At 70.7% G+C, this 54,246-nt stretch carries 45 protein-coding genes; 15 read left to right on the top strand and 30 right to left on the bottom strand.

Translation table 11 applies throughout. From position 1 onward, the window contains the following. From AC08OQ_RS00345 to AC08OQ_RS00365, 5 genes are all read left to right on the top strand, one after another. A partial coding sequence (locus AC08OQ_RS00345; RefSeq protein WP_476611858.1) for a glycosyltransferase occupies positions 1–577 on the top strand: 577 nt, incomplete at its 5' end. Continuing rightward, positions 574–1,653 (top strand): glycosyltransferase family 2 protein, encoded by a 1,080-nt coding sequence (locus tag AC08OQ_RS00350; RefSeq protein ID WP_476593338.1) that lies wholly within the window; start codon positions 574–576, stop codon positions 1,651–1,653. The genes AC08OQ_RS00345 and AC08OQ_RS00350, both read left to right, overlap by 4 nt. Beyond that, a complete protein-coding gene (locus tag AC08OQ_RS00355; RefSeq protein WP_476604101.1) occupies positions 1,650–3,698 on the top strand; it encodes a heparinase II/III domain-containing protein in 2,049 nt (682 codons plus the stop codon). Before AC08OQ_RS00350 ends, AC08OQ_RS00355 begins: the two co-directional genes overlap by 4 nt. A 77-nt stretch (positions 3,699–3,775) precedes the next feature. Beyond that, positions 3,776–4,633 (top strand): FkbM family methyltransferase, encoded by an 858-nt coding sequence (locus tag AC08OQ_RS00360; RefSeq protein WP_462187903.1) that lies wholly within the window; start codon positions 3,776–3,778, stop codon positions 4,631–4,633. Further along, positions 4,630–5,634, top strand: a complete 1,005-nt coding sequence (locus tag AC08OQ_RS00365; protein ID WP_476602320.1) for a glycosyltransferase — start codon at positions 4,630–4,632, stop codon at positions 5,632–5,634. The genes AC08OQ_RS00360 and AC08OQ_RS00365 overlap by 4 nt, the downstream gene beginning before the upstream one ends. Here the strand turns inward: AC08OQ_RS00365 and AC08OQ_RS00370 are convergent. The 4 genes from AC08OQ_RS00370 to AC08OQ_RS00385 form a co-directional block, all read right to left on the bottom strand. Next, on the bottom strand, positions 5,618–6,388 hold the full coding sequence (locus tag AC08OQ_RS00370) for an FkbM family methyltransferase (protein ID WP_462187905.1): 771 nt from the start codon (positions 6,386–6,388) through the stop codon (positions 5,618–5,620). The genes AC08OQ_RS00365 and AC08OQ_RS00370 overlap by 17 nt on opposite strands. Further along, on the bottom strand, positions 6,375–7,973 hold the full coding sequence (locus tag AC08OQ_RS00375; protein ID WP_476598558.1) for a hypothetical protein: 1,599 nt from the start codon (positions 7,971–7,973) through the stop codon (positions 6,375–6,377). Before AC08OQ_RS00375 ends, AC08OQ_RS00370 begins: the two co-directional genes overlap by 14 nt. 77 nt (positions 7,974–8,050) lie before the next feature. After that, on the bottom strand, positions 8,051–8,887 hold the full coding sequence (locus AC08OQ_RS00380; RefSeq protein ID WP_476598559.1) for a class I SAM-dependent methyltransferase: 837 nt from the start codon (positions 8,885–8,887) through the stop codon (positions 8,051–8,053). Positions 8,888–8,931: 44 nt separating this feature from the next. Then, on the bottom strand, positions 8,932–10,029 hold the full coding sequence (locus AC08OQ_RS00385) for a UDP-glucuronic acid decarboxylase family protein (protein WP_462186693.1): 1,098 nt from the start codon (positions 10,027–10,029) through the stop codon (positions 8,932–8,934). A 400-nt stretch (positions 10,030–10,429) separates the two neighbouring features. Between AC08OQ_RS00385 and AC08OQ_RS00390 the strand changes: the two genes are divergently transcribed. From AC08OQ_RS00390 to AC08OQ_RS00405, 4 genes are all read left to right on the top strand, one after another. Then, on the top strand, positions 10,430–11,635 hold the full coding sequence (locus AC08OQ_RS00390; protein ID WP_476598561.1) for a glycosyltransferase family 4 protein: 1,206 nt from the start codon (positions 10,430–10,432) through the stop codon (positions 11,633–11,635). Between the two features lie 1,444 nt (positions 11,636–13,079). After that, a complete protein-coding gene (locus AC08OQ_RS00395) occupies positions 13,080–13,943 on the top strand; it encodes a TylF/MycF family methyltransferase (protein ID WP_476598594.1) in 864 nt (287 codons plus the stop codon). A 56-nt stretch (positions 13,944–13,999) separates the two neighbouring features. Further along, on the top strand, positions 14,000–14,809 hold the full coding sequence (locus tag AC08OQ_RS00400) for an arsenate reductase/protein-tyrosine-phosphatase family protein (protein ID WP_476598563.1): 810 nt from the start codon (positions 14,000–14,002) through the stop codon (positions 14,807–14,809). Continuing rightward, positions 14,806–16,431 carry a Gfo/Idh/MocA family oxidoreductase gene (locus tag AC08OQ_RS00405; protein ID WP_476598565.1) on the top strand — a complete coding sequence of 542 codons (1,626 nt, stop codon included), beginning with the start codon at positions 14,806–14,808 and terminating at the stop codon, positions 16,429–16,431. Before AC08OQ_RS00400 ends, AC08OQ_RS00405 begins: the two co-directional genes overlap by 4 nt. Before the next feature lie 66 nt (positions 16,432–16,497). Here AC08OQ_RS00405 and AC08OQ_RS00410 read toward each other — a convergent pair whose 3' ends face one another. After that, the gene (locus AC08OQ_RS00410; protein ID WP_476611859.1) at positions 16,498–18,360 is read right to left on the bottom strand and encodes a putative bifunctional diguanylate cyclase/phosphodiesterase; all 1,863 of its coding nucleotides are present in this window, start codon (positions 18,358–18,360) and stop codon (positions 16,498–16,500) included. Between the two features lie 436 nt (positions 18,361–18,796). Next, positions 18,797–19,213, bottom strand: a complete 417-nt coding sequence (locus AC08OQ_RS00415; RefSeq protein WP_476598569.1) for a class E sortase — start codon at positions 19,211–19,213, stop codon at positions 18,797–18,799. Positions 19,214–19,370: 157 nt separating this feature from the next. On the opposite strand from AC08OQ_RS00415, the gene AC08OQ_RS00420 reads away from it, so the two are divergent. Continuing rightward, on the top strand, positions 19,371–20,249 hold the full coding sequence (locus tag AC08OQ_RS00420; RefSeq protein WP_462186697.1) for a glycosyltransferase family 2 protein: 879 nt from the start codon (positions 19,371–19,373) through the stop codon (positions 20,247–20,249). Here AC08OQ_RS00420 and AC08OQ_RS00425 read toward each other — a convergent pair. Further along, entirely contained in the window at positions 20,228–20,974 is a 747-nt protein-coding gene (locus AC08OQ_RS00425) for a class I SAM-dependent methyltransferase (protein ID WP_462186686.1), read from the bottom strand. The two genes, AC08OQ_RS00420 and AC08OQ_RS00425, sit on opposite strands and share 22 nt — an antisense overlap. Before the next feature lie 120 nt (positions 20,975–21,094). Here AC08OQ_RS00425 and AC08OQ_RS00430 point away from each other — a divergent pair, with 120 nt between their 5' ends. Continuing rightward, positions 21,095–22,303, top strand: coding sequence for a glycosyltransferase family 4 protein (locus tag AC08OQ_RS00430; RefSeq protein WP_462186685.1), 1,209 nt, complete (start codon positions 21,095–21,097; stop codon positions 22,301–22,303). Between the two features lie 236 nt (positions 22,304–22,539). Here the strand turns inward: AC08OQ_RS00430 and AC08OQ_RS00435 are convergent, their stop codons facing one another. The 3 genes from AC08OQ_RS00435 to AC08OQ_RS00445 all read right to left on the bottom strand — a co-directional run bounded on the left by AC08OQ_RS00435 (position 22,540) and on the right by AC08OQ_RS00445 (position 27,359). After that, positions 22,540–23,718 carry an RNA polymerase sigma factor gene (locus AC08OQ_RS00435; protein ID WP_035730083.1) on the bottom strand — a complete coding sequence of 393 codons (1,179 nt, stop codon included), beginning with the start codon at positions 23,716–23,718 and terminating at the stop codon, positions 22,540–22,542. Positions 23,719–23,758: 40 nt separating this feature from the next. Further along, positions 23,759–25,648 (bottom strand): DNA primase, encoded by a 1,890-nt coding sequence (gene dnaG / locus AC08OQ_RS00440; protein ID WP_476598572.1) that lies wholly within the window; start codon positions 25,646–25,648, stop codon positions 23,759–23,761. Between the two features lie 448 nt (positions 25,649–26,096). Next, a complete protein-coding gene (locus AC08OQ_RS00445; RefSeq protein ID WP_476598574.1) occupies positions 26,097–27,359 on the bottom strand; it encodes a deoxyguanosinetriphosphate triphosphohydrolase in 1,263 nt (420 codons plus the stop codon). 95 nt (positions 27,360–27,454) lie between these two features. Here AC08OQ_RS00445 and AC08OQ_RS00450 point away from each other — a divergent pair, with 95 nt between their 5' ends. Both AC08OQ_RS00450 and AC08OQ_RS00455 read left to right on the top strand, forming a co-directional pair. Then, the gene (locus AC08OQ_RS00450) at positions 27,455–27,610 is read left to right on the top strand and encodes a hypothetical protein (RefSeq protein WP_462186682.1); all 156 of its coding nucleotides are present in this window, start codon (positions 27,455–27,457) and stop codon (positions 27,608–27,610) included. A 40-nt stretch (positions 27,611–27,650) separates the two neighbouring features. Continuing rightward, the gene (locus AC08OQ_RS00455) at positions 27,651–28,190 is read left to right on the top strand and encodes a PH domain-containing protein (protein ID WP_462202797.1); all 540 of its coding nucleotides are present in this window, start codon (positions 27,651–27,653) and stop codon (positions 28,188–28,190) included. A gap of 251 nt (positions 28,191–28,441) precedes the next feature. Here AC08OQ_RS00455 and AC08OQ_RS00460 read toward each other — a convergent pair whose 3' ends face one another. The 16 genes from AC08OQ_RS00460 to hemW form a co-directional block, all read right to left on the bottom strand. After that, positions 28,442–30,316 (bottom strand): transketolase, encoded by a 1,875-nt coding sequence (locus tag AC08OQ_RS00460; protein WP_462202796.1) that lies wholly within the window; start codon positions 30,314–30,316, stop codon positions 28,442–28,444. Between the two features lie 237 nt (positions 30,317–30,553). Then, the gene (locus tag AC08OQ_RS00465; protein ID WP_476598596.1) at positions 30,554–31,240 is read right to left on the bottom strand and encodes a YdcF family protein; all 687 of its coding nucleotides are present in this window, start codon (positions 31,238–31,240) and stop codon (positions 30,554–30,556) included. 124 nt (positions 31,241–31,364) lie between these two features. Further along, positions 31,365–34,085 carry a pyruvate, phosphate dikinase gene (gene ppdK, locus AC08OQ_RS00470; protein WP_476598576.1) on the bottom strand — a complete coding sequence of 907 codons (2,721 nt, stop codon included), beginning with the start codon at positions 34,083–34,085 and terminating at the stop codon, positions 31,365–31,367. 76 nt (positions 34,086–34,161) lie between these two features. Continuing rightward, positions 34,162–37,215 carry a glycine--tRNA ligase gene (locus AC08OQ_RS00475; RefSeq protein ID WP_476598578.1) on the bottom strand — a complete coding sequence of 1,018 codons (3,054 nt, stop codon included), beginning with the start codon at positions 37,213–37,215 and terminating at the stop codon, positions 34,162–34,164. Positions 37,216–37,494: 279 nt separating this feature from the next. Then, positions 37,495–37,938, bottom strand: coding sequence for an antibiotic biosynthesis monooxygenase (locus AC08OQ_RS00480; RefSeq protein WP_476598580.1), 444 nt, complete (start codon positions 37,936–37,938; stop codon positions 37,495–37,497). 41 nt (positions 37,939–37,979) lie between these two features. Then, on the bottom strand, positions 37,980–38,777 hold the full coding sequence (locus AC08OQ_RS00485) for an isoprenyl transferase (protein WP_476598582.1): 798 nt from the start codon (positions 38,775–38,777) through the stop codon (positions 37,980–37,982). Between the two features lie 287 nt (positions 38,778–39,064). After that, positions 39,065–39,796: a DNA repair protein RecO gene (recO, locus tag AC08OQ_RS00490; protein WP_462187699.1), complete on the bottom strand. Its 732-nt coding sequence runs from the start codon at positions 39,794–39,796 to the stop codon at positions 39,065–39,067. A gap of 194 nt (positions 39,797–39,990) precedes the next feature. After that, positions 39,991–40,914: a GTPase Era gene (era, locus tag AC08OQ_RS00495; RefSeq protein WP_476598584.1), complete on the bottom strand. Its 924-nt coding sequence runs from the start codon at positions 40,912–40,914 to the stop codon at positions 39,991–39,993. A 1-nt stretch (position 40,915) separates the two neighbouring features. Then, positions 40,916–41,341, bottom strand: coding sequence for a cytidine deaminase (locus AC08OQ_RS00500; RefSeq protein WP_476598586.1), 426 nt, complete (start codon positions 41,339–41,341; stop codon positions 40,916–40,918). After that, on the bottom strand, positions 41,338–42,702 hold the full coding sequence (locus tag AC08OQ_RS00505) for a hemolysin family protein (RefSeq protein ID WP_462202793.1): 1,365 nt from the start codon (positions 42,700–42,702) through the stop codon (positions 41,338–41,340). The genes AC08OQ_RS00500 and AC08OQ_RS00505 overlap by 4 nt, the downstream gene beginning before the upstream one ends. Before the next feature lie 20 nt (positions 42,703–42,722). Beyond that, positions 42,723–43,319, bottom strand: a complete 597-nt coding sequence (gene ybeY / locus AC08OQ_RS00510; RefSeq protein ID WP_476594917.1) for an rRNA maturation RNase YbeY — start codon at positions 43,317–43,319, stop codon at positions 42,723–42,725. 28 nt (positions 43,320–43,347) lie between these two features. Then, complete coding sequence (locus AC08OQ_RS00515) at positions 43,348–44,385, bottom strand: PhoH family protein (protein WP_462188098.1); 1,038 nt, start codon at positions 44,383–44,385, stop codon at positions 43,348–43,350. A gap of 151 nt (positions 44,386–44,536) precedes the next feature. After that, entirely contained in the window at positions 44,537–45,247 is a 711-nt protein-coding gene (locus AC08OQ_RS00520; protein WP_462188097.1) for a 16S rRNA (uracil(1498)-N(3))-methyltransferase, read from the bottom strand. Positions 45,248–45,370: 123 nt separating this feature from the next. After that, on the bottom strand, positions 45,371–46,513 hold the full coding sequence (gene dnaJ, locus AC08OQ_RS00525) for a molecular chaperone DnaJ (protein WP_476598588.1): 1,143 nt from the start codon (positions 46,511–46,513) through the stop codon (positions 45,371–45,373). After that, positions 46,513–47,532: a heat-inducible transcriptional repressor HrcA gene (gene hrcA / locus AC08OQ_RS00530; RefSeq protein WP_476598590.1), complete on the bottom strand. Its 1,020-nt coding sequence runs from the start codon at positions 47,530–47,532 to the stop codon at positions 46,513–46,515. Before hrcA ends, dnaJ begins: the two co-directional genes overlap by 1 nt. A gap of 271 nt (positions 47,533–47,803) precedes the next feature. Continuing rightward, entirely contained in the window at positions 47,804–49,039 is a 1,236-nt protein-coding gene (hemW, locus tag AC08OQ_RS00535; protein ID WP_462188093.1) for a radical SAM family heme chaperone HemW, read from the bottom strand. 225 nt (positions 49,040–49,264) lie between these two features. Between hemW and AC08OQ_RS00540 the strand changes: the two genes are divergently transcribed. Further along, positions 49,265–49,429 (top strand): hypothetical protein, encoded by a 165-nt coding sequence (locus tag AC08OQ_RS00540; RefSeq protein ID WP_462188092.1) that lies wholly within the window; start codon positions 49,265–49,267, stop codon positions 49,427–49,429. 60 nt (positions 49,430–49,489) lie between these two features. On the opposite strand, the gene lepA is transcribed toward AC08OQ_RS00540, so the two are convergent. Next, entirely contained in the window at positions 49,490–51,334 is a 1,845-nt protein-coding gene (gene lepA / locus AC08OQ_RS00545; protein ID WP_462188091.1) for a translation elongation factor 4, read from the bottom strand. A gap of 275 nt (positions 51,335–51,609) precedes the next feature. On the opposite strand from lepA, the gene rpsT reads away from it, so the two are divergent. Then, positions 51,610–51,879, top strand: a complete 270-nt coding sequence (rpsT, locus tag AC08OQ_RS00550; RefSeq protein ID WP_476598592.1) for a 30S ribosomal protein S20 — start codon at positions 51,610–51,612, stop codon at positions 51,877–51,879. A 79-nt stretch (positions 51,880–51,958) separates the two neighbouring features. Here the strand turns inward: rpsT and AC08OQ_RS00555 are convergent, their stop codons facing one another. The 3 genes from AC08OQ_RS00555 to AC08OQ_RS00565 all read right to left on the bottom strand — a co-directional run. Beyond that, a complete protein-coding gene (locus AC08OQ_RS00555; protein WP_476604097.1) occupies positions 51,959–52,294 on the bottom strand; it encodes a hypothetical protein in 336 nt (111 codons plus the stop codon). Continuing rightward, positions 52,291–53,295: a DNA polymerase III subunit delta gene (gene holA / locus AC08OQ_RS00560; RefSeq protein ID WP_476604096.1), complete on the bottom strand. Its 1,005-nt coding sequence runs from the start codon at positions 53,293–53,295 to the stop codon at positions 52,291–52,293. The genes AC08OQ_RS00555 and holA overlap by 4 nt, the downstream gene beginning before the upstream one ends. A 1-nt stretch (position 53,296) precedes the next feature. Next, positions 53,297–54,246, bottom strand: a 950-nt coding sequence (locus tag AC08OQ_RS00565) for a ComEC/Rec2 family competence protein (RefSeq protein ID WP_476611860.1), incomplete at its 5' end; no start/stop codon positions are given.

A 54,246-nucleotide genomic window follows, 5' to 3' on the forward strand; every position in this document is an offset into this window, starting at 1 on the left:
CCTGTCCGCCAGGCTGGTGGTCCGGCCCCATCCGCTGTCCCCCGATTCGACCCCTCCCCGGGCCCGTACGCCGGGCCGGTTTCTGTGTCCCGTGTTGTTCGCGCCGTTCAAACCGATGGGGCGCCTGCTCCGCATGGTCGATGCCGCCGCGACCCGGCTTCAGGAGGAGATCGGAGCCCACCTCGCGATCATGGTCACCGCGACCGATCGCGAGGCCCACGAACATGGCTTGTCCCACTGTCGGACGCTGCGGTTCGTGGGCCGGCTGACGCTGGCCGAGCTGCGGGCCCACCAACGCGATGCCGGCGCGTTGCTGCAGCCGACGACGATGGAGTCCTTCGGCTACCCGCTCGCCGAGGCACGGCTCGCCGGGATACCCGTCATCGCCCGCGACACCTCGCACAACCGCGAGGTGGCCGGCCCGGTTCTGGTGCCGTACTCCCGGGAGTCGGCGGATGACCTCGCCGTGGCGCTGCGCACGGCGCTCACGTTCACGCCACGGCCCGAGACGGGAAATCCCTTCGATCCGACGCGTTACTTCGACTGGTTGCTCGATGCAGGAGAGAGCTCACCATGACGACGCAGACCCACCGAATCCCGCCGCGCCAGGGCCCATCGTTCCCCGCGGCACCAGCGGCACCAACGGCAGCACCAGAACCGGTAACGCCAGAACCGGCAGCACCAGAACCGGCAGCGACGCGAACCCCACGCCGAGCGAACTGGCCGACCCCCTATGACACCGCCGGTACCACCGGCCCAGCCGGTGCCGCCGGTCCCTCCCCCGCCGGATCGGCACAGCCACAGCCGGCGCCGGGATCGGTTCCCCTCACCGCAATCATCCTCGCCCACAACGAGGCACCGAACATCGTCCGGGCGATCAGGTCCGTCGGTTGGTGTCGACAGGTCGTCGTCGTGGACTCGGGTTCCACCGACGGCACCGCGGATCTGGCCCGCGCCATCGGTGCAACTGTCTGGCACGAGCCTTGGCGTGGGTTCGCCGGCCAGCGGCAGTGGGCGATGACCCACCCGGGGATCGCCCACGACTGGGTGTACTTCCTCGACAGCGACGAATGGGTATCCACCGCGCTCGCCGCCGAGATCGCCGCCCGGCTGGGGACGGCGGACTGCGCGGCCTACAGCCAACGACGCCGGTTGGTGTTCGAAGGCCGCTGGATCGCGCACTGCGGGTGGTATGCGAACAGCTGGCAGGCGCGGCTGCTCGATCGGCGGGTGGCGTACTTCGACGACGCCGTCACCTACAGCGAACGGGCCGTGGTCACCGGTGAGGTCGGACGGCTGTCCGCCGACCTGATCGACGAGGACCACAAAGGACTCGCCGCCTGGCTGCGCAAGCACGTGCGCTACGCCGAGCTGGAGGCGGCGCGCCGCGTGACGCAGCCCGCTGCCCGGGAGCGGTTGGCGCGGGTCCGCGAGGAGGTGCGCCGGCCCACCGGGTCAACCCGACCGCTCACGCGGACCATCGCGAGGGACGTGATCTTCCCGCTGGTTCCGGCCAAGCCGGCGGTCCTCTTCTGCTACATGTACCTGCTGCGGAGCGGATGGCGGGACGGGCGGCAAGGGCTGCTGTTCTGTCTCTACTACGCCTGGTACGAGCTCACGATCGGCGCACTGACCCGGTCTGTTCACCGGTGACCGCGTCGGTTCCGCTCGGTCGCTACCTGCGCACCACCGCGGGGCTGCGACCGGTCCAGCTCGGCGCCCGTGTCCGGCTGCGCGGGCAACGGGCCATCCTGAGCCGCCACCCGGGCCTGGGCGAGATGCTGCTGCGCGGCAGGCCGCCAGCGGAATCCTGGCCGATCGGGTTCCTGCCATTCGACGGCAGATGCCCGCCGGCTCGGCCGATGTTCGACGAGATCGTCGCGGGCCGCCTCACCCTGCTCGGCCACTCCCGCGATCTATGTCCCCCGGACTCCAGCACCCCCGCGACCGGCACCCCCACGCCCCCCACCCCCACGACCGCCACCCCCACGGGGGCCGGCGCCGCCGCGGCCCCAGCCCGATGGGACTGGAGGCAGGCCGACGCTCCGCTGCTGTGGCGCTACCATCTGCACTACTGGGACTGGGCATGGGCATTCACCACCGAGGCTGTTCAGGGGCCGGCGATGTTCGCCCGGCTGTATCTGGCCTGGCGGACCTCGGTGGCCCTAGGCGATCCGGTTGCCTGGTCGCCCTATGTCGTGTCGCTCCGGGCCTGGACGCTGTGTGCCTTGTGGCCCCGGCTCGCGCGGGGAACGCCCGCCGAGATGGCGGTCCTCGCCGACCTCGGCGTCTGCCGGTCCTTCCTGCGCACTCATCTGGAGACCGACGTCGGCGGGAACCACCTGCTGAAGAACTACAAGGCACTGATCGGGCTGGCGGTCGCCGATGACGACGCCCGCGGCCGCCGACGATGGGTCGACGCGCTGCTGCGCGAGCTCGATCGGCAGGTCCTCAGCGACGGTGGACACTACGAACGCTCCCCTACCTATCACTGTCAGGTGCTGGCCGACCTCGACGACGTCGCCGGGCTGCTCACCGCGGCGGGCCACGCGGTGCCCGGCGCACTGCTCGACGCGGCCGGCAGGATGCGGGCCTGGCTGACGGCCGTGCTCGGACCGGACGGTATGGTTCCCACGCTCAACGACGGATTCGCGGTGCCCGCCGAGGCCCTGCGGCTGCTTCTCCCGGCTCCGGTGAGATCGACGCCGATCTCCGTCCAGGGTCCGAGTCCGGGTCCGATCCCAATCCCGGCACCGCGCCCGGCCGAGATGCCGACCTCGACGCCGCAGCCGACCGTGGGGACCGCGCACCGTCCGCGGACGCCCGCATCTGACCAGACCGGCGGCCTTCTGCTGGTCGACAGCGGTCTCGCCGTGCTGACGGCGGGACCGTGGCATCTGCTCGCCGACGTGGGCCTGCCCTGTCCCGAGGACCTTCCGGCCCACGCCCACGCCGACACCCTCGCGTTTCTGCTCTGGCACGACGGCCGGCCGCTCCTGGTGGATACCGGGACCTCGACCTACGCCCCCGGACCGGACCGGGACGCCGAACGTGGTACCGCCGCCCACTCGACCGTCATCGTCGATCACGCCGACTCGACCGAGGTCTGGGGCGCGTTCCGGGCGGGCCGCCGGGCCCGTCCCACTCTTGTCACGATGCGCCACCACGAGAACGTGGCGACGTTGGCCGCCGGCCATGATGGCTACCGCCACCTTCCGGGGCGACCCGTGCACTGGCGGACGTGGCGACTCGACCCGAGCGGGTTGTCCGTCGACGATCGGATCACCGGGGAGGGCCGCCACCACGTCGAGGTGCTGTTCCACTTCGCCCCCGGGGTGTCCGTCACCGCCGCGGCGGTCGATACCAGGCAAACCAGTACCGCTTCGAGCGGGACCACTTCGAGCGGGACCAGCCGGAACGCGGCCACCCGGAGCGGGGCCACCCGGAGCGGGGCCACGGAGGCGCTCACGGTGAGCACGTCCCAGGGACGGCTGGTCCTGCGGGCCGGCGGACCGGGGCGGTGGGTGGTGCGCTCCACCCGCCGGGCGGTCGGATGGAGCCGTACGGTGCCGGCGTACACCGCCGCGTACGTGATCGATACCGAGCTGCCTGTCGCGGTACGCACCACGGTCGTCCACGAGGTCCGCTCCGGCAACCTGCGCTCCGGCGACACGGAATCGTCGCCCGCCCGCCTCTGACGCACACCCGGACCTGACCCACCCCGGTCACACCGCATCACCACGAAACCGAACAAACTGCCCGACAGGAGAACACCGTGCCGACCCTGTCCGCCCTACGCCCTTTCGCGGAACGGCTCACCCACCATCTGGTGGTGGCCCGCCGCCTGCCGCCGCCCTTCCAGGCGACGCGCATCTACGTCTCTTCCGAGGCGGGTCTGAAGTATCTGCGCCCCAGTCTCGCCGCCGTCGATCCGGTCCTGACCGACCTGGTCGGCGAGGTCGTGCGCCCCGGCCACGTGGTCTGGGACATCGGCGCGAACGTGGGACTGTTCGCCTTCGCCGCCGCGTCCGCCGCGACGTCGTCCGGCACGGTCGTCGCGGTCGAGCCCGACACCTGGCTGGTCGGGATGTTGCGCCGGTCGCAGACACGGTCACCACGCCGCGGCGGATCATCGGCCACCGATGGCCGTGCCACGGTGAAGATCCTGCCCGCCGCGGTCGGCGCGGCCCCGGGGATCAGCACGTTCCACATCGCGAGTCGCAACCGCGCGACCAGCCATCTGGACGGATTCGGCAGCAGCCAGACCGGCGGCACCCGCGCGGCGCAGCTCGTGCCGACCTTTACCCTGGACGGCCTGCTCTCCCATTTCCCGGCACCGGACGTCGTGAAAATCGACGTGGAGGGGGCCGAGCACGCGGTCCTCAGCGGTGGGCGCCGGCTTCTGGGCGACATCCGCCCGACCGTGATCTGCGAGGTCACCGGACGCAACGCCGAGGCCGTCGGCGACCTGCTGCGCGGGCACGGGTACCGCATCGTCGACGCGGAGGTTCCGCCGCCGGCTCGGCGATTCCTGACGGCGGCACCCTGGTCCACGTTGGCCGTGCCGGACGTCCCGCCCGCCACCGCGCGACCCGCGTCCGGGCAGGTTCCCGAGCCCCTGGTGCGCGCATGAGGACCACGGCGGTCATCGTCCACTGGGGGCCGACCGCGCCGACGATGGATCTGGCCGCGCAACTGGCGGCGATACCTCGGATCAGCGAGGTCGTCGTGGTGGCGAACGATCTGCGAGGACGGCCCGACGGCCTCGGGGAGGAGACGGCCTGGCTCGTCCCCCCCGGCAACCTCGGTTTCGGCGGCGGCTTCCGGCACGCGTGTGACGCCTATCCGGCCACCGACTGCTATCTCCTGCTCAACAATGACGTCCAGCTCGTGCCGGCCACCGTCGACGCCTGTCTGGAACTGCTGTCCCGCCCGGACGTGGGCATCGTCGGACCCACTCTGGTCAACGCCGACGGTCTGCATCCGGGCTTCGCCGGACTCACCCGCGTCTTCACCGTGCCGCGCGCCCGCCGGACCCCCACGGACCACGCCGATGACGTGCCGTGGGTCACCGGCGCGATCACCTTTATCAAGGCCGAGTGTCATCGGCAGGTGCCGATGGCCGTTCGGTACTTCCTGTACTACGAGGACGTGGATCTCTGCCACCGCGCTCAGGCGGCCGGGTGGCGTGTCCTCGTCAGTCCGGCCCAGGCCTGGCACACCGGTGGTGGGACGGTACCCAGCAACGGCTACACCTACTACACGGTGCGCAACCGGCTGTGGTTCGCCCGCCTCCACGGCCGCCCGCGGCAGGTGGCGCTGGTGACCGCCTGGCTGCTCCTGGCGGTGCTGCCCCGGGTCGCCGTGTCCGAGCTGGTGCGCCGGCGCGGAATCGTCCGCGTCCACTGCGGCCTGCGCGGCGTCGTGGACGGTCTCGCCCGCATCCCCGACATCGACCAGACCCTGCCCGGGGAACCCCGGGCGTCCCGGTGGAGTACGTGGACGCGCGAGGCCCGCTCCGTCCCGCGTCCTCGCCCGGCCCGGGACCGGCCGATCGGTCCACCGGACCCCGCGGGGGGAACCGACCGGCGGGAGAAGGCGGCCGGCACGGGGGAGCTCACCCGTCCCGGCTGAGCGTGACCACCACCCCGTGGCGGTCGACCACCTGGAAGCCCAGTCCACGCGCGGCGTCGAGCAGGTCCGCCGCGGTGACGGGCCGTCCCTCGAAGGTCGTGTCGTGCATCTCGAACACCGCTCGACGGCACCGGTCCAGCGCGCCCGGATCCCCCAACAGAAACGACGCCTCCGCACCCTCGATGTCGCTGACGAGGTCGAATTCCGCGATCCTCCTGCGTACCAGCAGGTCCCGAAGCGTGGCCGCCGGAATGGTGACGGTCCGCCGCGACGCGTCGTCCCACAACCGGGAACCGAGGTTGTTCCCGACGAGGGCGAACGCCACCGGGCCCACGGCCTGCGTGATCGCCCTGTTCTCCACGTCCAGGGTGATGTGCCCGGCGTACGCGGCCAGGCGTCGCGTGAGGCCCTCGATGAGGTGAGGGTTTGCCTCCACGCACACCAGCCGCGAGCCGGGGGCCAGCCGCGAGGCGATATGCGCGCTGGTGATGCCCAGACTCGCACCGAGTTCCACGACGGTGCCCGAGGTCGTGAGATGACGGCGGATCATCCGAATCTCGGCCCCTTCGTACAGCCGCCAGAACAGCGCCGCCCGCGCCTGCGGGGTGAAGTCGCGGTCAGCCACGTCGAAACGCAGCCCGTGGTTGGGGACCCGGTTGCGGGTGGCCGCCGCGATGACTGTCCCCACCGCCGGGGACGTCAGGACACCGGCGATCGAGATCTTGGTTCGGTAAAGAACATCACTGGCGTCCATGAGTAGGATCTTTTCCCTTCGTTACGGGCCGGGCACCGCCGTAGGCGAAACGTGCCGTCAGGAACAGCACGGCCAGCTGGATGGGCAACGCCGCGAGGAGGTCCCCCACGCTGCTCTCGGAGTTGACCAGTTGGAGGAAGAGCGGAACGAAGATCACGATGTAGCGCAGATCCTTCGCCGGGTCCCACGCCTCGTCGATCAGCCGGAAACCGGCGCCCAGCAGTGCCATGCCGACCAGCAGGGGAAGCAGGCCCCCGTGCAGATAGAGGTCGGTCTGGGGGGAGACGGCGGCCGCGGAGTAGATCCGGGCGTTCCCCGAGAGGTACTGCTGTTTGAACTCGTAGCCGGTGGCCCTGATCGGTTTGTCGGGCCAGACCGCCCGGGGCACGGCGGTCAGGACGGGAGCCAGGAACAGCTCGTTGATGTCCCGGTAGGGAACGATGTCGGGAGACAGCTGGACGACGATGGCCAGACTGTCGATGCCCCGCATCCGCGAGGTCAGGTACTCCAGCGGTGACTCCGCGGGGCCTTCCCCCGCGGGGGCGTCCCCGGACAGCGTCTGGCCCAGCACGGTCGGCGCCATGGACACCGCCGACTGGGCGTCCAGGGTGTGGCTCTGGCTGCGTACCTGGGCCCGATAGGAGGCGTTGTAGGGAATCAGCACGAGGACGAAGACGGCGGCGGCCGCGGCGATCCACCGCATTGGAAGCCGGCCGCTGGCGACGGAGAACGCGATTAGCACCCCCCACACGCTGGTCGCGAACACCCCCTTCATCCCGCTGGCGACGGCGAAGAGGATCTCGATGGACAGCAGGGCGACGAAGGCCCGCCGACGCCCCCCGCCCCGGGCCAGATCGACGGCGGCGATGAGGAGGGCGGACATCCCGAGGCCGCCGAGCAGGGTGAGCGGCTGGGCGTAGGCACTCGCCTCGGAGACCTTCTGGGACGCGTCGCCCAGGTAGGCATACTGGCCCAGGAGGATCTGCAGGACCCTGGCCGCCACCGAGATCCCGCACAGGATCCACGGCACGTTCCGGCCGCGCAGCCGGGTACCGGTCCCGGGCGCCGCCGCGGCGGCAAACCGGGTGGCCGCGCGCGTCACCATCCGGCCCGGGCCGAGCAGGTATCCGCAGGTCCACAGCGGCAGGGCGAGGCTCGCCAATGCGAGTGCCCGCAGCACGCCGTCGAGATGGATCTGCGGGGTGTCCAGCTGGGGGGTGCGCCAGACCAGTGACACCAGTCCGAACGACATCCCGGTCCACAGCAGGTACCAGGGGCCGAGACGGAACAAGCCCAGCCCGTAACCACGTCCCGCTCGCGCACCGACCAGGAGCAGCACAGCGAGGCATTCGAACGTGAACGCCACCGAGCGCAGGACCACCCGGTCGGACTCGGACGGCATCCGGAACGCCTCGACGAACCACGGCGCCACGCTGACCATCACGATCATCAGCCACAGCAGCGGCGGGCGGCGGGCGGCGTAGGCAACCCTCCCACCCGGCACGGCCGGGGCTATCACCACGGCGCACCCGAGGGGATCGGCGAGGCGTCGCCGGTAGGCGTGCCCGAGTGGCGCCGCGGACATCCCGCGAGCGGGCAGGCGGCCCGGGACGTCCGCCAGCAGAGAGCCCGCCAGCAGAGAAGATCAGGCATGCCCGAACCTCACGCCGTCTGGTCGCGGGGCAGCGGCGTGCGCCGCAGGGTGACGGCGACCTGTTCGAAACGCTCCCAGCCGTCGTGGAGCGCGAGCACGTTCGGCGAGAAGACGCCCTGCCCGGTCAGCCCGCGCCGGCTCAGATTGAGGATCCGGTAGCCGGCGGCGGCCAGCAGCGAGACCAGCTCACCGGGATGGTCCCCGGCAGCCCGCCGATCCCGTTCGCCGCGGTGGCCGTTCTCGCCGGGACGGTCTCCGCCGCGGCGGGCGAGGCGGGGCGGCATCGCCAGCAGGAGAGCCGGCCGATGCGCCCGTAGGAGCTCACCGGCGCCGCGCAGCACGTCGAGGCCCTCGGCCTCACCACCGATCCTGACCAGGTCAGGCGGTCGGTGCCGCGCGGCGTAGGCATCGAGGGTGATGGTCGTCGCGCCCGGGATGGGCACGGCGCCCACCGCGGCGGTAGACAGGTGGACACCCGAGAGCCGGTTGCGCTCGACCAGGGCCGCGAGCGTCGCCCCGGTGCGCGGTGCTTCCTCGAAGGCATGCACCTCGCCGGCCGCTCCCACCACCCCGGCCGCCCACAGGGTGTAGAGCCCGAGGCCAGCAGCGACGTCATAGCAACAGTCACCGGGGCGCAGAACCGCGTCGAACACCGGCGCGAGCGCCGGTGGCCGATAGCGGGGACCGCTGTAGGCGTTCGCAGAGCCCTGTACCCATCGGGTCAGCCAGCCACGACCGCGCAGGTCGGGAAGGACCGCGGCCAGACGTCCCGCCAGCCGCCAGCGCAGCGGACCGGCACGACGCCCGGGGATCGTCGCGAGGTTTCCAGAGCCATCCCGGGTCACATGCTTAAAGTAGCCGACCTCTTACAAAGAGCAATGGATTGAGGTCACGAATCCGCCGCGTCGCCCTCGCCCACCTTGACCGCCAGCCCCGGTCCGCCACCCCCCGGTCCGCCACTCCGCACGGTGAACCCGTCGCGGTCACCGCCAAGCACGTCCGAGCCCGCCGGTGGCTCCTGACAGGGCACCACCCACGGGGACCGCGGCCGCTCGACACGTCCGTGGAACCAGGCCACGGTGCGGGCAAGCCCGTCCCGTACGTCCACCAGGGGTCGCCACCCGAGCGCCTCCCGCGCCAGCGTGATGTCGGGGCAGCGCACGGTGGGATCGTCCTGCGGCCGCGGAACGAAGGTGATCGGGACGTCAGCCCCGCACACCTCCACGACGAGCCGCGCCGCATCAATGATCGTCATCTCCTGGGGGCTGCCGAGATTCACCGGACCAGGAAGGTCGCTGTCCAGCATGCGCACGACCCCCTCCACCAGATCGTCGACGTAGCACAGCGACCGAGTCTGGCGACCCTCGCCCGCAACGGTGACGGCCTGGCCACGCAGGGCCTGCGCAATGAAGGTCGGGATGGCGCGCCCGTCGTCGGCGCGCATCCTCGGCCCATAGGTGTTGAAGATCCGGATGATCCCGGTGGACGTGCCGTGGGTGGCGCGGTGGGCGGCGGTCAACGCCTCAGCGAAGCGCTTGGCCTCGTCGTACATGCTCCTCGGACCGATCGGATTGACGTGGCCCCAGTACTCCTCCGGCTGGGGGTGGACCCGGGGGTCGCCATAGACCTCCGAGGTGGAGGCCAAGAGGAACCGGGCGTTCTTGCGATATGCCAGATCCAGCAGGTTCGCGGTACCCGACGCACCGACCAACAGGGTCTCCAAGGGCAGGGCCCGATAGTCCACCGGGGACGCGGGGGAGGCGAAGTTCAGCACGGCGTCGACCGGACCAGTGACGTCGATCGGCTCGGTCACGTCCCGCCGCAGCAAGCGGAACCCGCCATGCCTCCGAAGATGGTCGATGTTGTCCGGCCGGCCGGTGAGGAAGTTGTCGACGCAGATCACCTCGGCGCCCCGAGCCAGCAGGCGGTCACAGAGATGGCTTCCAAGGAAGCCGGCCCCGCCGGCGACGACGACCCGCCTGGTCACTCCAACCACCACCCGTGAGTAAGGAAAGCCGGGCCATGGGCGTCACGTTCCGCTATCGGTCGACAACGACACTGCGCGCCCCTCAGACAGCCCTCCTTCTATCACTGACAGTGATAGAAGGAGGGCTACCACGGCGGGGAACCCGCGTGTCTCCACCCGATGACGCCGCAACCGCCACCCACCGCCACCCGGGCCCCACCGGTTCTCGGCACCCCGGCACCCGCGATCCGCGGCCTACGACACGCGACACGCGACACGCATCTACAGACAGTTGCTCGATTAATACTTTGAGTGACAGAGTCGGATCGATTCGTACTGGCGCACGGCCCACCCGGTCCGATCAGCGGTCATTGCGAGGAGGAACAGCCGGCTCATGACCTCCGTCCACAGGTCGACGACGGTGGCAGTCGTCGTATCGCACGCGATTCAGCATTTCGCGCCGCTGTACCGGGCGTTGACCGAACACGAGGTGGATCTTCGGGTGCTCTTCCTGTCCCGATCGGGTCTGGAACGCTACTTCGACGCGGATTTCGGCCTCGACGTGCAGTGGAAATCGGACATCGTCACCGGTTATCACCACGAGTTCATCGCGGACCTGCCGCTGCGCCCGGGCTGGCGGCAGCCCGACGCCAGCCGGCAGATGGTTACCCGGACCTGGGCGGCCCTGGACCGGCTGCGCCCCGCCTGCGTGCTCGTCTACGGATACCGGTACGCCCATTCCCTCGCGGCGCTCGCCTGGTGCCGGCGACGGGGCGTACCCGCCCTCATGATCAGTGACAGCGAACTCCTCGGCCAGCGAACCCCCGCCGTCCGCGCCGTCAAACGGCTCACGCTGCCCCACCTGATGCGTTCAGTGAGTGCATTCCTCACGATCGGCGACAACAACGAGGCGTACCTGGCCCACTATGGAGTCCCCGCCACCCGCATGTTCCGCACGCCGTATCCCACCGATGAGACGGTGCTGCGGGCCGTACTGGCTCATCGGGAGAAGCATCGAACGGCGATTCGCGCCGAGCTGGGTATCGCCCCGGACGCCCTTGTCGCCCTGTTCGCCGGAAAGATGATCTCTCGGAAGCGCCCCCTCGACATCGCGGACGCGCTGCGCGTCCTCACCCGCGCCCCCCGGGGTCCGGTCGACCGGGAAATCATCGTGATCATGGCTGGGGACGGAGTGTTGCGCCCCGCTCTCGACGCGGTGGCCGCCGAGCTCGGCGGCGCGTTGCGGATGGTCGGATTCGCCGACCAGGAACGGCTCCCCCGCCTGTACGCGGCCAGCGACCTCTACCTGCACCCCGCCGAGCGGGACCCGCACCCGCTGGCGGTCAAGGAGGCGGTGCTCTGCGGCCTGCCGGTGGTGGTCAGCGACCGGGTGGGCTCCACCGGCCCGACCGACGATGTCCGTCCCGGCCGCAACGGCCGGGTTCACCCGGTCGGCGATGTGGACGCGCTCGCACGGATCCTCGGGGAGCTGCGCGCGCGCCCCGACGTCCTGGCCAGGATGGCCCAGGAGTCGGAGAAGGTGATCGGCGACATCGAGCTCGCCGCGTCAGTGGACGGCTTCCTGCGCGCCGTTGCCCATGTGCGCGACACCGCTCGGCGCGGATGACCAGAGCCGTCAGCCGAATCGCCGGGCCGTCATGACCGGGCCGCTCGCGAGCCGGCTTCCCCGCTCCACCGTCGCCGTACTCGCCGGCAACGCGGGCACGCTGGTCGTCGGGACCGCGACCGGCGTCCTGGCCGCCCGCGCCCTGGGGCCAGTGGCCCGCGGCGAGTTCGTCGCGCTGCAGACCTGGGCGGGCATGCTCGCGATGGTGTTCGCCCTGGGTGTCTCCCAGACGCTGGTCACCGATGACGGTGAGGACCGCGCGCTGCTCGGCCCGCTGCTCACCCAGACCGTCGCGTCGGCGCTGCTCGCCGCGGTGCTGTTCACCGTGGTGCCGGCGCTGATCACTGTGGGCCCGGGCCGTTCGGGCGGCGCGGGAGCCGGGCGGGGACCCGCCTGGGACACCGTCGCCGTGCTGGGCGCGACCTGCTTCACCGCCGCGGCCGTGGCCGCCTCCAACGCCGCCGGGCTCGCGCAGCGCCGCGGTCGGATGACCGGCGAGTTCCAGCTCGTCCGGCTGCTACCGGCGGCGGCGACACTGGCCGCGTTCGCCGCGCTCGCCGGCAGCGGAGTCCGCGATCCAGGATCGTGGATGCTGGCCCTCGGCGTGACGGCCCTGCTACCCCCACTCGGGTACCACGTGGCGGTGCTCGGCGGCCTTCCCGCGCTCGCGCGGCCGGGACGCCTGCTGCCCCGGCGCCGTTTCATGCGGTCCGCCCTGGGGGCCTACGGCACCGTCGTCGGGGCTCAGGTCATCTACAAGCTGGACATGCTGCTCGTCGCCACCTTCCTGGCCGCCGAGCAGGTGGCCTTCTACGCCGTCGCCGTCGCCCTCGCCGGCGCCTGCACGACCGTCTGCCAGGCAACCGGCATGGTGATGTTCAGCCGGCTCCGTACCCTGGTCGATCCCCGGCAGCGGGCCCGGGTGGTGCGCCGCGCGGTCATCGCCACCGTCGCCCTCGCCGCCGTAGTGGCGGGTGCGATCACCCTCGTCACGCCGACGGCCATCCGCATCGTCTACGGCACGCGGTTCGCCCCCGCCGCCCCGGCCGCCCAGGTCCTCGTGCTGGCGACCATCCCGCAGTCCGTCGATTACCTGCTCACCCATGTACTGCTCGGGTTCCGTGCCGCCCGCACGGTGCTTGCCATCCAGGTCCCGGTCGCGCTGTCGACCGTGCTCGGGCTCGCGGCGGCGCTGCACGACGGCCGCCTGCCGATCGTGGCCGCGGTGTCGGGGATCACCTACACCGCCTCGGCCGTGTTGCTGCACCTGGCCAGTACCCGCCTGCTCGCCCGCGCGGCAGGCGCCTCGCCCAGCAGCGCCCCCCCGGACGCCACCTCACCCAGCAGCGCCCCCCTGGACGGCACCTCACCCAATAGCGAACGGAGCCCGACGGCCCCCGGCCCCATCCCCTTTCCGCGCTCACCCCTCTCATCAGGAGCCATGATGACCACGACGCCGACCCTTGCCCCGCACGACCCGACCGTCGCCCGTCACGACCTTTCCGATACCTCGGTGCGGTATCTCGATCTGCTTCGCACGACGCTGACCTGCTCTCTCTGGGATGGTTGGGACGACGGTGCGTGGGAGCCGCGCACCGGCGCGAAGAGGATGCTGGTACGAGCCTTCCGCAGCCAGGGAATGGAAATCGTCAAGAGGAGCGCACCGGGCGCCCGGACCGACGGCCGGGACTGGCCGCGGCTGGCGCTCACGATGACCGGCGACCACCGGATGCGCAACCTCCAGGAGTGCACCGAACGAGTCATCGTCGACGGCGTCCCAGGCGACCTCATCGAGACCGGGGTCTGGCGGGGCGGCGCGTGCATCCTCATGCGCGGGGTGCTCGCCGCCTACGGCGTCCCCGACCGCACGGTCTGGGTCGCCGACTCGTTCGCCGGCCTGCCCGCGCCCAATCCGGGGCGCTACGCCGCCGACACCGGCGACCGCCACCACGAGTACGCGGAGCTGTCGGTGTCCCTCGAGCAGGTGCGGGACAACTTCCGCCGCTACGGCCTGCTCGACGATCAGGTCCGCTTCCTGCGCGGCTGGTTCCGGGACACCCTGCCCACCGCGCCCATCGAGCGCCTCGCGGTCCTGCGCCTCGACGGCGACATGTACGAGAGCACCACCGACGCGCTGATGGCGCTTTACCCGAAGCTCTCCGACGGCGGCTTCTGCATCGTCGACGACTATGGAGCCGTTCCCGGCTGCCGGGCGGCGGTCGAGGACTACCGGGCCGCCCACGGGGTGACCGAGCCGATCATCGAAGTCGACTGGACCTGCGTCTACTGGCGCCGGAACGAGCCCTAGCGGTCACGCTGAGCTGGTCCGCAGTCCGCCGGCCCCGGCGGAGAGAGGAGGAAGGGATGGCGGAGGAAGGAGTGGCAGTGCGGCAACGACCGTGGGCGGTACTGATGGTGTGTACCGGCAACGTCTGCCGCTCGCCCCTGGCCGAGCATCTCGCCGCCGCCCGGTTCAGCGCCGCGCTGGACCGGATCGGCCTCGGCGCGGCCGGCGCGCCGGCATCCGGCGGGACCGGGGGTAACGAGCCCTCGTCCGAGGGATGGCATCCACCCGGCCCCGCCGGGGATCTTCTGGTGAGCAGCGCGGGAGTATGCGCCCGGGCAGGTGAGGCGATGTATCCCCAGGCCGCGGCGATCCTGGCATCGCGAGGGCTCGACCCGTCCGGCTTCCGGGCAAGGTTGCTGACAGCGGACCTGGTCCAGGCCAGCGATCTGGTGCTGTGCGCGACCCGCGCACACCGCTCGACGGTGGTGGGCCTTGTGCCGCGGGCCATGCGCCGTACCTTCACCCTGCGCGAGTTCGGACGGTTGACCTCCGGAGTCCGCCCCGCCGACATCCCCCCGGGCGGGGCACGGGTGGCCGGGGAGTACCTCGCCGCCACGGCCTGGCGGATCCGGGCCGCCGGCCGCGCGCTACCGGCCGCCCTCGACGACCTGGCCGACCCCCTCGACGGCGGTCGGGAGGCGTTCGAGAACTGCGCGCGGATGATCGAAGAGACGTTGTCACGGCCGATGGCCCTGCTGGCGGAGGCGTGTCACGAGCCACTGGCGGCCGCGCCTACGGACCCCGCAGGCCCGGCAGGCCTCGTAGACCCGGCAGGCCCGGCAGGCCTCGCGGATGTCCCGGTCGACCGGACCCCGGCACCGGGATGAACATCCTGATCGGGAACCGGTGGCTGGCCGGCTTCCTCGACGAGACCCCCCTGCCCGGCCACTGCCGGATCCGCCCGGACACCTGGGTGACGCTGTTTCCCGTGGACGGTCAGTTCTTCGTCAGGGCGGGCAGCGGCCGGGCCCTCGCCGCCTACACCCGCGAGTTCGGCATCCGCGCGGTCGCCCGCAAAACGGCCAGCCGGCTGCGGGAACGCGACCGCAACCAGCGTTACTTCGGCGTGGGCCTGGGCACCCTGGTCGAAGCCGTCCCACCCGCTGGTGGGGCGGCTTCGCGGACGGGAACGACCGTCGCTTTCGTCGCCCCCTGCCACCCGGCGTGCATGGAACGCGTCGTCCTGCATCAGGACCTCGTCCGCCCGGTCGGGCCGCCCGGCCCCACCGGCGCTCCCGCTCCCGCCGACCCACTCGGCTTCGTCAGCCCCGATCCGCCACCACCGCGATCCGCGATCGTCTACCGGGCCCGGCCGGCGACCGCGTTGCCGGTCGTGGACGACACGCTCATCGGCTGGTCTCCGATGTCGGGAGCACCGGTGGATCCCGGTGCCGTCGACCGTCTCGTCGCCTGGCTCGCAACCGAGTGGACCGGGGCCCGACCCGGGGATCGCCCACTCGCCGGGATCAGTCCGATCACGGAGAGTACCCCGCGCCATGGCCCGCCGCCCACGTCCGGACGACCCACCGCTGTCCTGTTCGGGTTGGGACACTATGCCAAGACACAAATCGTCCCGCACGTCCGTGATCACCTCGACCTCGTCGGTGTGCATGAGATCGACCCCGTCCAGCTGGGCGCCCGGCGACCGGACCGATGTTCCTGGGACACCGCGGCGCTGCTCCGGGACGGGGAGCAGGCCGACGTCGTCCTCATCGCGGGCTACCACCACACGCACGCGCCGCTGGCCCGGGAGGCGCTGCGGCTCGGCTCAGTGGCCGTCGTCGAGAAGCCCGTTGTCACCACAGAGGACGATCTCGACCGGCTGGTGAAACTCCTTCACGCCGGCGGGCGCCTGTTCGCCTGCTTCCAGCGACGCCACAGCCCGATGAACGCCTGGCTACGCTCCGACCTGCGCCTAGCCGACGGCAACGAGCCGCTGATCTACAGTGCCGTGGTGTACGAGGAACCGCTTCCCCGCCGGCACTGGTACCGCTGGCCGTCCTCACGCACCCGGCTGGTCAGTAACGGCTGCCACTGGATCGACCACTTCCTCTGGCTCAACGACTTCGCGCCGGTCCGCCGGAGCACGGTGGCCCGCTCCCGCACGGACACCTTCACGGTGTACGTCGAGCTGGAGAACGACGCGGTCCTCTCGCTCGTGCTGACCAGTGCCGGGGGCAGCCGGCACGGTCTGCGGGAACAGTCCCAGCTGCGCGCGAACGGTGTGACGGCCACCATCGTCGACGGTTCGCAGTACACCGCGGAGGCCGGGTCCCGCATCCTGCGGCGGCGAGTCAACCGGCTCGACAGCTACCCGGCCATGTACCGCGACATCTGCGAGGGCATCGTGGCCGGCGCCCCGGGCGAGGACGCAGGGCAGATCGCCGCCGTCGCCGCGCTCACGCTACGGCTGGACGCCGCAGCCGGCGGGGATGGGCCCGAACCCTGATCCCCGGGATCAGGGACGTCACGGTCCTGGTGCCGGCGGCGCCCGGACCCCCGAATCGGACCGCCATCACGGGCCCGGTGCGACCGCCACGCCGTCGACCGCCATCAGGAGGCCGCAAGGTCGGCCGGCAGCCCGGCGCCCGACCGCCCGCCGGGCTGCCGGTCCCGCCGCCGACGGACGCGTGGCCACGACGGCCTCGACCGCCGGTGCCACGATCGGGGAGACCGGGGACTGTGCCGCGCAGGTGTCGACCGGTCCCGCCACGGCGCGCGGCGCGGTCCCGGGATGGACGGCAAGCCGGCTGCCCCATTCCCGCAACCAGCCGACAACTCGTTCCCCGGCCATCGGACGTGACACGAAGTATCCCTGGACCTCGTCACACTGCCAGGCGGCGAGAGAGGCCCAGGAACGCTGCGTTTCGACCCCCTCGGCGACAATCCGTAACCGCAGCGCATGCGCCAGGGAGACCGTGGACCGCACGATCTCGGCCGCGGCCGGATCGCGGTCGAGGTCACGCAGGAAGGTCCGGTCCAGCTTCACCTCGTCGGCCGGCAGTTCGCGCAGGTACGACAGCGAACAGAACCCGGTGCCGTAGTCGTCCAGGCTGACCCGCACACCGAACCGGCGCAGCCCCGCCAGGGTTCCCTGTGCCAGCTCCCGCGCCACGATGAGGGAGTCCTCGGTGACCTCGATGACGAGCGCCGAGGGCGGGAGCCGGTGCCGGGCGAGCGCGGCCCGCACCACGCCGACGAAGGCGCAGTCGACGATGACCGACGCGGGGACGTTCACCGATACCGCGAGCGGGGCACCCCGGCCGTGCCAGCGCGCGCAGTCGGCCAGGGCCTGGTCAAGGACCTGCACGGTGAGCTTCGGCATCAACCCGGCGCGTTCGATCTCCGCCAGGAAGGCGTCGGGCGGCCGCACGCCGTCGACCGGATGACGCCAGCGGACGAGGGCTTCCACACCGCTGATCCGACCACTGCGCAGATCCGCCTTGGGCTGGTAACTCAGTTCGATCTGGCCGGAGTCCAGCGCATGACGCACCTCGGCCCGCAGCAGCAGGCGGGCCCGGTTGATCGGTGGATGATCGCGGGCGTAGACGGTCTGCCCGTGACGGCCCCCCTTCGCCAGGTACATCGCCTCCTCTGCATGACGAAAGAGCTCCAGCGCGCCACGGCCGTGCTCGGGGGCATGGGCGATCCCCACGCTCGCCTCGGGCCGCACCGGAGTTCCCGCGAGCGGAACGGGCAGTTCCAGCACCTCCCGCAACCGCCGAGCGACCTGTTCGGCCCGGGCCACGTCAGCGCCGCGCAACAGCACAGCGAACGCGTTGCCGTCCACCCGGGCGAGCAGATCCGATCCGGGCAGCGCCCCGCGCAGCCGGCGACCCACCGTGGCGAGCAGGCGGTCCCCATACTCATGCCCGAGCGCCCCGTTGACATCGCGCATCCGATCGAGATCGATGAGCAGCACCGACACGGACGTTGCGCCGCGCGCCCGGTGCTCACCGCCCGCGAGACAACGGCTGGCGACGTCGAGGAAGTACCGTCGGCCCGGCAGCCCGGTCAGCTCGTCCACCACGCCGCGCCACGGCCACGCACGGCCAACGCCTCCCCGGGGATCCCACGACCGGATGTCCGGACCGGCTGGACCGGCTGGACCGGCCAGACCGTTCGCATCGGCCAGACCGTTCGGACCCGGCCGGACCGCCACCGCGATCGACAACGCCGCGGCCGCGAGCACCACGCACGACAACGCGACCGGCGACGGCACGGGCCCGCCCCATCCGCCGATGAGACAGAGCAGTCCCAGAAACAGACCGAGCGCACCCCCCATCAGGGCGGCGACCCCCGAGAGCGGCCGGACCAGCATCGACCGGGGCAGCATTGACTGGAACAACACTGACCGGAACAGCACTGACCGGACCATCGTCGCTCCACCCGCAACGCATCCATGACTTGGGCGAGCACGCGGACCGACATCGCCGGTCCGCGTGCTCCCGGGGACAGCCGTCCCCGCCCCGACCTCGTGGCGCAACCACCGGTGGCCACCCGACGGGCGGCCCGCACCGCCGTGCCGGATCGTCGAGCCACGCCGTATCCGATCCCGCCCATTCATCGAATTCCCCCGAAGCCGATCCCGCAATGTCCTTGAGCGAGCTGCGTCCTTGAGCAAGCCGCCGCAGCCGGTCGAGGATGGCCGCCCACGGCGCCACCACCGCCGGCATCACGCGTCTGGTTTATCCCCGCGCTATCCGAGCGTAACGTGCGCCAGTTCGCAGGGTATCCGATGCCCGACTTTCCACCGGCATCGGCTCGGCCCGTGGCCGCCGACACCGTCGTTGGCCAACCGCCGGGGATACTAATCACCATGAAGGGCACCGGCGAAATCCAAACCGTTGCCACCCGGGACCACACCGTGTCCATTCCGGGAAATCCCCCGTCAGGGGCGGAGAGCCTACAGTAATCAGCTCCTTGCCCGGCACCTCACCAAGTTCCCCGGACACCGGACAGGCGACGTCGAACCGAGTCGGGGCTACCACCTCAGATTCGGCGGCGCGATACGTGTAGTAACGGTCTCGCACCTCGACGGGGAGGGGATCCCCAACCTTCAACTCATCGAGACGACTAAACAGTGCTCCATATGCGGTCCGATATCCGGAAACCACGACATTCTCCAGCTCACCGGGCATGGCGGTCCCCGTCATATGTCCGGACCCCGGCGCAGGACGCTGGCGGGGGCGCCTCCCACCATGGCCGGTGAATGATTTGGACCGAATCATGGAGCACGCAGTATCGTCGGCGGGTCACGCCAGCATCCCGCATCTCACTCACCGTTACATGCAGAGGCATTCCTGTTACCCTCGGTACTCATTCCGAGCTGTGGAGGCTCGTCGCCCGCCGGACCGGATGCTCTACCCGAGCGACGCAGGGGGTCCGATTAAGACCGTGGCGGTGATCGTCCACTGGGGTCCACACCGGCCGACCGTGGAGCTTGCGAGGTGGCTCGACGGCAGCCCCGTCATCGCCCAAGTGGCGGTGGTCGCGAACGACCGGTCGGACCGACCCGACCACCTGCCGGCCTCGGTCGCCTGGATCCTGCCGCCCCGCGACCTCGGTCTCGGCGGAGGCTTCCGGCTCGCCAGCCACGGCTACCCCGCCGCGCAGGCCTATCTCCTGATCGGCAACCACGTCAGGATCCCGGACCCGGCGCTGCGCGCCTGCCTGGAGCTGCTGGCCGGGACGAATATCGGCGTGGTCGCTCCCACCCTGGTCGACGACGACGGTCGGCGCTCGGGCCCGGCGCGGCTGAGTCCGGTCCTGGCGGCACCGAAGGCCCGGCGCCCCCCCGGCGACCGACCCCTGGAGGCCGACTGGGTCGCAGGCACGATCATGTTCGTCAAGGCGGACTGCCTGCGGCGGATCCCCCTGGACGGCCGTTACTACCTCGGGTTCGAGGATGTCGACTTCTGTTACCGCGTCCGGGAAGCCGGATGGAGCGTCGTGGTCAGTCCGCACCGTGCACGGCACATCGGGAGCACGACCGTCCCCCGGCGTGGCGACGCCTATTACGGGGTGCGCAACCGGCTCTGGTTCGCCCGGGTCCGCGGATGGCGGGCCCGGGCCGCCTTGATCGCCCTGGCGACGGCGGTCGTCGTGCTACCCCGCGCCGTCGCCCTGGACATGCTCCTCGGGCACGGTACCCGAACCTCGGCCCTCGTCCTCCACGGCCTGCTGGACGGTCTCTCGATGCTTCCCCCGCCGGGAGAGGCACGTGACGACGAGCCGCGCGCCGCTCACTGGACAAGCTGGCCGTAGCCGGGCCGGCCACCAGGCGCGGACCGTTGCCGCATCACGGCAACGCCGGGGGCGCCGGTCCGGCGCGTCGCCTGTGGCGCCGCGAGGAACAGCGCCTGCCAGGCGAACATGTTCGGCCACCGGTCCAGCACGCGGCGATCCCACCGCCGCACCAGGTCCCCGGGGAGCAGCTCACGGGTGCGCCACCACGGCAGACCACCGGTGGTGGCGGTGGCGACGATGCGCAGGCCGTTGTCCTCCAACAGCCGCCGTGCCGAGTCGACGGTGTAAAATCGCAGGTGGGTAGCGTCCATGAGACCGGTCTCGGTGTACTCGAACCGACCCCGCAGGAACAGCGCGCGCTGCCGGTAGTGCAGCACGTTCGGCAGCGCTACCAGGACCCGGCCGCCGGGTGCCAGCGCCCGCCGGGCCTCGACGAGCAACGGCACCGGATCCGCCAGGTGCTCGAGGATGTGGGAAAGCAGCACGAGCTGGTGACTCCCGTCGGGGACGAAGGGCAGCCCGGCGCTCAGATCGGCAAGTTCGACGTGGTCGCACTCGGCCGCGGCGGCGGCCCGCTCGGACGGATCAATCGTCACCCCCGTCACCCGCCAGCCCCGGGCCCTCAGCAGCCGCGCGTTGTCCCCGGCTCCGCACCCACAGTCCAGCGCCTTACCCGCCGGTATGTCGATCAGATCGAGGAGAGGCGGGTTACCACCGTTGCGGTACCGCAGATCGGCTTCCATACACGACCCCTTGTCGCCATCATCGGAGAAGCTACAGGCAGTCAAGAGAACTCGAAACGTTACTATGACACGCTCCACAACACAGGACTACCACCTGGAGAAACATTAAAATCACTCTCCGTGCAGATCTCGCGCCGATCCACCGCCCCGACCGCCTCCCTCACCGATCGACCTGCCCGGGTTCTGCTGCTGAGCAGTTCCCGCGGCCTCGGTGGTGGGATCGAGCGTTATCTTTCGACGGTCGAGGAGACACTGCGGGCCGGTGGGGCCGATCTCCTGCGGGTCGACATGCTGGAGCCAGGCGTCGAGCTGACCCCGGCGATCAGGGCGCGCTTCGCGTCGCGCGCGCTCGCTGCGGCGCGCCGCTTCGGCCAGGCCGACAGTGTGGTCGCCGGGCACGCCAACCTCATCCCCGTCGCGGCGGCAGCCGTCCGACTGTCCCGGGCCCGCCTCGGCCCAGTGCTGCTCTACGGCACCGACATCTGGGGCATGCGCCGCACCGACCGCGCGATCCTGCGCGCCGACCCGCTCCTGCGCCCGGTCACGATCAGTTCCTACAGCGCCGGCGCGCTGTCGACGCTGGGGCTGGCGCCCATCCTCCGGCCGGGCATCTCACCGACGTGGCGGGCGACCCTGCTGGCCGAGGCGAGCCGCCGCCGGCCGTTGTCCCCCGTACCGACCATGCTGAGCGTGTTCCGGCTCAGTGACTGGGTGGGCAAGGGTGCGGGGGTCCTGCTGGAGGCCGTGGAGTCCGTCCGGGCCACTCTCGGCCCGGTCCGGCTGGTGTTCGCCGGGCAGGGCCCGGCACCCGGGGCCCTGCACGAGCTGGTGTCCGCGCACCCCGACACCGAGCTGCACGAGTCCCCGGCCGACGACGCGTTGGCACGTCTCTACGCCACCGCCGACCTGTTCGCGCTGTGCACCCGCACCCGCTCGCGCGGGCCACGGATCAGCGGCGAGGGTTACGGCATCGTGCTGCTCGAGGCGCAGCTCGCCGGGTGCGCGGTGATCGGACCCGCCTCAGGCGGTAGCCACGACGCCTACCAGGACGGCGTGACCGGGCAGACGCCGATGGACGAGTCGGCGCAGGCGCTGGCGGACGTCCTGCACGGCATGCTCGCCGACCGAGCGCGACTGGCCCGCGTCGGCCGGCGCGCCGCGGAGTGGGCCGAGGCCGCCACCCGGCCCGACGACTACCTCCGCACGGTTTTCACCGCCCTGACCGGACGGCTACCGAGCAGCGAGGGCCGGGACATCCCGGTCCAGCCCACGGGTGCCGGAACCCGGCGGGGGGCGACACGGGTCAATACTCCCACCGGATCGGCGTGACTCCCGGATCCGGATCACGACGAGAGCGTCCATCCCGGGCCTGAATGATCCGGACGGTCATCGAGGAACCCGCCTGATCATGAAAAATGCATCGAACGGATCGGACTGATCCTCACGCGACGCGACACACAGGTCAGTAAACCCCGATACCGAACCCGATACGAATATCAAACATCGACCAGAGGTAACCATAACACTATCGGCAGTAAACAGCCGGAAATGGTTGCCGGCCGCTCCTACTCCAGGTAGTCGCGCAGCTTCTGCGACCGGGAGGGATGCCGAAGCTTGGACAGCGTCTTCGACTCGATCTGGCGGATGCGCTCCCGGGTGACCCCAAACTCGCGCCCGACCTCCTCCAACGTACGCGGGTGCCCGTCAGTGAGCCCGAAGCGCAGCTGGATGACCTTCTTCTCCCGGTCGGACAGGGTGTGCAGGACCGAGTCGAGCTGCTCCTGAAGCAGGATGAAGCTAGCCGCGTCTACCGGGACGACGGCGTCGCAGTCCTCGATGAAGTCCCCGAGGTGGGAGTCCTCCTCCTCACCGATGGGGGTCTCCAGCGACACCGGCTCCTGTGAGACCTTGAGGATCTCACGCACCTTGTCCGGAGTGAGATCCATCTCCTTGGCGATCTCCTCCGGACTCGGCTCCCGGCCGAGGTCCTGCAGGAGCTGCCGCTGGATGCGGATCAGCTTGTTGATGGTCTCGACCATGTGCACCGGGATGCGGATGGTGCGTGCCTGGTCGGCGATGGCCCGCGTGATCGCCTGCCGGATCCACCAGGTGGCATAGGTCGAGAACTTGTAGCCCTTGGTGTAGTCGAACTTCTCGACCGCCCGGATCAGGCCGAGGTTGCCCTCCTGGATGAGGTCCAGGAACAGCATGCCGCGCCCGACGTACCGCTTGGCGATCGAGACGACGAGACGCAGGTTCGCCTCAACCAGCTTGCGCTTGGCGATCTGCCCGTCGCGTTCGATGGCCTCGAGGTCCCGCCGCATCTGCGGGGAAGTTTTCTTGGTGGCCACCGCCAGCTTCTCGGAGGCGAACAGCCCCGCCTCGATCCGCTTGGCGAGATCGACCTCCTCCTCGGCGGTGAGCAGGGGGACCTTGCCGATCTCCTTGAGGTACATGCGCACCGGGTCGGAAGTCGGCGCCTTGAGGGCGAGCTCCTCCTCCTCGCGGCGACGGCGGGCCAGCAGATCCGCCTCGTCGGGGCTCTCACCTCCCGCCTCGAGTACCTCGATGCCCTCGTCGTTCAGCACCTGCAGCACCGTCTCGGCCTGCTCCGGGGGCAGCTCCGCGGCCTGGATGGCGACCGTGACATCCTCGGTGGTGAGGAACCCGATCTCCTTGCCCCGGGTGATGAGGTCCTTGACCTCGTCCACCTGGGCTTCGCGGGGTAGGACGGTAGGACTCATGGGCGGAATCTCGTCACTTCCTTCTCGGGATCGACCCAGGTTACGCGGCACCTACGCCCCGCTCCCGGAGTTGATGCTTGTGCTGCTCCAAAGCAATCAGCTCGCCGAATGCACGGCGGAGGGCCTCGGCGTCGGTCACCCCGTTGAGCCGCTGCACACGCGACTTCAGGTCCGTGATCCGACGGGTCACATGCAACTCCTGTACCCGCGACATCTGTTCGTCGACATAACGATCATCCACATCGTGGTCGCACAGCACCCTCTCCACTGCGAGGGCAGTAACGAAGCGTCGCAGCTCCTCCTCCGGAGCCGCCGCGGTCAGCTCGGTCACCCAGGTGGTGACCTCACCGGACCTCGCCAGCCCCGCGCACACCCCACCGGCCTCGGCGATGAGGTCATGGACGGCACGGTGCGCGGGAACAGTGAACATCTCCGAAGCCAGCGTGTCGAACATCGGGCCCGCAAGCCCGGGATACTGAACGGCCAGCTTGAGCGCCTCACGCTCCACGATGACCGCCGCGTCATCGGCCCCCGCCCCGTGCCGGCGCATCGGCGCGGAACGGGCGCCAGCCCGCTCGCCCCCCTGCCGCGACCGGTGCTCGGCCACCCGGCCCACCACGAACCGCTCGTCGAGAAAACCCAGCCAGCGGTCCAGGTTCACCGCGTACCGGTGCCGCAACGCGGCGTCCTTGAGCCGGTTGACCAGCGGCGCGGCGGCGTCCAAGGCGGCGAGCCGGCCCTCGGTGGTGTTGAGGTCGTAGCGGTCGAGCACCCCGCGGATTGCGAACTCGACCAGCGGCACCCGGCTGGCGACCAGATCCCGCACGGCGCCGTCGCCACCGCTCATCCACAGCTCGCAGGGGTCGCGGCCGGAGGATTCCACCGCCACGAAGGTCTGGGTGGCGAAACGCTCCTCGTGCTCGAAGGCGCGTAGCGCCGCCTTCTGCCCGGCCGCGTCGCCGTCGAACGTGAAAATCACCTCACCGCGACGCTCGTCGGAGTCCATGAGCAGCCGGCGGACCACCGCGACGTGCTCGGAGCCGAAGGCGGTGCCACAGGTCGCCACGGCCGTGGTGACCCCGGCGAGATGGCAGGCCATGACGTCGGTATAACCTTCGACCACCACGACCTGGTACCGCCGGGCGATGTCACGGCGGGCGAGGTCGGCGCCGTAGAGCAGGTTCGCCTTCTTGAACAACGGCGTGTCCGGCGTGTTGAGGTACTTCGGCCCGGCGTTCGAGGCGTCCTCCTCGGCGAGGCGTCGCCCACCGAAGCCGACCACCTCACCGGCGAGATCCTTGATCGGCCACATCAGCCGATGATGGAAACGGTCGATCAGGCCCCCGCGGGCGCCCTGTTTGGCCAGCCCCCCGAGCACCAGCTCCTCGCCGGTGAAGCGCCGGGCGAGCAGATGCCGGGTGAGGGTGTCCCAGCCGGTCGGGGCGTAGCCGACCTCGAAGCGCGCCGCCGCGGTAAGATCGAATCCCCGCGCGGCGAGGAAGTCCCAGCCGGCGCGCGCGGAGGCCTGCGACCCTAGCTGCTCGGCGTAAAACTCGGCGGCCACCCGGTGCGCCTCCAGCAGCCGCTGCCGCTGGCTGGACACCGTACGGCCGGTGGTTCCACCGCCCTCGTAGGCCAGCGTCACCCCGGCCCGACGCGCCAGGCGTTCCGCCGCCTCCCGGAAGGTCAGCCCGTCGATCTCCCGCACGAAGGAGTAGACGTCGCCACCCTGCTGGCATCCGAAACAGTGGAACAGGCCGGTTGCCGCATTGACGTAGAAGGAGGGTGACTTCTCGTCATGGAACGGGCACAGCCCGACGAGCTCGTTACGCCCCGCCGGACGCAGCTGTACGTGCTCGGCCACGACGTCCGCAATCGGCGAGCGATCCCGGACCAGGGCGACGTCGGCGTCACGGATTCGTCCCCCCACCCGTCCCTCCCAAGTCCGCGTTGAGACTCTGCGGGTACCCGAACGAGAGGTAGCTCGCCCGGGGCAGAGCGCCCGTCAATATGTTTGCCACGTCCATTCCCGCCGGATCGATGCTAGGAACATCACCCGCCGGCCCACCCGCCCTGTCGACGAGTGACGCGGCGCCCTCACATCGGTCCTACCGCTGCGATGGTACGTGTCGTAAGCACGACAGTACCGATCATGCCACGTGAATGTTGGGGACAGTGGCCGTGACGTGCGTGCCGAGCTGCGACGTCGGGCCGCGGGCCGCGCACCGGCTCACTCCCCCATCCGAGGGAGCGGGTGTCCCCCCGAACGGGGGAACACCCGAAACACCGTCGGGCCATCGGGCCAGCGGCGGACGCCCACCGGACCCACCACACACGGATCCGGCACGCACCGGACCCCCGCACACCGGACTCGTGGCTCACAGGACCCACGGCGCCGGTCGTCCACACAGCAGCGCATGCCGCCGCTCGGCGCTGGCGTCGGTCAGACGCGCCACCTGGTCGATGACGGCCCGTAGCCGTGCCGCATCGTCGGCGGCCATGCGGTAGGCCGCGCGCAACGACGGCTCGAGCACGTCCGGCGCGCCCCGGGAGAGCATCGCCACGAGCTCCGCGACCACCTCCCGCTGCCGGGACTGCCGGACGCGGGCACCCGGCCGCTCCATCACATACCAGGCGGTGACCCCCTTGAGCGCCGTGCACTCGGCCACGGTGTCCGGATCCACCACCAGATCCGCGCCATAGCGCCGCAGCGGACCGTCGGGATGGCACACCCGGGTGGCACGGACCGCGCTGTGCGCGAACCGGGCGATGAGCTCGCTGGTCATCGCCCGCAGGGCGGCCTGGCCCCGGGCCGAGGTGATCTCGGAGCGGACCCACCAGGGCTGGCACCGCAGGGTGCCCAGGGCGGCCGCCACCGCCTCGGCGGACGGCCCCGGGTAGCGGACGGCGGTCGCGGCGGCGAGCTCCGCCCGGCGGCCGGAATCGTCGAGGGCGGCTAGATCGATGTGTCCGGCGACGACCCCGTCCTCGAGGTCGTGCACCGAATAGGCCACGTCGTCCGCCCAGTCCATGATCTGCGTCTCGATACAGCGCCGGCCGGCCGGTGCGCCCTCCCGGACCCAGCGGAGCACGGACAGGTCGTCGGCGTAGGCGCCGAACTTCGCGCTGTCCGCCCGGGGCCCAGGGCGGCGCGGCCACGGGTACTTCGTCGCTGCGTCCAGGGTCGCCCGGGTAAGGTTTAGGCCCGCGCTGCGACCGCCACGGTCGACGATCTTGACTTCGAGCCTGGTCAGCTCGCGCAGGCTCTGGGCGTTGCCCTCGAAGCCACCGCAGGCGGCTGCGGCCTCGTCAAGCGCCAGCTCGCCGTTATGCCCGAAAGGGGGATGACCCAGATCATGTGCGAGGCACGCCGCCTCGACCAGGTCGGGGTCCGCTCCCAGCTCCTCGGCGAGCTCCCGGCCCACCTGGGCGGTCTCCAGGGAGTGGGTCAGCCGGGTACGCGGGAAGTCGTCGTCGAGCGGGCCCACGACCTGGGTTTTTCCCGCCAGCCTGCGCAGCGCGCTGGAGTGCAGCACCCGGGCTCGGTCCCGGGCGAAGGGACGGCGCTGGGCCGGTGTGGCCTTCGGGCGTTCCACGACCCGACGGGCCGCGTCCAAGGTGTCATACCACTCACTGACCACGAGCTTGAGAGTATCGGCGCGATTCCGCGACCTCCGTCGAGCTCAGCGGCGATACTTTGTGCGCACCCTTCCCCGAATCGGCCCGGAGGCCCGCCGTGGACAAGATCATTAGATATGGGGCGATCGCGTTCCTCATCTTCTTCGTGGTGACCGCGCCCAACAGCGCGGCCAGTATCATCGACCGCGTCTTCGACTGGCTGCAGTCCATCGGTAACGGGGTGTCCCAGTTCGTAACCGATACCGCTCTGTAATGGCTACCCGGCCACTCTTGATGTCTGGGACACTGCGGGCGTGGTGAGACTCCAGCTTCCGGACCCGGCTCAGCGCGACACCAAGTACCTCGCGTCCCAGGAACGCCTGGTGATGATGGTGCGGTCACACTGGGCGGTCCTGCTACCTGTCTTCCTGCAGACCATCGGGGCCGTACTGCTCGCGCTCGTGGCGAACATCCTGCTCGCCTCGCAGGACGTTGACGCCGGCATCATCACCACGCTGCTGTGGTACTTCGCCCTCTTCATGATCTTGAGGATGCTGTGGGGGGTCGTCGATTGGCAGTTCGAGCACCTTATGATCACTGACAAGCGACTACTGAAGGTGTCCGGGATCTTCTTCCGCAAGGTCCAGACGATGCCACTGTCCAAGATCACGGATCTCACGTACAACCGGGACCCGCTTGGCCGGTTGCTCGGGTACGGCGAGTTCGTCGTGGAGTCCGCCGGCCAGGACCAGGCACTTTCCAAGATCAAGTTTCTGCCGCGCCCGGACCGGCTCTACCTCACCCTGGTCGACATGACCTTCGGTGGAGCACCCGCCCCAGCCGGAGACGACTGAGGGACGGCCCGCGGGACCGGGCCCGACGGGTTGGCGCAGGCCTGACCGGGTGCCCTGACCGGGTGCGAGGTACCCGTCGCCGGACGTCCCCACCGATCCTGCTCATGCTCACGCCTGGTTCCTGCTCATGCTCACGCCTGGTCAGGCATGCGACAACGACGAAGGCGGGACCGGGGGATCTCCCCCGGTCCCGCCGGATGTCAGCCTTGTGCCTTCCCCCGCCCGCCGGCCGGCCGCTGGCCCTGGACGGGTCAGCGCAGCAGGCCGCGGGCAGCCTCGACGATGTGCTTCGCGGAGATGCCGGCCGCGTCCAAGAGCTCCTGCGACGCCCCGGAACCCGGCAGCGACCGCACCGCAAGATGACGGACCGACAGCGGCACGCTGCCGTCGCTGAGCGATTCCAGCACCGCGCTGGCCAGTCCGCCCTCCGGGTAGTGATCCTCGGTGACGACGATGCGCCCGCCGGTGGCCCGGGCGGCGTCGGCGAGCGTCGCCGCGTCGACCGGCTTCACGGAATACAGGTCGACCACGCGGGCCGCGATCCCCTCGGCCGCGAGCGTGCCCGCCGCGGCCAGCGACTCGTGCAGGGTGACACCGGCACCGATGAGCGTGACGGTGTCGGCGTCCGATCGGCGGAGCACCTTGGAACCACCGGGGGCAAACGGCTCGTCCGGGCCATAGAGCACGGGGTAGGCGCCACGGGTGGTGCGCAGGTAGCTGACCCCGGGCAGATCCGTCATCGCCTCGACGAGCTTCGCGGCGGACGTCGCGTCGCTCGGGTAGAGCACCGTCGAGCCGCCGACCGCCCGCATCATGGCGAGGTCCTCGAGCGCCATCTGCGACGGCCCGTCGGCGCCGATCTCGACTCCCGCGTGGCTGCCGGACAGCCGGATGTCGGCCTGGGAGATCGCCGCCATCCGGATGAAGTCGTAGGCCCGGGAGAAGAACGCCGCGAACGTGGAGGCGAAGGGCACGTAGCCACGCACCGACAGCCCGACCGCCGCCGCGACGAGCTGCTGCTCGGCGATGAAGATCTCGAAGAAGCGGTCCGGATAGATCTTGGCGAAGTCCTCGGAGTAGGTCGAGTTGCTGACCTCCGCGTCGAGCGCCACCACGTCGGTGCGGGCTCCGAGCGCGGCGAGCGCCTGGCCGTAGGCGCGCCGAGTCGCCACCTTGGCGCCGAGATCGTAGGTGGGCAGCGTGATGGCGGGCCGCTCGACCGGCGCCGGTCGGGGAAGGTCCGCGGGCGGCACCGGACCGCGAACCCGCAGGTCACGCAGGCCGCCGAGCTCGGCGATGGCGCGGTCGGCCATGTCGGCGGGAAACGGCTTGCCGTGCCAGCCCTCGACGTCCGCGGCCTCGGAGAAGCCCTCGCCCTTGCGGGTGCGGGCGAGGATGACGGTCGGCCGGGTGACGTCCTCGGCGTCGGCGAGCACCGCGTCGATCGCGGCGATGTCGTGGCCGTCGACGACGACCGCGCGGGCGCCGAAGGACTCCACCCGCTTGGCGTAGGTGTCGAGGTCCCAGCCGAGCTCGGTCGGGCCGCGCTGGCCGAGCCGGTTGACGTCGACGATCGCGATGAGGTTGGAGAGGTTGTAGTAGGAGGCCTTGTCCAGTGCCTCCCAGACCGAGCCCTCCGCCATCTCGCTGTCACCGCAGATCACCCAGACTCGGTAGGGCACCTTGTCCAGGTACTTACCGGCGAGCGCGACGCCCACGCCGTCGGGCAGGCCCTGCCCGAGCGACCCGGTCGCGACGTCGACCCACGGCAGGACAGGCGTCGGGTGGCCCTGGAGCCGCTCGCCGAAACGGCGGTAACCATTGATCAACTCGTCGTCACCGACGACCCCGACCGCCTTGAAGATGGAGTAGATCAGCGGGGAGGCGTGCCCCTTCGAAAAGATCAGATGATCGTTCGCCGGGTCCACCGGGTTGTCCCAGTCGTATCGAAGGTGGCGCGCGACGAGAACCGCCAGCACGTCCGCGGCCGACATCGACGAGGTGGGATGCCCGGAACCCGCCGAGGTGCTGCTGCGCACCGAGTCGACCCGCAGCTGCTGCGCGAGTTCCCGAACCGTCTCCAGGTCGGCCGTCCCGACCGTGCTCTCGGATACGGGAGTTGCCACACCAGTCTCCTTACAGTGTCGTTCCACACCCGGAAGGTAATCTCCGGAGGGTTCTCTCGCGCCTCGGGCAGCCGACTCCGCCGCTTTGCCTCACTACCACGTGTCGCACTACCCCCTCACCCGGCGATCCGAACCGTATCAGCGGCGGCCGACGGCAAAGAGGGCCGAAGCGGGCCTTGATATGTCAGAGGCGTCACGGGTTCGTATCCGCTGCTGCTGACGAGCGTCGACCCGGTGTCAGACGGCCCGGGTGGTCACCGAAGGTGGTGATGCCTGGCGGAAGAGCTGATACCACCGGTAACCAATCCCCTCACGGATGATGTACCGGACCTGCGTGCCGAAGCCGTGGACGGCCGGCCCCCGGTCGGCCGGGGAGGTGACGGCGTCGACACCGAGGTCACGGGCCATCGTCCGGGAACGCAGGCTGTGCCAGGGAGCGGTGACCAGCACGGCGGTGTGCCAGTGCCGCGAGTTCATCAACCCGGCTACGGCGGTCAGCGACCCGAGCGTGTTCGAACCCTCGGGGAGGACGAGCACCCGGCTCGGGGGGATACCCCGCTGCCGCAGATAGGTCGCGCTGGCCTCGCCCTCGGTGTAACGGTCGCCCGGCTGCTTCCCACCGACCGTGATCACCTGAGGGGCGGCTCCCTCCCGGTAGAGCTCCAGCACGTGGTCGAGACGAGCGGCGAGGACCGCCGAGGGACGCCCGTCGTACTGCGAGGCACCGAGCACCACGAGGACGTCGGACCGGGGCCGATGATCCTCCCTGCCCACCCACCAGACCTGCAGAAACGTCACCACGGCGAGAACCATGATGCCGAGGAGGACAGCCGCCACCGCCCGCATCATCCAACGCCACCATGGCACGCGGTGCCAGGTCGCGCGAAACGGGTTGACGATGAGACGAGGACGGGACAGGCCCACGCGAACGAACAGTAGCGTCCCTATGGGCACACGACCGACATCATAGGGCAACTGCCCCGTTCATCCGCCCAACCCCGATCGGGATTCCAGCCCGGAAAGGGCAGGGAACGGGCCGGGCGGAAACTCACCCGACCGCCGACCGGCCGAGAACCGCGGCACGCCCGGCCTCCAGCCGGGCCACCGGCACCCGGAACGGCGAACAGGAAACGTAGTCGAGCTCGAGTTCGGCGAAGAAGTGCACGGAATCGGGATCGCCGCCGTGCTCGCCACAGACGCCGAGGCCGAGATCGGGCCGGGCGCCCCGCCCGGCCCGGACCGCCGTCCTCATCAGGGCGCCCACCCCGTCGCGGTCCACCGACGCGAACGGCGACCCGGCCAGGATGCCAAGGTCGAGATAGCGCGGCAGCAACGATGCCTCGACGTCATCCCGGGAGAAACCCCAGAGCAGCTGGGTGAGGTCGTTGGTGCCGAACGAGAAGAACTCGGCGCGGCGGGCGATCTGGTCCGCGGTGAGCGCCGCCCGCGGAACCTCGATCATCGTGCCGATCGGCAGGTCGATCTCCAAGCCGCTCTCGGCGCCGACCTCGGCTAGTACCCCGCGCACCCGGTCCCGGACGGCATCCAGCTCCGCCGCGGTGGAGATGAACGGAATCATGATCTCGGGACGGGGATCACCGCCCACGCGGCGGCAGCGCACCAGCGCCTCGGCGATCGCCCGCGCCTGCAGTTCCACCAGCCCCGGGACGGTGAGAGCGAGTCGGACGCCGCGGCGACCCAGCATCGGGTTGGTCTCGTGCATGCCCCGCAGGACCGCCAGCCTCGCCCGGTCGGCGTCGTCGACCGGGCTTCCGGCGGCGTCCGCGGCGGCGATCGACACGGACAGCTCGGTGAGGTCCGGGAGGAACTCGTGCAACGGCGGATCGAGCAGCCGGACCGTGACGGGCAGACCGTCCATCGCGGTGAAGATCTCGACGAAATCCTCCCGTTGCGGGGGAAGCAGCCGGCTGAGCGCCTCGGTCCGCTCGGCCGGCGTTCCCGCGAGGATCATCTGCTCGACCAGGGCACGACGGTCCCCGAGGAACATGTGCTCGGTGCGGCACAGCCCGATACCCGCGGCGCCGAACCGGCGGGCCCGCGCGGCGTCCGGCCCGGTGTCGGCATTCGCGCGGACCCGCAGCCGGCGGGACCGGTCGGCGTGCCGCATCAGCCGATCCACGGCGGCGACCAGGTCCCCGCCCGGCCGGGGATGGTCGAGGCGGCCGGAATGGCCGGCATGGTCGGGATGGCCGGCCTCGAAGTACTCGACGACCGGTGACGGGACGAGCGGTACGGGACCGGGGTATACCGCGCCGGTGGTCCCGTCGATGGAGAGGATGTCCCCCTCCCGCACGACCACACCCCGCCCAGTGGTGAGGCGGCGACCGGCGGGATCGACCTCGATCTCCTCGGCCCCGCACACGCAGGTCCGGCCCAATCCTCTGGCGACGACGGCGGCATGCGACGTCCGGCCGCCCCGGGAGGTCAGGGTTCCGCGCGCCGCGAGCATGCCCGCGAGGTCGTCGGGGTTCGTCTCGCGGCGGACGAGGATGACCGGTCGGCCCTCGGCCGCCACCCGCACCGCCTCGGCGGCGTCGAAGACGGCCTCCCCCACCGCAGCCCCGGGCGCGGCGTTCACTCCCGTCGCGATCGGGGCGGGGCGGGCCGTGTCGTCGAAGCGCGGGAACATCAGGGTGGCGAGCTGGTCGCCGCTCACCCGGCACAGCGCCTCGTCATCGTCGATGACACCGCATTCGGCGAGCGTGGCGGCGATCCGGAAGGCCGCCGCGGCAGTGCGTTTGCCGACGCGGGTCTGCAGGATCCACAACCTGCCATGTTCGATCGTGAACTCGATGTCGCACAGGTCCCGGTAGTGCTTCTCCAAGCGCGTCATGATCTCGCGCAGTTCGGTGAAGGATGCCGGGTCGATCCGCTCCAGCTCGGCGAGGGGAACCGGGTTACGGATCCCGGCCACCACATCCTCGCCCTGGGCATTGGGCAGATAGTCTCCGTACACGCCGGGTTCCCCGTTGCCCGGGTCCCGGGTGAAGGCCACCCCGGTGCCCGAGTCCGTTCCAAGGTTGCCGAACACCATCGCGACGACGCTCACTGCCGTCCCGAGATCGTCCGGAATGCGCTCGGTACGGCGGTACAGCCGGGCCCGCGGCCCGTTCCAGGAGTCGAACACCGCTCGGATCGCGAGATCCAGCTGCTCGCGGGGATCCTGGGGGAAGGGACGGCCGGTGCGCTCGAGCACGATCCGCTGGTAGGTCGCGACGAGCGCCCGCAGGTCGTTCTCGTCGAGGTCGAGGTCGCTGCTGGTGCCCTTGGCCCGCTTCGCCGCCTCGAGAGCCGCGTCGAACGACGGCTCGCCGACGCCGAGGACGGTCCGGCCGAACATGGCCAGCAGCCGGCGGTAGGAGTCCCAGGCGAACCGCGGCGAACCCGACTGCTCGGCCAGGCCCAAGACGGCCTGGTCGGTCAGGCCGATGTTCAGGATGGTGTCCATCATCCCGGGCATGGAGAACTTCGCGCCGGAACGCACCGACACCAGCAGCGGATCGTCGGCCTGGCCGAGCCGCCGTCCCCGGGCGGTCTCCAGAACGGCAAGATGATGATCGATCTCCACCCGTAGCCCGACCGGTTCGCCGCCGGCAAGGTACTCCCGGCACGCCTGGGTGCTGATGGTGAACCCGGGCGGGACGGGCAGGCCGAGATTCGTCATCTCGGCGAGGTTCGCGCCCTTACCGCCGAGAAGATCCTTCATATCCTTGTTGCCCTGGTGGAAGCCATACACGTAGCGCGCCATGGTCGTCCCTTCCGCCCCGGAGTGATACCCAGACGCTAACCCGTGGTAACGGTATGCGCAGCCAGAATGCCCATGATCAGTAACCGGAAGCGGGCAGCGAGCCGAGAGCCTCCCAGTCGAGAGCTCCGGCCGTCAGGTCCCGGATCCAGGCCAGCAGACCGAGCCGCGCCGCCCGCACCGCCGGGTCGTCGGCCATCACCATCACCGCGTCGAAGAACGCGTCGACGGCGGCCGGCAGGTCTCCGGCTGCGGCGACCAGCTCATCGAGGGAGATCACTCCGGCCGGCGTCTCCGCGGTGACAGCCGAATCGGCGCCGGAGGGCGCGAGCCGCTGGGCGAGGGCTGTCACGACCTCCAGCAGGTCGATCTCGGCGGGTTCGGTGAGGCGCTGCGCGTCGAGCACCGCCGGGGTCCCGGCCGGCACGATCCGGCGGACCCGCTGCAACGCGGCGGCCAGGGCGGCGAAGCCGGCGGCGGGTGCGGACTCCCCCTGGACGAGCTGCCGCAGTGTCACCAAGGTGGCGGCCGCGCGGGCCGGCGTGCCGGTGAGCGGCCCGACTGCGCCGACCAAGCGGTGGTCCACCCCGGCGTCGAGTAGTTGCTGGACGTAGCGGCCACGGACGAACGCCCCGGCGGCCTCGAGCGCCTCGGCGGGCACCGGCACCGGGGTAAGCCGGGCAGCACGGGCCAGCGCGCCGGTGACGGTGAGGCCGGCGAGCTCGGGCCGGCTGCCCAGGATCGCGGCGACCCCGAGCGCGGCCCGGCGCAACCCGAACGGATCCGAACTCCCCGTGGGAGCCGCGTCGAGCGCGAACAGCCCGACAAGCAGATCGAGCCGGTCGGCGAGGGCCAGCAGGCCACCGGGGGCGGTAGCGGGCAGCTGATCACCGGCCCGGCGAGGCAGCTCCATCTCAAAGAGGGCGACGGCGACCGCCTCGGGCTCACCGGCCCGGCGGGCATACTCCCGCGCCATCGTGCCGGCGAGGCTCGACAGCTCGATGACCATCTGGGTGGCCAGATCGAACTTGGCGAGCGCGGCCGCCCGGTCCAGGGTGGCCCGGTCGTCCTCACCGAGGCCGATCTCCTCGGCGAGGTCACGCGCCAGCGCCGCGATGCGGTCGGCCCGGTCCGCGACGGAGCCGAGCCGCTGCTCGAACGTCAGCTTCGCGAGCTCCGCCCGGAACGTCTCGGGCGGCACCGTGACGTCGGCGTCGTAGAAGAACGCGGCGTCGGTGAACCGGGCCCGGATGACCTCCTCGTTGCCGGCGCGGACCAGCGCCTGGTCGACCTCGCCATCGGCGACGGCGACGAACGACGGCAGCAGCCGCCCGGCGGCGTCACGCACCGGCAGGTATCGCTGGTGCTTGCGCATGACGGTGGTGAGGATCTCCGCCGGCAGGTCCAGAAAGCGTTCCTCGAAGGACCCGAGGATCGGGCGCGGGAACTCGACGAGGTTCGCCACCTCGGTGAGCACGTCCGCCTCGGCGACGAGGTCGATGTGACCGCCGGAGTCCGCGGTGAGCTTGGCCGCCTCCTCGACGACGAGCTCGCGGCGAACTACCGGGTCGAGCAGGACCGAGCGGGCGGCGAGCAGTTCGGGGTAGCCGGACGCGCTCGGCACGTCGAGCGGCGGGGAGCCGGCCCGCCGGTGGCCGCGGGTGGTCCGACCGGCCGCGAGCGTCGACACCGCCACCGGCACCACGGCCTCGCCGAGCAGGGCGAGCAGCCAGCGCACCGGCCGGCTGAACGACAGGGCCGGATCGTTCCAACGCATATTGCGCTCCGCGCGCAGCCCCGCCACCAGCTCACCGAGCACCCCGGCCAGCACCCGGGCGGCGTCCCGGCCAGCCTCGGTGCGCACGAGCGCGACATGCTCGACACCGCGGTGGGTGACGACCTGGAGGCCGGCGGGATCCGCGCCCTGACCACGCGCGAACCCGACGGCGGCCTTCGTCGGCGCGCCGGCGGCGTCGTAGGCGGCCGAAACGCGCGGGCCGCGGACGACCCGCTCGACGTCCGGCTCCCGGGGCGCCACCTCGTCAACAATCGCCACGATGCGCCGGGGAGTGCCCAGCACCCGGACCGCACCGTGCGTGAGGCGGGTGGCCGCTAGCCGCTCGACGAGGCCGGCGCGCACCGCCTCGATGGTCCGGGTCACCTCGGCCGCCGGGAGCTCCTCCGTCCCGATCTCGAACAGCAGGGTGGCCGGCGCCTCGATCTGGGTGGTCACCGCGGCGGGCACCGCGGCCGGTGGCGGGGAGGCCACCCCGAGGGGATGGCCAAGCTCCTCGCGGCGGTCCCGCCACAGCGCCGCGACCTCCCGCGACAGTCCGCGCATCTGCGCGAAGGAGGTGGCCCGCTCGGTGGTGGAGACCGCGCCCCGGGAATCGAGGATGTTGAAGGCGTGCGAGCACTTCAGCACGTAGGAGTGCGCGGGGACGGGCAGCCGGGCGTCGATGAGCCGGCGGGCCTCGGCGGCATAGTCGGCGTAGAGCCGGCGCACGGTGTCGATGTCGGCGTCGTCGAGGTAGTACCGGGACATCTCGTACTCGGCCTGGCCGAACACCTCGCCGTAGGAGATGCCGGGGGCGTAAGCAATCTCGCTGAAGTGGCGGACGCCCTGCAGGGCCATGAGGATGCGTTCCACGCCATAGGTGATCTCGACGCTGACGGTGTCGAGCGTCTGGCCACCGGCCTGCTGGAAGTAGGTGAACTGGGTGATCTCCAGGCCGTCGAGCCAGATCTCCCAGCCCAGGCCCCAGGCACCGAGCGCGGGCGAGGCCCAGTTGTCCTCGACGAACCGGACGTCGTGGGCGGCGGTGTCGATGCCGAGCGCCGCGAGACTGCCCAGGTAGAGCTCCTGGGAGTTGCCCGGGTCCGGTTTGAGGATGACCTGGAACTGGGTGTGGGTCTGCAGCCGGTTCGGGTTGTGGCCGTAGCGGGAGTCGTCGGGACGGACCGAGGGTTCGGCGTACGCGACCCGCCACGGCTCCGGTCCGAGCACCCGCAGCACTGTGGCTGGGTTGAGCGTACCAGCGCCGACCTCGGTGTTGAACGGCTGCACGATCATGCAGCCGCGGTCGGTCCAGTAACGGGTCAGCGCCAGCAGCGCGTCCTGCATGGTCAACATCGAGCGAGCCTCGGCATTTCGCTGTCGCGGTCACGAGTGGGGCGGACACCCCGGTTCCGGGGACGGGACACCGGCCCGCCGGCGACCGGTGTCCGGAGAGAGCGGTCAGGCGGTCAGGGAGGGGACTGTCCAAGGGACATCGACACTCCGAATCCATGATTCACAGATCCATGATCCATGATCCATAGATCTGCACATCATAGATCCACAACCCATAGATCGTAGATTCCATGATGCTGAGTCGAGGCTACCGGTACCCACCGGCAATCCCGCGGCTGGTCACGGCCGGCCGGTGCCCGGCGCACCGGCGGAGCGCGGCAGCTCGCCGGGGGCCGCGGTGCCGGCGTCCGGCGCACGGTCGGACCGATGGGTCCGCGCCGAGCCACCCGGCCCGTCCACCGACACCAGCACCTCGAAGGTGCCGGGCCCGTCGACCGCGAAGACGAGCAGCGGCGTCAGCGCGTACCGCACCTCGAAGGCGGACAACGCGCGACGCCACGCACCCGGCCCGTCCCACTCGGTGGTCATCAGCCACGAGCCGGGTTCGTCGAGCGCCTGGGCGATCCGCCCACCACGGAATCCCGGGGCCCGGGCGAGCGCGTCGAGCGCCGGGCGTGCCGCCGCGGCGAACCCCGCCCCGCCCGGGCTGGCGTCCCCGGGCACGGCGAAGGCGATCTGGGCAACGACCGGAGCACCGGCCGTCGGCGCCGCCCAGTCGGGCACGGTGGAAGCGTCTGGTCCAGTCGGAACGTCGGGCCCGGGCATCAGACGTGGTGGGCGACGGTTCCGCCGTAGCGCCGGTCCCGTCGGGCGAAGTCCTCACAGGCGGACCACAGATCGCGCCGGTCGAAGTCCGGCCAGAGCGTCTCGACGAACGAGAACTCGGCATAGGCGGCCTGCCAGAGCAGGAAGTTGCTGAGCCGCTGTTCCCCGGAAGTCCGAATGACGAGGTCCAGATCGGGCATATCGGGCTCGTCCAGGTAGCGGCCGATGGTCGCCTCATCGATCCGATCGACGCGCAGCCGGCCCTCCCGCACGTCCCGGGCGATCGCCGCCGCGGCATCGGCGATCTCGGCCCGGCCGCCGTAGTTCACGCACATCACCAGGGTGAGCCGGTCGTTGTCACGGGTACGTTCCTCGGACGACTCCAGTCGCCTGATCACGTTCCCCCACAGCCGGGGACGACGACCCGCCCAGCGAACCCGCACACCGAGCGCGTGCATGTCCTCGATGCGCCGGCCGAACACCCCGTCGGTGAAGCGCATCAGGAACGCCACCTCGTCCGGTGACCGTTTCCAGTTCTCCGTGGAGAAGGCGAACACCGACAACCATCGGACCCCGAGCTCGATCGCGCCCTCGACGCAGTCGAACAGGGCGTCCTCGCCGGCCTCGTGCCCCTTTGTCCGCGCCAGCGCGCGCCTCTTCGCCCACCGTCCGTTGCCGTCCATGACGATGCCCACATGCCGCGGGACGAGACGCGACGGCAGAACCGGAGGCCGCGCGCCGGAGGGATGGGGATGCGGATCGCGGAACCGCATCTCCACATCATTACGCAGCGCCACCGCCTACCTCCCCGTACCCGTCCGGGGCGGCTTCAAGCCGCAATCCGTCCTGCCGATCCCTGCCATCACCACATCGTCCCCCCGTCGGCGCCGGGTCGCGCCGGACGCACCCACCACCGCTTTCCGCCTCACCATGTCCGTCCTCGTCCTTCCGCCACGGCCCGCTCGCCGCCGTCCCGCTCCCATGGTCCCGTTCCCCGGCGGTCGCACCCAGGCCGCCTAGCCCGCCTCCCCGGGACGACCGTCCCAGCGCACGCGCGAGACCTCCACCACGGCGCCCGGCCGCGTCACGCCCTCTCCAGATGAGGCAGCGCGCGAAGCCCGCGTTCGAGATGCCACTGGAGATAGGCGGCGACGATGCCACCGGCCTCCCGCCGGGCGCGGGCGTCACTGACCAGTGCACCGTCCCAGTCACCGCACAACAGATCCGCGAGCAGCCGCACCGCACCCGCGGACACCGACGCCGCACCGTGCGGGCGACATTGCGGGCACACTACGCCGCCGCCCGACACGGACAACGACAGGTGCAGCCCAGGCCCACCGCAGCGCGCGCAGTCGTCTAGGGCCATCCCATACCCGGACACCGCGAGCGCCCGCAGCAGGAACGCGTCGAGGACGAGCGCGGGTGGGCGCTCCCCGCCGGCGAGCGTACGCAGACCACCGACGAGCAGGAGGAACAGCCGCAGGGCGGGCTGGCGTTCCTCGCTGGTCAACCGCTCGGCGGTCTCGAGCATCACCGCGGCCGCGGTGTACCTCGGGTAGTCGACGGCGATCGTGGCGCCGTAGGGAGAGATGATGTCCGCCTGGGTGACCGTGTCCAGCGCCCGGCCGGAATGCAGCAGCAGATCGACGTACGTGCCCGGCTCCAGCCGCGACCCGAACCGCGAGGACGTCTTGCGGACACCCTTGGCGACGGCCCGCACCCGACCGGTCCGACGGGTGAGCACGGTAATGATGCGGTCGGCCTCGGCGAGGGGGGCCGTGCGCAGGACGACACCTTCGTCGCGATACACCGGCACCCGCCCATGGTTGCACGGCCCCGAGTTCATGCGGTGAAGCGAGGTCGCCCGGCAGATGGCCGGTACCAGCCGGGATGTTCTCCTGAGGAGCCCGCCGGGCATCCCGTTCCCATAGCCGGGGGTAGGTACGGCAGTACATGGCGGCATGGACGCGGCATGGACGGTGCCCCGGTGGGGCCCGGCGGCGAGCCGGCTCAGAACCCCAGGCGACGCAGCTGACGCGGATCGCGCTGCCAGTCCTTGGCGACCTTGACATGTAGATCGAGGAAGACCGGGGTGCCGAGGAGCGCCTCGATCTGGGTACGGGCGCGGGAACCGACCTCCTTGAGGCGGGATCCACTGGTCCCGATGACAATCGCCTTCTGGCTGGGCCGCTCGACGAAGACGTTCACCCGGACGTCGAGGAGAGGACGCTGCGCCGGCCTGCCCTCCCGGGGGACCATCTCCTCCACCACGACGGCGAGCGAGTGCGGCAACTCGTCGCGGACCCCCTCCAACGCGGCCTCACGGACGAGTTCGGCGACCATCACCTGTTCCGGTTCGTCGGTCAGCTCCCCACCGGGATACAGCGCAGGCCCGGCGGGCAGCCGGGCGACGAGCACGTCGGCGAGCACGTCGACCTGGTAGGAGCGCACCGCGCTGACTGGAACGATGTCACTGAACTCGCCGAGCCCGGCGATCTCGAGCAGGCGGGCGCCGATCCGATCGGGATCGGCGACCCGGTCTGTCTTGGTGAGGATGGCGACCACCGGGGTGCGCTTGGGCAGCCGGGACAGCTCCTCGGCGATGAAGCGGTCCCCCCGGCCGACCGGCTCGTCCGCGGGCATGCAGAAACCGACGACGTCAACCTCGGACAGCGTGGCCCGCACCACGTCATTGAGCCGCTGCCCGAGCAGCGTGCGCGGCCGGTGCAACCCCGGGGTGTCGACCAGGACGAGCTGGGCGTCGTCGCGGTGGACGATGCCGCGGATGGCGTGCCGAGTGGTCTGTGGTCGCCCGCTGGTGATGGCGACCTTCGTCCCTACCAGCGCGTTCGTCAGCGTCGACTTGCCGGCGTTGGGCCGTCCGACGAGGCAGGCGAAGCCGGCCCGGAACGGCACCGAGGTCGTTGTCGACACGCTAGGTGGTCACCCTGGTCCGGGCGACGCCGTCCGGGCCGGCGAGGAACACCGGGATCCCGGCGCCGAACTCGGCCAACGTCGCCAGGTCGGCGCGGTCGAGCTCGTCCTTCTGCGTGACCACCGCGGCAGCTTCGAACCGGCGGGCGCCACTGGACACCGCGGCGGCCACCGCCGCGCGCAGCGCCGAGATCGCTAGCTCGGCCCGGCCCAGGCCGAGAGTCGCCGCCGCGTAGGTGCGACCGTCGGTGTCACGCAGCGCCGCCCCCTCCGCAGGGTCGCCCGAGGGGGCGTAGGCACGCTGCCGCGCCGCCCTGGCCAGCACCACGAGCTTCGCGTCCTCGGCGGCGAGGTCGAGAGCCGGGGCGCCGTCGGCCGAGTTGCCATCGGCAGGCACGGTCCCCGACCGGGTCACGTCGGCGGTCACGAATTCACCTTTCGGTCCGACGACGAGCTGCGCACGGGTTCGCCGCCGTCGTCGGATCGGGGAGGCGGCGAGCCGTCGTCGCCGTTCGACGGATGCGGCAACCGCTGGACGACCACGGTGCCGATCTGGTTACGCCGGCCGGCGGCCCGTTCCGCCGACAGCCGCAACCCACCGACCGTGACCGTCGCACCCGGGATGGGCACCCGTCCCAGGGCCGTGGCCAGCAGGCCACCGACGGTGAGGGTGTCGTCCGCGCCGGGCAGGTCGTCCACATCGAAGTGGAACAGCTTCGCCAGATCGTCGATGTCGAGCCGGGCGGTTACCCGCGCGGTGTCAGCGTCGATCCACTCCACCGGCGGAACCTCGTTGTCGTACTCGTCGGTGATCTCACCGACGATCTCCTCGAGGATGTCCTCGATGGTGACGAGTCCGGCCGTTCCACCGTACTCGTCGATGACGATCGCCATGTGGGTACGCGACGCCTGCATCTCGCGGAGCAGGTCGTCCGCGGGCTTACTCTCGGGCACAAGCGCGGGCGAACGCATGATCTCAGCGATCGCACCGTCCTCGCCCCCCTCGCGTTCCCGGCGGACCATGTCCTTGAGGAAGGCGATCCCCACCACGTCGTCGACGCTCTCCCCGATGACGGGGATCCGCGAGAAGCCGCTGCGCAGGGCCAGCGCGAGGGCCTGCCGGACGGTCTTCGTCGACTCGATGAAGAGCATGTCCGGACGCGGCACCATCACCTCGCGCACCAGGGTGTCCCCGAGCTCGAACACCGACGCGATCATGTCGCGTTCCTCGCGCTCGATGACCTCGTTCTCCTCGGCGAGGTCGACGAGATCGCGCAGCTCGGCCTCGGAGGCGAAGGGACCATCCCGGAAACCAGGGCCGGGGGTGACCGCGTTGCCGAACGCGATCAGCAGCCGGGGCAACGGCCCGAAGATCCGCGCCAACCGGACCGTGAGACCGGCGCTGGCCAACGCCACCGCGGGGGCGTGCTGGCGGCCCAGAGTACGGGACATCACCCCGACGAGGATGTAGGCGACCAGGGTCGAGGCCAGCGTCCCGAGGCCGATCGCGGCGAACCCGGCCCCGTAGGCGTGCACGAACAGCACCGTGATACAGGCCGCGGCGAGCATCTCCGCGACGATGCGCAGGAGCAGCAGCAGCGCGAGGTAGCGGCCCGGATCGGCCACGACGGTCGCCAGGTTCCGGGCACCGGCCCGGCCCTGGCGGGAGAAGCCCTCGACCGTCACCCGGGAGACCCGGGTCAGGGCCGCGTCGATGCCGCCGAGACCCGCCGCGGCAAGCGAGCCCATCACGGCGATGAAGACGAGAAAAAGATCACCGGAACTCATGCGGACCCCCTTGTGCCGGGTCAGCGTGCGGGCGCGGCAGGGGGCTCTCCGGCGCCACCGCCACGGCCCTGGTCACTGCGGCGGCTCTGGTCACTACGGCGGCCCTCGCCGCCGCCCGCGGCATCGCGGGCGGCGTCCGCGTCGCCGGGGGCCCGCACCGCGCCGTCCCACGACGCGAGCAGCTGGCTCTGTACCTTCCACATCTCGCGTTCCTCGTCCGGCTCGGCGTGGTCGTAGCCGAGCAGGTGCAGGATGCCGTGGGTGCACAGCAGGGACAGCTCGCGATCGAAGGAGTGACCGGCCTGCTCCGCCTGCCGCCGCGCGACGTCCGGGCACAGCACGACGTCGCCGAGCAGGGTGGTCGGATCGTCGTCGACCGACTCCGACCACGAGGCGTCGAAGGCGTCGTCCTGTGGGAAGGACAGGACGTCGGTCGGGCCCTCCTCGCCCATGTACCGGACGTGCAGATCGGTCATAGCCTTCGGCTCCACCAGCATCACCGAGAGCTCGGCGAGCGGGTTCACCTTCATGGCGTCGAGCACGAACCGGGCGAGCGCGGCCAGCCTCACCTCGTCGACGTCACTCGCGCCCGACTCGTTGGCAACGAATACGGCCATCAGCGGTCCTCTCCGACCGCGGCGACGGTCACCGTCGGTCCCGACGGGCAGACCGGGCCGGAGCGGGTGGCGGCGCGCTGGCCGCGTCCCAGCGGGCGTAAGCGTCGACGATCTCGCTCACGAGCCGGTGCCGAACCACATCGGAGCTGGTCAGGGATGCAAAATGGACGTCGTCGAGGCCGTCGAGGATCTCCCGGACCACCCGCAGCCCGCTGCGGGTGCCGCTGGGGAGGTCGACCTGGGTCACGTCCCCAGTAACAACGATCTTCGCGCCGAAGCCGAGCCGGGTGAGGAACATCTTCATCTGTTCCGGCGAGGTGTTCTGGGCTTCGTCGAGGATGATGAAGGCGTCGTTCAGCGTCCGGCCGCGCATGTAGGCCAGTGGGGCCACCTCGATCGTGCCGCTCTGCATCAGCCGCGGGATCGAGTCCGGATCGATCATGTCATGCAGCGCGTCGTAGAGCGGCCGCAGGTAAGGATCGATCTTCTCGTACAGGGTCCCCGGCAGGAACCCGAGGCGTTCCCCCGCCTCGACCGCGGGGCGGGTCAGAATGATCCGGTTCACCTTCTTGGCCTGCAACGCCTGAACGGCCTTCGCCATGGCGAGGTAGGTCTTGCCGGTGCCGGCCGGCCCGATCCCGAAAACGATGGTGTGCTGGTCGATCGCGTCGACGTACCGCTTCTGGTTCAGCGTCTTCGGCCGGATCGTCCGGCCCCGGCTGGAGAGGATGTTGAGGGTGAGAACCTCGGCCGGCCGCTCCTCGGCGCCGCTGCGCAGCATCGCCAGCGAATGGTCGACATGCTGCGGGCTGAGCTCCGTCCCGGCGTCGAGCAGCGCGATGAGCTCGGCGAACAACCTGGCAGCGAGCTCGTTCTCAGCCGGAGCGCCGGTGATGGTGATCTCGTTGCCACGCACATGGATATCCGAGGAGAAAGCCTTCTCGACGGTACGGAGCAGCTGATCCTGGTGACCGAGCAGACTCACCATGCTGTGCGGACCGGGTACGACAATGCGCGTCTGGACCCTGGTGTCGGGCGCGACGGGTGGCGTAACGGATTCGGGCATAAAGAGCGGCCAGCGAGGCCGGGGCACCTCTCAGGATTGATGATCGCGGTAGGCGGCGCGGCGCGGACAGCCGACACCGGGACAGAACCCCTCCAGCCGGAGGGGCCGCCCAGCGAGGCGGACCACGGGCGCTACCTGGCCAGTCTATCCATCACCGCGCCGGGCCGTCCCAACGACCGAGGTCCGCGAACACGACCGCCGCGGCCACGACGCCGGCGGTGGATGTGCGCAGCACCGTCAAACCGAGCCGCGACACAATCGCTCCGGCCTCACCCAGCGTGGCCAGTTCCGGCTCGGACACCCCTCCCTCGGGGCCCACGACGAGCACCAGCTCCGCCGCCGAGGCGGTCGGGCCCACCCGCTCCGGCACCTCAACCGAGCGGACCAGTCCAACCGAGCGGGCCAGTCCGACCAACGGGATGGTCGCCTCCTCGTGCAGGACGACGGCAAGCGCCGCCGCCCGCACCCGCTCGACAACCTCCTTCAGGCCGGCCAGCTCGCCCACCACTGGCCAGTGCAGTCGGTGGGACTGCTTCGACGCCTCCTCCGCGGCTCTGACCCAGCGTTCCCGGGCCCGCACGCCACGGACATCCTCCCAACGGGCCACGGACCGGGCCGCCGACCACGGCACGATCTCGTCGACACCGACCTCGGTCAGCATCTCCACCGCCCGCTCGCCCCGATCCCCCTTGGCAAGGGCCTGCACGACAACCAGCCGGGGGCTCGGGGCCCCGGCGGCGGCCCGGCGCCGGACGGCGCAGTCGATCTCATCCCGCCGGACGGCGACGACCTCGCACTCCACCGCATGGCCAAGACCGTCGGTCACGTCGACCGGTTCCCCCGGCCGCAGCCGGCGCACCATGGCCGCATGGCGACCCTCCGGACCAGCGAGGGTGAACGAGTCCGCGATCGGCAGCGGCGACAGCCGGAACAGGGCGCTGGTCAGGATGCATCCTCTCCGCAGCGGTCACGGCCGACGACCGGGCTAACGGCCACGGCGCGTGCCCCGCCGCCGGAACAGCCCCGCCGCGCCGCCGTCGGAGGATCCGCCCACGACGGCCGGCGCCTCCTCGTCGCGCAGCTTCGCCAACTCCCGCAGCAACCGCTCCTGCTCGCCGTCCAGCTTCGTCGGAGTCTCGACGTTGATGTGGATGTGCAGATGACCGCGCCCGGCGGCCCGCAGATGCGGAACCCCGCGCCCGGCGAGCTTGATGACCTCACCGGGCTGGGTGCCGGGCTTCACGGCGATGGTCTCGGTGCCGTCGAGGGTCTCCAGCGTGGCGGAGGTGCCGAGCGCCGCCGAGGTCATCGGCAGCGGCAGCTCACAGTGCAGATCGTCGCCCTCCCGGGTGAAGACCGGGTGCTGCTTCTCGGAGACCTCGACGTAAAGGTCACCGGGCGGCCCGCCGCCGGGCCCGACCTCGCCCTCGCCCGACAGCCGGATGCGCATGCCGTCCTCGACCCCGGAGGGGATCTTCACGGTGAGCGTCCGGCGCTTGCGTACCCGGCCGTCGCCGCCGCAGTCCCGGCAGGGATGCTCGATCACGGTGCCGGTACCCGAACACCGCGGACAAGGCCGGGAGGTCACCATCTGGCCGAGGAAGGAACGGGTGACCTGCTGGACCTCGCCCCGCCCGCCGCAGGTACCGCAGGTCGACGGGTGCGTGCCGGGAGCCGCACCGGCGCCGGTACACGTCGAGCACACCGCCGCCGTGTCCACGGTGATCTCGCGCGTGGCGCCGAACGCGGTCTCGGACAGGTCGAGCTCGATACGCAGCAGCGCGTCGTTGCCGCGCCGGACCCGGGACCGGGGCCCACGGCTCGACCCGCCGCCGAAGAAGGCGTCCATGATGTCACCAAGGCCGCCGAAACCGGCGCCGAACGGCGAACCACCACCGCCGCCGCCGCCGGACGCGAGCGGATCGCCGCCCAGGTCGACGATCTGGCGCTTCTCCGGATCGGAGAGCACCTCGTACGCGGCCGTGACGCCCCGGAATCGCTGCTGCGCATCCGGATCTGGATTGACGTCCGGATGCAGCTCACGGGCCAGTTTGCGGTAGGCCCGCTTGATCTCGTCGTTCGACGCTTCCCGGCGTACGCCCAGAACGGCGTAATAATCCACTGCCATCAGTCGGCACCCAAGAGTTCACCCACATATTTGGCGACGGCCCGGACGGCCGCCATCGTCCCCGGATAGTCCATGCGCATCGGGCCGACCACCCCCATCCCACCCAGCGCGAAGGGACCACGACCGTATCCCGTGGCCACCACCGCGGTGGACCGGAGGGCGTCCACATCCGTTTCGCGACCGATCCGTACGGTTACAGTACCGGTCTCCCGCGCCGAGCCGATGAGCTTCATCAGCACGACCTGTTCTTCCAATGCCTCAAGTATCGACCGCAACGAGTCGGCGAAGTCGACCGGGGACCGCGTGAGATTCGCCGTCCCGGCCATCGCGATGCGCTCCTCCTGCCGCTCGACCAGCGACTCCAGCACGGCGCCGGCCATCGTGGTCAGGTAAGGGCGCAGCTCGGAGCGGGTGCTGTCGGGCAGGGCCGCGACGATGTCGGGGGCGTCGACCAAGCGCCGGCCGGCCAGCGCGCAGTTGAGCGCGGAACGCAGCTCGCCGGCGACCTCGTCGTCGATGGGTACGAGGCTGTCGACGATACGCTGCTCGACCCGCCCGGTGTCGGTGATGAGGACCATCAGCAGGCGGTACGGGCCGAGCGTGACAACCTCGATGTGCCGGATGCTGCTACTCGACAGGGAGGGGTACTGCACGACGGCCACCTGCCGGGTGAGCTGGGCGAGCAGCCGCACGGAGCGGCGCACCACGTCGTCCAGGTCGACGGCGCCCTCCAGGAAGCTCTGGATCGCCCGACGTTCAGCCCGGGACAGCGGCTTCACCCCGGACAACCGGTCCACGAACAACCGGTAGCCCTTGTCCGTCGGTATCCGTCCTGCGCTGGTATGGGGCTGTGTGATGTACCCCTCTTCCTCCAGGGCGGACATGTCGTTACGGACAGTAGCTGATGACACACCGAGGTTGTGCCGCTCCGCCAGCGCCTTGGAACCCACCGGCTCGTTGCTCAGCACAAAGTCCTCAACAATCGCCCGAAAGACTTCGAGCCGCCGATCCTCCAGCACGCGGTCGCACCCCCTTCACCAGGCGGGACGTGGCCGGGCCACGGTATGTACAGCGGCGGGCACCCAGCTTGGCACTCGGCCGCAGTGAGTGCCAAGTGTAGCCGCCTGCTCAGGTCGAAGCACAGAACATGAGCCGCCCCACGAATTACCGGTGAGGGCCCGGCGACGTCCTCATAACGAAACGAACACGCCGGTACCCAGGTTCCAGTCCCGCCCGATCGGGCCACTGGACGGCCGCCAGTCGGGCAGCGGCACCAGTCGGGCAGCGGCATCAGCCGGGCAGCAGGGCTCGCACGACCGTGTCGGTGAGCAGACGACCGCGACGGGTGAGACGCACCCGGCCGAACTCCAGGGCACCGGGTTCCACCAGGCCGGACTTCGCGAGCCCGGCGGCGGCCTCCCGGCCGGCCCCGTCCAGCTCACCGACGGCCAGTCCCTCGGCCAACCGGACGCCCAGCATGACCCGCTCGACCCTGCGGGCCTGCGCGTCGAGCTCCTCCCGGGCGGCCGCGGGACTGCGCCCGGCCCCCAGCCGGGCCGCGTACTCCGCCGGATGACGCACGTTCCACCATCGCACCCCGCCGACGTGGCTGTGCGCGCCCGGACCGATCCCCCACCAGTGATCTCCGCGCCAGTACCCCAGATTGTGCCGGCACCGGGTACCGGCCCCCCGCGACCAGTTGCTGACCTCGTAGCTGGTCAGGCCGGCCGCGCACAGAGCGTCATCGGCCTGCAGGTAGCGGTCGGCAAGCAGGTCGTCGTCGGGTTCGAGCAGCTCGCCCCGGCGGACCCGGCGGGACAGTTTCGTGCCCTCCTCAACCGTCAGCGCGTAGGCACTGACGTGGTCCGGGCCGAGCTGGATCGCCGCGTCCAGGCTCGCCGCCCAGTCCGCCTCCGACTCGCCCGGAGCCCCGTAGATGAGGTCCAGGCTGACCTGGTCAAAGCCGGCCTTGCGGGCCCAGCGCATCACCTCGGGCACGCGGCCGGGGGTGTGCCGCCGGTCCAGGGCGGCGAGGACGTGCGGACGGCTACTCTGCATGCCAAAGGAGATCCGGGTGTAACCGGCGGCGCGCAGCTGCTCCAGTTGCGCCGGATCCACCGACTCCGGATTCGCCTCGGTAGTGATCTCCGCGTCGGGCGCCAACCCGAACCCGTCGTCCAGGATCCGCAACAGCCGCCCGAGATCGTCAGCGGTCAACAGGGTCGGCGTGCCGCCACCGACGAAGACCGTGGAGATCACGAGCTCCTGCTCACCAAGCACGGTACGCGCGAGCCGGACCTCGCCAGTCGCGATGTCGACGAACGTCGTGAGGCCCACCGACGACACCAGTGCGCCGCCCAGGTCGGCCGCCGTGTAGGTGTTGAAGTCGCAGTAGCCGCAGCGCGCCGCACAGTAGGGCACATGCACGTAGACCCCGAACGGTCGCCGGGTCACCTCGGCCAGCGCGGCAGCCGGGAGGGCACCGTCGTCCGGCGGAGGCGAGCCGTCGGGAGGCTTTTGTGGCATGCCCCCAGTGTGCCCCCAACGTGTGCTCTCGCGGCAACGCTACGTTTGTCAACCGCGTCGGCGGGCCAAGGATGGCCACACGAGGACCACCTGGAGATAAGGCCGGAATACCCGCTTCAGCGAAGCTGGCCGAGTGTAATGACATTTTGTCATCGTTGGGCACAGAAGGGAAAATATGAGTGGTTCACCGTGGACCGATCGACGTCGGTGCGAAAAGATCCGGTCATGGACGACGACGCCAGGGCCGTTCTCGACGAGATCTTCGAACTGCTCCCACCCCGAACCACCGTGTACCGTTCCAGCGCCGCCGCCCCCGTCGCGGGCCTGTCGTTCTCCGAACCGGCCACCGAACCGATCCGTCTCCCGGCCACCCCCCTGCCGACCGGCTGAGCGGCCGACCCACCGAACAGGCAGATGGCGCCACGGTCCCGCGTCGGCCCCGCACCGGACTCACTTCACCGCCGGCTTGCCGGTGTCCGTGGACAGCGCCGCGATGAAGGCCTCCTGTGGCACCTCGACCCGACCGATCGTTTTCATCCGCTTCTTGCCCTCCTTCTGCTTCTCGAGCAGCTTGCGCTTGCGGGTGATGTCGCCGCCGTAGCACTTGCCGAGCACGTCCTTGCGGATGGCGCGGATGTTCTCCCGCGCGATGATCCGGCTGCCGATCGCCGCCTGGATCGGCACCTCGAACTGCTGACGCGGAATCAGCTCGCGCAGCTTGGTCGTCATGGACACGCCGTAAGCGTAGGCCTTCTCACGGTGCACGATCGCCGAGAAAGCATCGACGGTCTCCCCCTGCAACAGGATGTCGACCTTCACCAGATCGGCCAGCTGCTCCCCCGCCGGCTCGTAGTCGAGGCTGGCATAGCCCCGGGTCCTGGACTTCAGGGCGTCGAAGAAGTCGAAGATGATCTCACCGAGGGGCAACGTGTACTTGAGTTCCACCCGGTCGGTCGACAGATAGTCCATCCCCTTCAGGACGCCGCGCCGGCCCTGGCACAGTTCCATCACCGCCCCGACGAAGTCGGTCGGCAGCAGCAGCATCGCCTCGACGACGGGCTCGTACACCTCGGCGATCTTCCCACCCGGCCAGTCACTGGGATTGGTCACTGTGACCTCGGAAAGGTCCTCCATGACCACCCGGTAGACGACGTTCGGGGCCGTGGAGATGAGGGTGAGGTTGAACTCGCGCTCCAGCCGCTCCCGGACGATCTCCAGATGCAGCAGGCCCAGGAAGCCGCACCGGAATCCGAACCCCAGTGCCGCGGAGGTTTCCGGTTCGTAGGTCAGGGCGGCGTCGTTGAGCTGAAGCTTGTCGAGAGCCTCGCGCAGCGCGGGATACTCGCTGCCGTCGATCGGATACAGCCCGGAGTACACCATCGGCAACGGATCCCGATAGCCACCGAGCATCTCCGTCGCCGGCCGCCGGGTAGTGGTGATGGTGTCGCCGACCCGGGCCTGCCGGACGTCCTTGACCCCAGGGATGACGTAGCCGACCTCGCCGACCGACAGCGACCCGGTCGGATGGGGGTCCGGCGAGATGACACCTACCTCGAGGGTCTCGTGGCTCGCGCCGGTCGACATCATCAGACACCGGTCGCGGGTGGTCAGCGTGCCATCGACCACCCGTACATAGGTGATGACGCCGCGGTAGATGTCGTAGACGCTGTCGAAGATCATCGCACGAGCCGGACCGTCCGGATCGCCGACCGGGGCGGGCACCCGGCGCACGATCTCGTTGAGCAGCTCCGGCACCCCCTGACCGGTCTTGCCGGACACGCGGAGCACCTCGCCCGGTTCGCAGCCGATAATCGTCGCGATCTCCTCAGCGTACTTCTCCGGCTGGGCCGCCGGAAGATCGATCTTGTTGAGTACCGGAACGATGGTCAGGTCGTTCTCAATCGCCAGGTACAGGTTCGCCAGAGTCTGCGCTTCGATGCCCTGGGCCGCGTCGACCAGCAGCACCGCGCCCTCGCAGGCCGCGAGCGAACGGCTCACCTCGTAACTGAAGTCAACGTGGCCCGGCGTGTCGATGAGATGCAGGATGTAGTCCCGACCATCGTCGGCCCGCCATGGCAGGCGCACGTTCTGGGCCTTGATGGTGATCCCGCGCTCACGCTCGATGTCCATGCGGTCGAGGTACTGCGCGCGCATGTTGCGCGCCTCCACGACACCGGTCACACCAAGCATCCGATCGGCAAGGGTCGACTTGCCGTGGTCGATGTGGGCGATGATGCAGAAGTTGCGGATCATCGCCGGGTCGGCGCCGGGCGCCAGGTGCGGGGCTGTGGACACGCGGAGAGTTCTCGTTTCGCTTGCGGTGATCACGGTGGAGCCGCCCGTGCCGAGATCTGGGTCGACCACCTTCATCGTGCCAGGAGCCGCGCGCGCCGGTGCGCCGGTGCGCCGGCGCGCGGGGGTTTGATAATCTGAGTGCCGTCCGTGATGGGCCGCATCGTCGTCGTGACGGGCCGTATCGTCGTCCGGTCATGATCTGCTCGCCGTTCCGTGCGGCGCGTACTATAACGTGTCCGCACCACCCCGACTCGACAAATCAGAGGTTCTCCCGCGTGGCCAACATCAAGTCGCAGATCAAGCGCAACCTCACCAACGAGAAGCGGCGGCTGCGCAACAAGGCTGTGAAGTCGGAACTCAAGACGCACGTGCGTCGCTTCCGCGACGCCGTGGAGGCCGGTAACGTCGAGCGCGCCGACGAGACGCTGCGGATCGCGTCCCGCAAGCTGGACAAGGCCGTCAGCAAGGGTGTCATTCACGCCAACCAGGCCGCCAACAAGAAGTCGGCGCTGGCTCGCGCGCATGCCGACTTGGCCGCCAGCTGAGTCGTCTTCCTCCAGCCGGGGCGCCGCAGGCGTCCCGGCCTTTCCGCGTGTCCACCCGCCGGTCAGGCCTCTCGTCCGGTCAGAGCCCCCTGCACGGCGTGGAACGGGCTCCGGGCTGCAGTGGGGCCGGTTCCGCCGAGACGTCGTCCGGCCGGATCAGCCGCTCAAGCACCTCGTGATAGGCAACCATCGCGCCGACGGTCAGCGGGAGGACACCGACCACCCAGGCGCTCGCAAGATCACCGAGTGCAATCACCACCGTGACCAGCCCAGTCACGATCATGAGCAGTCCCCGCATCCAGCCCGCAGGTAGCACCCGCAGGCCGAACCAGCCGCCCGGCGGCGGGGCGTCAGGGTCGACGGCCGGCTGGGGAGCCACGACGAGGCCGGCACCGGCTCCCGGACCGTCGGTCATCCCCGGCTCCCGGCCGCCCGGGCCCGCCCACCCGACCTGGCCACGGCGACCTCGCGCAACAGTTTCTCCAAGGCGTAACCGGCGTCGACCGCAGTGCCCTTGACGCCAGCGTCGGCCTCGGCGGCCGCCCGCAGGGCCTGGCCGAGACCCCGGTCCGACCAGGCCCGGGCGGAGCGCTGCGCCTTCTCGACCTTCCAGTCCGGCATGCCCAGGGCTCGGGCGAGATCCCACTTCGAGCCAGGACCCGCGGACGCCACCCGGGCGAGGTCACGCAGACCACCGGCGACGGCACTGGAGACCAGTACGGCCGCGGTACCCCCCTCCAGGGACTGACGCAGCAGCGTCAACGCCTGCGGCAGGTCGCCGCCGATGATCGCGTCCGCGACGACGAACCCGCTGGCCTCGGCCCGGCCCCGGTGGAAACGGGCCACCGCGGCCTCGTCGAGCAGCCCGTCGGTGTCGGCCACGAGCTGATCGCAAACGGCGGCGAGCTCACGCAGATCACCGCCGACCGCGTCGAGCAGGGCGCGCACCGCGCCCTCGCTGACCCGGCCGCCGAGACGCCGCACTTCGGCGACGACGAAATCGTGACGCTCCCGCGGCTTGGTGATCTTCACTGCCGGCACGACCCGCGCGCCCGCGGCCTTCATCGCGTCCGCGAGTTTGCGGTTCTTCACCGCTCCGCTGTGGACGACGACGAGCACGACGTCGTCGAGCGGACGACCGATGTACTCCAGCAACGCGTCACGCAGATCCTCGGCGAGGTCCTGCGTGCCACGGACGACCATCACCCGGCCACCTCCGAACATCGAGGTGGCGCCGAGGTCGATCAGATCGGCCTCGCTGAGCTCACCGGCCGCCCGGTCGACGACCTCGACGTCGGGATCACGGGCCCGAGCCGCGTCGAGAACCCCGCGCACGGCTCGACCGACGAGTAGATCCTCGCCGCCGGTGACGAGGACGAGCGGCGGCAGTGCAGAGGAGGACACGCAGGTGAGCATGTCACGATCCGCCCCCAGGCCGGCGGAGCACCACCGAGACGCGGACCCGCGCCCCCGACCCGGAGGCGGCTCCCGCCGGCGACCCGGACTCGGCGGACCCGGCGGGTGCCGCCGCGGCGACCACCGCCACCGCGCCGTCGCGGTCGGTCCGGGCGACGGCCATGCCGGACCGGCGCAGCGTCCGCAGGGTGGACCGCGCGGGATGACCATAGCTGTTCCCGGTGCCGACACTGATCAGGGCAAATCGGGCCCCGGTCGCCGCGAGGAAGGTGACGTCCTGATCCGCGGCGCCGTGATGGGGCACCTTGAGCACGTCGGCTCGTAGCGCCGTCCGATCCCCCGGCCGGCCGGTCAACATCCGCTGGGCCGGCGGCTCCACATCCCCGGTGAGCAGGATGGTCACCTCCCCCACCCGTGCGGAGAGCACCAGGCTCGCGTTGTTGGGATCGCTCTCGGTGCCGTGCAACACGGTGCGCGGAGCCAGGACGGTCCAGGAGACCGCCCCCACCCGTGCCCGGGAGTCGATGACGGCCGTCCGCAGCGGCACACCGGCCCGCCGGGTCCACTGTTGGACCCGATGCCACTGGAGAACGGGTTCCCCCAGCGGGCTGCTGAGTACCTCCCCCACCGGAAGCCGGCCGAGCACGGCCGGCAGCCCCTCGACGTGATCGGCGTGGAAGTGACTGAGAATGACCACCGGTATCCGTCGCACGCCGAGGTCAGAGAGGCAGCGGGTCAGCAGGGCCGGATCGGGGCCGGCATCGACCAGCACCGCGGTGCCCGGTCCCGCCGACAGCACGAGGGCGTCGCCCTGACCGACGTCGCAGGCGACCAGGCGCCAGCCGGGCGGCGGCCACGGCGCCAGCCGCCCGGCAACGGCGCATCGCGCCAGGAGCAGGCCGACCAGGGCCGCGGCGACCAGTCGCCGCGGCACCCGGATCTGTCGCTGAT

It is taken from the genome of Frankia sp. CcCS3, assembly GCF_977927575.1.

Bases quoted from the DNA above. Each gene is read 5' to 3' on its own strand.
- AC08OQ_RS00540 (WP_462188092.1), top strand. From the start codon at position 49,265: ATGGACGACGACGCCAGGGCCGTTCTCGACGAGATCTTCGAACTGCTC.
- AC08OQ_RS00520 (WP_462188097.1), bottom strand. From the start codon at position 45,247: ATGGTGCGCCGGCTGCGGCCGGGGGAACCGGTCGACGTGACCGACGGT.
- AC08OQ_RS00515 (WP_462188098.1), bottom strand. From the start codon at position 44,385: ATGCCCGAATCCGTTACGCCACCCGTCGCGCCCGACACCAGGGTCCAG.
- hemW (WP_462188093.1), bottom strand. From the start codon at position 49,039: ATGCCACAAAAGCCTCCCGACGGCTCGCCTCCGCCGGACGACGGTGCC.
- AC08OQ_RS00475 (WP_476598578.1), bottom strand. From the start codon at position 37,215: ATGTTGACCATGCAGGACGCGCTGCTGGCGCTGACCCGTTACTGGACC.
- AC08OQ_RS00375 (WP_476598558.1), bottom strand. From the start codon at position 7,973: ATGTCCGCGGCGCCACTCGGGCACGCCTACCGGCGACGCCTCGCCGAT.
- AC08OQ_RS00400 (WP_476598563.1), top strand. From the start codon at position 14,000: ATGGCGGAGGAAGGAGTGGCAGTGCGGCAACGACCGTGGGCGGTACTG.
- ppdK (WP_476598576.1), bottom strand. From the start codon at position 34,085: ATGGCGCGCTACGTGTATGGCTTCCACCAGGGCAACAAGGATATGAAG.
- AC08OQ_RS00415 (WP_476598569.1), bottom strand. From the start codon at position 19,213: ATGATTCGGTCCAAATCATTCACCGGCCATGGTGGGAGGCGCCCCCGC.
- AC08OQ_RS00435 (WP_035730083.1), bottom strand. From the start codon at position 23,718: ATGAGTCCTACCGTCCTACCCCGCGAAGCCCAGGTGGACGAGGTCAAG.
- AC08OQ_RS00395 (WP_476598594.1), top strand. From the start codon at position 13,080: ATGACCACGACGCCGACCCTTGCCCCGCACGACCCGACCGTCGCCCGT.
- AC08OQ_RS00410 (WP_476611859.1), bottom strand. From the start codon at position 18,360: ATGGTCCGGTCAGTGCTGTTCCGGTCAGTGTTGTTCCAGTCAATGCTG.
- AC08OQ_RS00505 (WP_462202793.1), bottom strand. From the start codon at position 42,702: ATGAGTTCCGGTGATCTTTTTCTCGTCTTCATCGCCGTGATGGGCTCG.
- ybeY (WP_476594917.1), bottom strand. From the start codon at position 43,319: ATGGCCGTATTCGTTGCCAACGAGTCGGGCGCGAGTGACGTCGACGAG.
- holA (WP_476604096.1), bottom strand. From the start codon at position 53,295: ATGCTCACCTGCGTGTCCTCCTCTGCACTGCCGCCGCTCGTCCTCGTC.
- AC08OQ_RS00370 (WP_462187905.1), bottom strand. From the start codon at position 6,388: ATGGACGCCAGTGATGTTCTTTACCGAACCAAGATCTCGATCGCCGGT.
- AC08OQ_RS00405 (WP_476598565.1), top strand. From the start codon at position 14,806: ATGAACATCCTGATCGGGAACCGGTGGCTGGCCGGCTTCCTCGACGAG.
- AC08OQ_RS00555 (WP_476604097.1), bottom strand. From the start codon at position 52,294: ATGACCGACGGTCCGGGAGCCGGTGCCGGCCTCGTCGTGGCTCCCCAG.
- AC08OQ_RS00350 (WP_476593338.1), top strand. From the start codon at position 574: ATGACGACGCAGACCCACCGAATCCCGCCGCGCCAGGGCCCATCGTTC.
- dnaJ (WP_476598588.1), bottom strand. From the start codon at position 46,513: ATGGCAGTGGATTATTACGCCGTTCTGGGCGTACGCCGGGAAGCGTCG.
- AC08OQ_RS00425 (WP_462186686.1), bottom strand. From the start codon at position 20,974: ATGGAAGCCGATCTGCGGTACCGCAACGGTGGTAACCCGCCTCTCCTC.
- AC08OQ_RS00365 (WP_476602320.1), top strand. From the start codon at position 4,630: ATGAGGACCACGGCGGTCATCGTCCACTGGGGGCCGACCGCGCCGACG.